The organism is Bacillus cereus group sp. MYBK79-1 (assembly GCF_051915365.1).
Classification (GTDB): domain Bacteria; phylum Bacillota; class Bacilli; order Bacillales; family Bacillaceae_G; genus Bacillus_A.
Map to the genome: position 1 here is coordinate 1 of NZ_JBQAEO010000023.1, position 56672 is coordinate 56672.

Sequence of the window (56672 nt, forward strand, 5' to 3'; positions counted from 1 at the left end):
TTTGGATTAAATCCTTGAACGAGCGTTAACTTTGAATCCTTCGTAAATTTTGTCATAAAAAAACTGCACCCCCAATTGTTAGACTGTGTCTAACAATTGGGGTGCAGTTCATTCCATAACAGAAGATTGGCTTTTTTTATTGATAGAAGGAATGACAGGCTAGACTTGCTTTAAATTAGTTTATTTCAATAGTTGTGATTTAATTTAAACGTATAAAAAAGAATTTTTCATACGTTTATTTCTATTTTGAGACTAGAAAATAAGTGTTTTTTAAGTAGGAGAAGCTTATTTTATTATTTTGATTGGTGAAAGAGATAGTACTAATATGTAGGTATACATCATGATGTGTTTTTGAAATAGAAGCGTTTTTGTATAGTAAACGAAAAGATTTATAGAATCATGAAAGAGAACGAGTATCCATTAAAAATAATGGGGAGGAAGTAATTTGTTGAAAAAAATTATTTCGATGTTCGTCGCTATTGGGATAGTGTTCATAGTAGGTAGTAGTTTTAATGTGTCACATGCGTATGTAAAGACAGGGTACAAATTATCGACAAAAAACCAAAGCTTTAAATGGGGTGACCGTTTATCGGGAAGCAGTGTAATAAAGAGTGGTTGGCAGGATGCTATTTCAACTTGGCAAAATAGTGCAGCTAATGCCAAGTTCTTTTATCACGGATCTTCCGTGCATACATTAAATTCGTGGCATGAATCCTCATCCACATATTATGGAAGAATGATTGTTCAACTAAATAATAAAATTGTTACGAAGTTTTCTGGAGACATTAATGCAGGTAATACAAATATCACAAAATCAAATGTCGCTAAAAGTACGGCTGTTCATGAACTAGGACATGCATTAGGACTCGATCATAATACAGGGGCATCTATTATGAATAGTGATAGAAATCGTACCAAAATGTACGTTCCTCAAAAAGATGATGTGAATGGTGTAAATGCAATTTATAAGTGAAAGTAAGGAGGGATTTATAATGAATAAAAAATTGAAATTCATTTTGTTGGCAGTCCCTTTCTCAATTTTCTTATGTATAGGGGGATATAGTATTTATTTTGGAGAAGTCGAAGATAAAACAATTGTAATAACTAAAGATTTTCCATCCACAAGTAGATTAGAAGACATGGTTAAGGAAGCCGATGTAGTTGCAATAGGCAATTATGATGGCTTTGATTCAACTTGGAATATGGCGCGTAATCCACAAGACATTAGTCAAGAAAATCAGGAGAATTATGTAGAGGGGCATTTATACAATTTTAACGTAAAAGAAGTTTTAAAAGGAGACCCCTTACAAGATAGAATGAAAATTAATCATCGATACGCAGAACAAATTGAAATCGATGATTCGAATAGTAAGGTTGTAAATGAAGACCCTCTTTATATAAAGCCGGAGATTGGGAAGAAATACATGTTATTTTTGAAAAAAGATGAAAATATGAATCATTACTTTGGCGCAATTGAACCATTTTCCATAATGTTTGATGAAAATGATATAGCGTATTTACAGTCAAACTTATTACATGTAGACGAAGAGAGATTAAGTGTTAAAAAGAAACAAGATAACCAAACATATATTTTAAAAAATCAAGTGGATCATACCATATCGGATACGATTTCTAATAAAAATATTGACGAATTGAAGATAGAAATTGAAAAGTATAATTAAAAAAAGCTGTTCCAACAATTTGTTGGAACAGCTTTTCTTCAATGCAAATTTCATTTACAAATGACTGCATCTCGATTAAGGGATTATTACTGTGCCTGAACAGAAACAATTTCTTCTTGTTCTTCAGGTTTAACGAGTGCATAACGCTCCCACGCTCTACTTTTCCAGCGGAAGAACATAATGATGGCACGTGTCCATTCATCAATAGCAATCGCCAACCAAATACCAACGAGCCCCATATCTAAATGGAAGGCGAAAAAGTAACCGAGTGGTAAACTCATTAACACCATAGAGAATGCGCCAATTAAAACTGGGTACTTTGCATCGCCAGCTGCGCGAAGTGAATTGATGATAACGATGTTCATCGTACGCCCTGTTTCAAGTAGTACACTTAGTAAAAGGACGCTTGCACCTAACGCAATAATGTGCGGATTATCTGTAAATAGTCCCATTAATTGTGTGCGGAATGTAATAACGATAGCGACCATACATAAAGTGACACCAATTGCCCACTTTACACTTTTCCATACGCGTTCATACGCTTCATCTTTTTCACCACCGCCAACGAGGCGTCCGATAATAATGGCTGTTCCCATACCAATCGCAATAGCGAATAAATAAGTAAACATAGAAATGTTCGTAGCGTATTGTCTAGCCGCTAATGATTCCGTTCCTAAATATGTTGCATAGTATAAGAAGACAATTTGGCAAGCTTGATACATAACCTGCTCAAATGCAGATGGAATCCCGATCTTTAAAATTTTCCCGATGTATTCTTTTGATAAGGTGAAGTAATATTGTAATTTCACACGGTATTCCATAACGCGGTACAGTAACCAGAAGAAAACGATAAGTGCGATAAGTCGGCTTACAGCAGAAGAAATAGCAGCCCCTTGTACACCGAGCTCTGGGAAACCAAATTTCCCGAAAATAAGTACGTAGTTTCCAGCGATATGAATGATGTTCATTCCAAGTGAAATAAACATCGCTTGCTTTGTGAAGCCATGTACGCGGATAATTGCGGCTAATGAATTAATAATAGCTTGAAGGAAAATAGCTCCGCCGACGATGGATAAATAGCTTTGTGCATACATGAGTACATCGCCTTGTAAGTTCATTGCCATCATCATATGTTTTGAAAATAAAAGAAAACCAGCGCTTATAACGAGTCCGACCACTAAATTTAATGTAACGGCTAAAGCTGATATTTTAGATGCTTCCATAAAACGTTTGGAACCGAGGTATTGAGATACGACGATAGCTGCGCCGTTCCCGATGACTTCTAGTACCAAAATAGCGATATGGAGATATTGATTTGCTGCACCAACCCCAGATACAGCATCGTCTGATAATGCACTTAACATGAAAGTATCAGCGATCCCCATTAACATAAATAGAAAAACTTCTAGAAAAATAGGCCATGTTAATAAGAATAAACTTAATTTCTCTGTCGGCCCGTTTTTTGCCTGAATTGCTGTCATGTCCGTCCCCTCTTTACCGATATCTATTTTTAGCAAAGTGTATCGTAACATACTTTCTTATCCTTTGCACTCATTTTAGCCTACATATCTTTATTATGAAGGGGGCGCTATTTTATGATAAAAAGAGAAGGATAATTATACATAAAGTATTATGAGATATAAAATTTGTTTTTCTCTGATAATTTAGAAAAATTTAAAAATACTCTTTTTCAACACTTTAGTAAGGATAATCAGCAATATGAAACGTTTACAAAGGTTTATTTATTAACAGAAAATTTTAATGAAATAGAAATATAAATATACAAAAAATATATTTGTGTGTATAATATGAATTGTTAGAACATATATATATTTCTATTTGTTTGAAAATGAAAGGGCTAACATTTTTGTGGAGGGTGGAAGTATGAAAAAAAAGATGCCAGTTTTTGTAGTATCAACAGTAGCGATGAGCATGATGTTAGGGGCATGTAGCTACCAAAAAGATGAACCGCAAGCGAACGCAAAAGGGGATAGCGGGAAAAGCGGTGCGAAGCAAGTTATTAACTTAATTGAAACGCAAGAAATTCCAACGATGGACCCAGCGTTATCAGCGGATGCAGTTTCTTCAAGAGTAATGACTAATACAATGGAAGGCTTATACACTTTAGGAAAAGATGATAAGCTAGTTCCTGGTGTAGCGAAGGAATTTCAAAAGTCAGAAGATGGTAAAAAATATACATTTAAATTACGTGAAGACGCAAAATGGTCAAATGGTGAGCCTGTGACAGCGAAAGATTTCGTATACGCATGGCAAAGAGCGATTAACCCAGATACAGCTGCGAAATCAGCGTACATTATGTATGATATAAAAAATGCAGAGAAAATTAATAAAAAAGAGATGAGTCCGGATCAATTAGGTGTAAAAGCAATTGATGACTATACATTAGAAGTGGAATTAGACAATTCAATTCCGTACCTTGTAGATTTAATGGTATATCCAATCTTCTATCCTGTGAGTGAAAAGTTTGTAAAAGAGCAAGGTACGAAGTTTGGTTTGGAAGCGAATACAACACTTTATAACGGACCATTTACATTAAGTGATTGGCAACATGAACGTAGCTTTAAAATGACAAAGAGCGCGTCATATTGGGACAATAAAGAAGTGAAGATTGAGGAAGTAAACTTTAATATTGTTAAAGATACGTCTACGCCAATTAATTTATATGAAACAAACGCAGTCGATCGAGCGACGTTATTAGCAGAGTTTATCGATAAATATAAAGGAAAACCAGATTTCCAAACAGTAGAAGATACATCTGTATTCTTCCTTCGTTTAAATCAAAAAGATCCAGCTTTAGCAAATAAAAATATTCGTAAAGCCATTTCACTTGCTTTTGAACGTAAGCCGTTCGTTGATACATTATTAAATAACGGTTCTAAGCCAGCAACAGGATTAATTCCTGATAACTTCATTAAAGGGCCAGATAAGAAAGACTTCCGTGCTGTAAATGGTGATATTGTAAAACCAAACGTGAAAGAAGCGAAGAAATATTGGGAAGCTGGTAAAAAAGAACTTGGTAAAAATGAAATCGAATTAGAGCTATTAAATGAAGACGTTGAATTATCGAAGAAAACAGGTGAATATTTAAAAGGTGAATTAGAAAAGAATTTACCAGGTTTAACAGTGAAAATTAAACAGCAACCATTTGCGCAAAAACTAAAACTAGAAGATGCGGGCGATTATGTGATGTCATTCTCTGGATGGAGTGCAGACTTCCCAGATCCAGTTACATACCTTGATATGTTCGTAACGGACGGATCACAAAATAAAATGAAATACTCTAATCCAAAATATGATGAAATTATCATGAAAGCGAAGAAAGATGGAAGCGATGTAAATGCTCGTTGGAAAAACTTACTAGAAGCAGAGAAAATGTTACTTGATGACGCTGCGATTGTTCCAGTATATCAACGTGGTAGAGCATATATACAAAGAGAATCAATTAAAAATATGTACAACCATAAATATGGGGGCGATTTAAGCTTTAAATGGGCGTCAGTAGAGAAATAAGAAAAAAGCAGGTGATTACCTGCTTTTTTTAATACGTACGTTTCTTATAAATACCTTTCCCGCCGACTTCGTTCCAGCCGGATTGTACATCCAAACTTTTATTAACAAACTTCATCTTTTCTTTTCCACCAAAGAGTTTTTCACCAATGCTATTTGTAATGACACCAATCAATGCTGTTATTCCGATGATGAGGGCAGCAACCGTGACAAAATCAATAAAGAAAGCAATCATTTGCAAATTCCCCCTTTGCCTGTCTGTATTTTTATTGTATGAGATAAAAGGTAAAAAAGAAAGAAATGTCAGAAAAATAATTGATTTATTTTAGAAATCGCATAGACATGAATGAGAATGTTTGTTAAAATAAGAACGAATGTTCCTTTTTATTCTCACTTGTATAGTCTTACATTTCTTAATTAATTTATCAAGAAAAGGTAAGAAAACGTTCTCTTTTTTATAGGAAAGATTCTGGAGAAATAACTATATATCATATGAATAATCTATGAAAAGCAAGCGTTAAGAGGGTTGGAGGTTATTGTTAAAGAACAGCTAAAGTGAGTGTGATCATGTTACATAGCAGTGGCATACACGGAAGAGTTTTCTCAATTAGAAGGAAATTTACTGTATATTTCTTGCAAAATCTATTGTATAATGATTATAGAAGTTACTTATTAAAAGTAATTGTTGTTTGCTAAATGTTGTTGCTTACATGAAATGCGATTTTTGCACTTTGTTTTAAGACAAGGTATCGCAAAAAATTGCTGAATTTAGAAATTTAAACTGTAATTAGTACAGAATTTGTACTCTTTAAGGAGAGTGAGCTTTGTATGGTAACATTATATAGTTCTCCAAGCTGTACGTCTTGTAGAAAGGCGAAATTATGGCTAGAGGAAAATCATATTCCTTATACAGAACGTAATATTTTCTCAGATCCATTAACGATTGAGGAAATTAAAGAGATTTTACGTATGACAGAAAGCGGAACGGATGAGATTATTTCTACTCGTTCGAAAGTTTTCCAAGAATTAAATGTAAACTTAGAGTCTTTACCACTTCAAGATTTATATAAGATGATTCGTGACTATCCAGGGATTTTACGTCGTCCAATTATGATTGACGAGAAACGCCTTCAAGTAGGTTACAATGAAGATGAAATCCGCCGTTTCTTACCACGTACAGTAAGAACGTTCCAATTACGTGAAGCACAGCGTCTTGTAAATTAATTATAATAATATGAAAACCTTCTACCTATTATATAGTAGAAGGTTTTTTTTAATGTTTCAAATTTTGTAATCGAACTTGCTTAACGATAATACCGATGCATAGAACAGTGAAAATGAATAAAAAAGGAATGCTTGCAGTGAAACTTGGATTGTTATGAAAGAAGGTTGCAAGCCTGTCTTCATGTGTAACCATTTTTCCTGCTGTATAGGCGAGAATCGCTGCTCCGCAATAAATGAGGAATGGAAAGCGTTCCATCAGTATTAAAATAAGTTTGCTGCCCCAAATAATAATCGGGATAGAAATGAGTAAGCCGATTATTACGAGTAAAAATCTTCCGTGAGCTGCACCTGCAATGGCAATAACGTTGTCAAACCCCATAACGAGATCCGCGAATACAATTGTACGCACAGCTTGAAATAAAGTTGTTTTCCCCTGAATAGCAGAAAGATCGTTGCTATTATCAGTTAGTAAATTTACTGCAATTAATGTGAGTAAAACGCCGCCGATAAGCTGTAGAAATGGAACGTCGAGTAAATAGACAGCTAGTATAGTAAGTAAAATTCTTAACACGATTGCTAAAAGAGTACCAATCAAAATGGCTTTATTTCGTTTCGGTTCAGGTAAATTTCGACTAGCTAGTGCGATGACAATTGCGTTGTCACCACCTAATACAACATCGATACCGACAATCATTAGTACAGATGTTAAAAACTCTAAGTCCATTCGTCTGCCTCCATTTATGATGTTTTAATAAGCCAACTATATGTATGTGGTGAAGAGAGAGACTACATAATCTTCTCTAATAAAAGTTTCACTTTATTACAGTGTACGGGGGAAGGTGGAAATGTATGTCCAAATTTTTCATGAGTGAGAAATCGCTATAATGATATATTTGTGTAGGTGGTCGAATGAAGATAGGCATATAACTATTTTTGTAAAATAAATCGATTTTATTTCCATTCTGGAGAATCTTATCATAAAATGAGAGTACAAGAATCTATTGATTTGTCATATGAGTGGGGAATCCCTTCATAACAATTCTAAGCAGGAAGGGAGAGTTGTATTTTGGATATTGAAAGAATTAATGACCATACGATGAAATTTTTTATTACGTACATTGATATAGAGGACAGAGGGTTTAATCGTGAGGAAATTTGGTATGACCGCGAACGAAGTGAAGAGCTCTTTTGGGAGATGATGGACGAAGCTCGTGATCATGATGATTTCTTTATTGATGGACCGTTATGGATTCAAGTGCAAGCAGTCGATAAAGGGATTGAAGTACTTGTAACGAAAGCAGAGCTTTCAAAGGATGGACAAAAGCTAGAACTACCAATAGGTGTAGATAAAATTATAGACATTCCTCTAGATGAAGGCATTGAATCATTGTTCCAGCAAGAATTAGTGGAAGAGGTAGAGGAACAAGCAGGAACAAACTTTAACGAAGATGGTACGTTTGGCTTTTTAATTAAGTTTAATGATTTTGAAGATGTCATTTCATTAAGCCACCGTCTTATCTTTGAAGATATAAAAGATGAGCTGTATTCATTTGAGAACCGCTATTATGTATATGTGGAATTCGATGAAGTGCTACATGATGAAGAAGAAATTGATCGTATTTTAAGTATAGTTTTAGAATACGGAGAAGAATCAACTTTAACAATTCATCGTGTAAGTGAGTATGGAAAACAAATTGTGAAAGAGCATGCGCTTGAAACAATTCGCAATAATTTTCCTGCTAAAACGTAGGCCGATTTCTGTAGTATGAAATCGGCTTTTTATATGAAGAATAGGAAAGCTTTCTTAGTAAGGAGGTAAGAGATGAAAAATACGTTAAAGTTGATTTTCTTTGTTTTATTATTGTTCGCATTATTTGTTTCGTTACGTATGTTTATTGACGTAGCATTTTATTCGGATGTAATCGGGATAAAAGATGTTTCGATTTTAGGTATCATTAGTATTTTATTTACGGTATCTGCATTTTTAATTGGCTGCGTGATTTTCCTAGAGAACCGTCATCCGTCTAAAACACTTACATGGCTCATTGTGTTAGGTATTTTTCCGGTATTTGGATTCTTCGCTTATTTATTATTCGGACAGAACTTTCGGAGGAAGAGAATGTTCCAAAAGAAGGCGTTACTCGATGAACAAGCGTTTTTACAATATAAGGGGCATGAAGATTACGAGGAACGGATTTTGCGCAATCATAAGCATCAAGAGCTGTTATTTCGTTTAGCGGATCGTTTAGGCGCTTTAAATATTTCATTTCAAACTGAAACGAGAACATTAACAAATGGAGATGAAACGTTTCAGGCCATTTTAGATGGATTAAAACGAGCGAAACATCACATTCATATGGAATATTACATTGTACGTGATGATAAGCTTGGAACCGAAATTAAAGATATTTTAATACAAAAATCAAAAGAAGGCGTAGTCGTTCGTTTTTTATATGATGCGGTTGGAAGTTTTAGATTATCAAATTCGTATATTGAAGAATTAAACGATGCAGGTGTCGAAATGATTCCGTTCTTTCCTGTTCGCTTTCCGATTTTAAACGATAAGATTAATTATCGAAACCATCGAAAAATCGTTATTATTGATGGAAATGAAGGATTTGTAGGTGGATTAAATATTGGTGATGAATATTTAGGGAAGGATAAGTATTTCGGCTTTTGGCGAGACACGCATTTATATTTGCGTGGTGAAGCTGTTCAAAGCTTACAACTTATTTTCCTTCAAGATTGGTTTTATATGACTGGTGAGGCTGTGCTGGCCCCTGAATATTTACAAGCGAAAGCAGTTGAGGGTGATCATTGGGGAGGCGTACAGCTCGTTGCAGGTGGACCAGATAATAAATGGGAAACAATTAAACATTTATATTTTGCCATGATTGCTTCTGCGCGGAAATCCATTTGGATTGCGACGCCGTATTTCATTCCTGATGATGATATTTTATCCGCATTAAAGGTAGCTGCGCTTGCTGGTATTGATGTCCGTTTGTTAATGCCGAGTAAGCCTGATAAGCGCACTGTCTTTTACGCATCGAGATCGTACTTCCCAGAGCTTTTAGATGCAGGGGTAAAGATATATGAATACGAAAAAGGTTTTCTCCATAGTAAAGTTGTCATTGTCGATTCTGATTTAGCTTCAATAGGGACTGCTAATATGGATATGAGAAGTTTTCATTTGAACTTTGAAGTAAATGCCTTTTTATATGATACAGACAGCATTCGAAAACTTGTTCAAGATTATAAAGAGGATATAGAAGAATCAAGTGAAATTCATGTTGATCGTTTTCATAAAAGGCGTCTTCATAGACGAATTGTTGAATCGACGTATCGATTATTATCACCTTTATTATAAAAAGAGATGTCCGAAATTGGGACATCTCTTTTTTAAAAGGAATTTGTAATAAATTGTAGAATATAAGGAGCTGAAAGGGTGTGATTCCGATGTTTATCGCCAAAAGAGAAAACGGAGAAAAAATTCATCTACTCTATCATCATGATGAAGAGCTTTTACACCGTATGCGTAAAAGGGAAAGTTTCTTTTGCATAGCTTGCGGGAAGGAAGTGCAAATGAAATTGGGGAAACAAAAAAGCTGGCATTTTGCTCATAAGAGAATGGATACGTGCCTTGCCTTTTATGAAGCAGAATCGATGTATCATATGCACGGTAAAGAATTGTTATATAGATGGCTAAAACGTCAAAACTTTCATGTAGATATAGAGCATTATCTGCCAGAGATTCAGCAACGACCAGATATTTTCATAGAGAGAGAAGGGAGAACGATTGCGATTGAATACCAGTGCGCGAATCTCTCTATAGAACAGCTGTACAAACGAACCTATTCGTATTGGCGAGCTGGTATACAGGTCATTTGGATTATTGGCGGAAATCAATTGAAAAAGCACTCTGCATATTGGATGAAATTCTCCTCCCTTATGGCTTTCTCCTTACAATCTTATCCTCAGCCACTTCTTATTTTCTTCTGTTCGAAACAAAAATCATTTATGAAATGCGCGTTTCTCACTTCATTTTCTACAAGCGTCTCTTTCTCACATATTATATATTTACCAACTGAAACGACTACTTTTGAAATGCTCTTTTCTCCTGTCACTTTCCAAAAAGAAACATTAGACCGAGAATGGAAGCAGCGAAAGGATTATTTTCGAAAAAATGCTTTGCCTATTTGGAATTATAATCATAAGTCACTATTACGCCTCTTATATCAATGTAAATGTACCCCAGCAAATTTCCCTTCTGAAATTGGTGTGCCGCTCCCGTCCTCATTTGCTTTTCAAACAAATCCATTTATATGGCAAGCTTTTCTATATATGAAGTGTATAGGCGAGCTTGCGGTAGGCGATTGTATTTCCCTTCAATATGTATGTAGTTATGTGAAAACGTATACGAAAAGGCGTATGCTCCCGTACTTTTCACAGCATATATGGAAAGTGGCAGTTACTGAATATATGACATTTTTATGTTATGCAGGTGTATTACGTAAAGTAGGGACTTATAAGTACCGGAAAATAAGGGGGATAGCTATGTTGAAAACTGAAGAGGAAGTTATAAAATATGATGAAATTTGCTTAGCGTATGCCTTATCTTTATTTGAGGCAAAGTACAACATGAGAGAAGGAAAAGGGGATATAATAAAGACTGATCGTGAAGGAATTACATAAGAAAAATCGAATTGTATGTAAGTAGAGATATTTAAAGGAGGGCTTAAAGGATGTCTGAACAAAACACAGCAAAAACATTACCGAATCGCAACGAGATTGAAGAATCAAGTACGTGGCGATTAGAAGATATTTTCCAAACAGATGCAGAATGGGAAAAAGAATTCCAAGCTATTAAAGAGCTATTACCGAAGTTAACTGAATTTAAAGGGAAACTTGGTGACTCAGCGAACAATTTACTTGAAGCATTGCAATATGAAGATGAAATTTCAATGCGATTAGGTAAGCTATATACATATGCACATATGCGTTACGATCAAGATACAACAAACTCTGTGTATCAAGCGTTAAATGATCGCGCGACAAATTTATATTCACAAGTATCTAGTAGCACGGCATATATTGTGCCTGAAATTTTATCGATTTCAGAAGATACAATGCAAACATTCTTGAAAGAAAATAGAGACTTAAGTGTATATGAACATGCGTTAGAAGAAATTACGCGTCAACGCCCGCACGTATTATCCGAAGCGGAAGAGGCACTATTAGCAGAAGCATCTGAAGTAATGAGTGCGTCAAGTAATACATTTGGTATGTTGAATAATGCGGATTTAAAATTCCCATCTATTAAAGGTGAGGATGGAGAAGAAACAGAAATTACACATGGTCGTTACATTCAGTTTTTAGAAAGTGATGATCGTCGTGTACGCGAAGATGCGTTCAAAGCTGTATATGAAACGTACGGAAAATATAAGAACACATTTGCAAGTACGTTAAGCGGAGCTGTGAAGCGTAATAATTTCAATGCGCGCGTTCGCAAATACGATTCTGCACGTCAAGCTGCATTAAGTAATAATAATATTCCTGAAGCGGTGTATGATCAACTTATTGAATCTGTAAATGATAATTTACACTTGCTACATCGTTACATTGATATTCGTAAGCGTGCACTAGGGCTTGACGAGCTTCATATGTATGATTTATATACACCACTTGTACCAGAAGTGAAAATGAATGTGAAGTATGAAGAAGCACAAGACATGTTATTAAAGTCTTTAAACGTACTTGGTGATGAGTATGTTGATATTTTAAAAGAAGCATATGAAAACCGCTGGGTAGATGTGTATGAGAATAAAGGAAAACGAAGCGGAGCATATTCATCTGGTGCATATGGAACAAATCCGTATATTTTAATGAACTGGCATGATAATGTAAATAATTTATTTACACTTGCTCATGAGTTTGGTCATTCGGTGCATAGCTACTACACAAGAAAAACGCAGCCGCACGTATACGGTGACTATTCAATCTTCGTTGCGGAAGTAGCATCAACTTGTAATGAAGCGCTTCTAAATGATTATTTATTAAAAACGACAGAAGATAAGAAAGAGCGTCTATACTTATTAAATCATTATTTAGAAGGATTCCGTGGTACTGTATTCCGTCAAACGATGTTCGCAGAGTTTGAGCATATTATTCATAAGAAAGTACAAGAGGGACATGCAGTTACGCCAGACATGTTAACGGAGATCTACTATGATTTAAATAAGAAATATTTCGGTGATGCTTTAGTAATCGATGAAGAAATTGGTTTAGAGTGGTCTCGTATTCCGCACTTCTACTACAACTATTACGTATACCAATACGCAACAGGATTTAGTGCAGCAACGGCTTTATCTAAACAAATTTTAGAAGAGGGGCAACCAGCAGTAGAACGTTACATTAATGAGTTCTTAAAAGCAGGAAGCTCAGATTATCCAATTGAAGTGTTGAAAAAAGCAGGAGTAGATATGGCATCTCCAGAACCGGTAAAAGAAGCATTGCAAGTATTTGAAGAGAAATTAAATGAATTAGAAGCATTATTATTTGAAGAGAAGTAATAGTAAAGACGAGGGATTTACCTCGTCTTTTTTGTTTTAAATATTTTTGTCGATATTTGTCGAAAGAATAAGGTGAATTTCTTTCTTTTTTCTAAATTAGAAGGCAGTTTTACAGGTGATTTTTTTAATTAAAACCCTTTAAATCGTTTTTTATGGTTGAAATAAGAGAGAGCGATGACAATGACTCCAAATAAAAGAGGGAAGGCAATAATTTTAGGAAAAGCTTGTAGTAGAGAGAGGATGTACAAGAAAAAAGAAACGATGACAGCTAGTAAGATAAGTAAAATATACGTTTTTTTCATACAGAACACCTCCAAAATAGCTTTTTTATAGCTTATTCAGAAATGAAAACGTTTAGAATGTGACAAAAGTGTGAAATTCGACAAAAGGGGTTGTCATCTGACGTCGAATCTTGTAATATAATAAGCGTGAACGAATTCACATACAAACATATACCCCTTTGTTTGAACGTGAAAATTTCTCCCATCCCCTTTAATATTTTTATAAGCCGTAAAGAAAAAGACCTGGTGTTTTACACCAGGTCTTTTTCTTTTGCTATCCATTTCCAATAACGCTCACATTTTACGTCAATCATTTGTACTTTTCGTTTCAGTTGTAATTTTTTCAGTTCACGCTCGATCTCTTGTTGCGAGCAGTCATATATAAATGCTACTTCTTTTGAAGATATAAATTGCGTTGCTTCTAGTAACACTTCTAAAGGTGGTAATGGTTCTGGCTCGATTTCACATTTTACAAGTTCTTTTAATAATTGTACGTATACGTCATAGGAATAAGTTCCAGCGATTTTAATACCTTCTTCATCTGAATTCGCATGAAAGAATACGAGAGAAGGTATTTCTGTAATATGCATCTCATTTGTAAATTTTAAATCACATTGGAAAGCTTTTTTTGCGCTAGCGGAATGTAGGTCTTTTTTAAATTCTTCTACATCAATATCGCTATCTCTTGCACATGCAAGTAATAATTCGCAGTCAGGGTTGGATACATTTTCAAGGAAAATGTATTCTTGGAGTTTTCGCAAAAACTTCGAACCTGCTTTTCGGCCCTGTAACTCGGCTGCCTTAATTGCCATCGAAACTAAATATGGTGTTGACGATGCCTCTTGCATATGTACCTTTCCATCACATGAAAAACCTTGTAAACTTGTTGTCTTTTCCCACACAAATCGAATATTAGCAGGTTTATTCCATTTGTGTGAGGAAGCGTTCGTTCCGTCCACTTTTCCTGTTACGATATGACGAATAGAGAAGTATTTCCCGTATTCAAGCCATAGTTTAATAATAAAGGGCTCAATTTCCCAGCAATCTTTACAAAGTGGATCAATAAATAAATATGCTTCTACAGACTTATGCTCACATGCGGAAGGAGATGGCATATTTATATGCTTTGCTTCCTGCTTATCCATTACACTTCACCTGTTTCGTTTGGAGTATTAACCATATGCTGAGCAGTTAATGCTAAACGTTCAAAAACGAACTCTCTTATATGACCGTGCACTCCTGTGTCATCCATTGCTTGCTCCATACATGATAGCCAAGCCTCTGCTCGTTTTGGAGTAATCTCAAACGGAAGATGGCGTGCTCTTAACATAGGATGACCATGTTCTTCAGTGTACAAATTAGGACCACCTAAATATTGCGTTAAAAATTGTTTCTGCTTCCTAGCGGTTTCTGTTAAATCATCCGGGAAGATGGGAGATAGGTCAGGGTGTTTACTGACATAGGAATAAAACGTGTCTACTAATATTGCAATGCATTGTTCACCGCCAATTGCTTCAAATGGTGTCATCGGTTGCTTGCTCATCCTTTATAAACTCCTTTTTCCATGAAATGTATATCTATTGTAGCAATGGAATGTTCTAGAGGGCAAATAAACAGCCTTCATAACGTTCTTTGCTTATTTTTCAAATGTAAAAGAATCTTTTCCTTTTAAAAAGTGAGATATATCCACTAGTAGAACGTATTCACTAGTGGAATTTTCACTTTAGCGTGCTTTGTTTTGTTTGGCAAGGAAAAAGCGTTTTACTTTATTATTTGTATGACGGATTGGTATGTCGTGCTGTTTTAATAAATGAATAAATGCAGCTTTTCCTGTTTCTTCATCTTGCACTTCAAATTCAATTTCATAATCATCGTGATTGTAATAGAAACTATGATCAAAGACAAGCGTTCCGCCTTCAAATAGTGTTTCGGCTCTTTCAGTTGTTAAACTACCCATATAAGTTAAAGTGGAAACAGGAATTTGTAATTTGTGTAGTTGATCCATTACAGCCCCTGGAATGATTACGTTTGTTTCCATCATCATTCTTGCTTCTTCTTCTGTTATGACTTGATGCGTTTCTAACAAGCCGACTTCTGCAGGTTGTTTCAATGTTAATGTATAAGTTTCTCCTTTATGACGAATACGAAGTGCAGAGCCAGCTTCTTTTAACGAGAAGCCTTGTGTTTCAAAGTAGTGATTCACCTGTTTCGTAAATACCTCAATAGAGAATGATTTACATAATGTATCGAATTCTTCTTCTGTAACAATATTTTTAAATTCAATTTCAATTTCTTGTGTCATTGTATGCGTGCTCCTTTTAAAAAATAATTCTTTACACATTATCGCTTTTTCATAAATTTGGTTCAATGTTTTATTTGTTTGCGTCCATGTTATGATACAATAATACTGTTAAGTAAGACAGGAAGTTGAGATGGAGGAGTTAGAGCATGCAAAATAAAATTCAAGTTAAGAGCGTAGAAAAGAGAGAGAATGCGCTTATTTTTTGTGCGGAAAATAATGAAATAGAGGTAAAGGAGTTAAGTGCGCGTAATCACGTACTTGTAGACTCAGACAATTTATCATTTTTATATATTTTAGAAAACGAATCATCTTTCATTTATGTAAGTATTCCACACACATGTTGGGAAGCAATGCATGAAGCGATGAATAACGATATAGTAATGTTCGTTCGTGTGAATGACGTTGAAATGGAATTAGAAAATTTAAAAGAAGAAGTAGAATATTTAGTTGAAAATATTGAAGGTAATGCAAATTACGGAGAAGAACTAGTAACTGCTGTAGAAAAAGTATTTCTATAAGCAAATGGATTGATTTTGGTGGTGGTTGAAATGAATCGAAATTGGGAAGAATTTTTAGCACCTTACCATCAAGCGGTGGCAGAGCTGAAAGTGAAACTAAAAGGAATGCGTACTCAATTTGCAATGTTAACAGAGCATTCTCCAATTGAGTTTGTAACAGGAAGGGTAAAGTCGGTTGCCAGTATTATTGATAAAGCGGAGAAGAGAAATGTACCGCTAGATCGGCTGAGAGAAGATATGCAAGACATCGCGGGCCTTCGAATGATGTGTCAATTTGTTGATGAGATTAAGCCTGTTGTAGAATATCTTCGAAAACGAAATGACTTTGAAATCGTGGAAGAACGTGATTATGTCACGCAAAAGAAAGATAGCGGCTATCGCTCTTATCACGTTGTCATTAGTTACCCCGTTCAAACGATTCAGGGAGAAAAAAAAGTATTGGTAGAAATCCAAATACGCACGTTAGCAATGAATTTTTGGGCAACAATTGAGCATTCTTTAAATTATAAATATAGTGGACGTTTTCCTGAAGATATAAAAATACGCTTACAACGTGCAGCGGAAGCAGCATTTTTATTAGATGAAGAAATGTCTTCTATTCGTCTTGAGATTCAAGAAGCGCAGAAAGCTTTTTCAAGAAAACAAGAAACGAAAGATTCCGAATCATAAACTAAAGGGTGTTGGGCGATGAAATTTACAATTATGTCAAAGGGAGATCAATCATCAGATACATTGGCAGGCACGATGAAAGAGTACTTGCTAGATTTTGGATTTATAATGGATGAAAAGGAACCCGATATTGTAATTTCTGTTGGGGGAGATGGAACGCTTTTATATGCGTTTCATCGTTATTATAATCGATTGGCTGAAACAGCATTTGTTGGTGTACATACAGGGCATTTAGGTTTCTATGCAGATTGGTTACCGACAGAAGTAGAGAAATTAGTAATTGCAATTGCTAAAACACCATTCCAAGTGGTGGAATATCCGCTTTTAGAAGTGATTATTCGCTATGTGAATGGGAGTAAAGAGTCACAGTATTTGGCGATGAATGAAGCAACTGTTAAAAGTGCGGAAGGTACATTAGTAACAGAAGTGGAAATACGCGGAGAGTACTTTGAAACGTTCCGCGGAGATGGCCTTTGTATTTCTACTCCTTCGGGAAGTACTGCGTATAATAAGGCGCTTGGCGGAGCAATTATTCACCCTTCTATTGAAGCGATTCAAATTGCAGAAATGGCATCTATTAATAATCGTGTGTTTCGTACGGTAGGTTCGCCGCTCGTACTGCCGAAGCATCATACATGTGTGTTGAAGCCGGCTGCAGGAATGAACTTACAAATTACGGTAGACCATTTAACGATGGTTCATCAAGATGTCAAATCAATTCAGTATCGCGTTGCAAACGAGAAAGTAAGATTTGTTCGTTTCCGTCCATTCCCGTTCTGGAAACGAGTTCGTGACTCGTTTGTTGCAGATAAATAGAAAGGGTTTATATATTTGAACAGATTTACATTGAAGTGGGATATAGAATCGGCTGAAGAGGGAACTTTAGTTAGAGAATTTTTAAAAACAAAAGGGATTTCTAAAGCCGCATTAACGGATATAAAATTTCGTGGCGGAGCTATTGAAGTAAATAATCAACATGCGAGTGTTCGTCATCAGTTGCAAGCTGGTGAGGAATTACGTGTCTTTTTTCCAGTGGAAGAAAGAAGTGAAGGGATGATTGCAGAAGATATCCCTTTATGTATTGTATATGAAGATGATGCGGTTCTTGTCATAAACAAAGAGGCGAACATGTCAACGATTCCGTCTAGAGAACATCCGGCAGGGAGTGTTGCGAATGCGCTCTTATCTCATTATGATAAGCAACATCTTGCAAGTACGGTGCACATCGTAACAAGGTTAGATCGTGATACTTCAGGGCTTATGCTTATTGCAAAAAATCGTTTCGTGCATCATCTATTATCGAAACAGCATCAACAAAAAGCTGTGAAAAGAACATATGAAGCAATCGTTCATGGTGAGATGATAGAACGAGAAGGAACGATTAACGCACCGATTGGACGGAAAGCGGATAGCATTATTGAGCGAACCGTTTGTGAGGAGGGGCAAAGAGCAGTTACTCATTTTAGAGTGATGGATAGCGCCAATCATAAGACGCATGTATCGCTTGAGCTTGAGACAGGAAGAACGCATCAAATTCGTGTACATATGGCTCATATAGGATACCCGTTACTTGGCGATGATTTATATGGAGGACGAAGAGATGTGATAAAACGCCAAGCACTTCATAGTACATCTTTGACGTTTTATCATCCTATTTTAGAGAAGGAAATGTCTTTCACTACAACGATTCCAAGCGATATGCAAGCAGTAGTAAGACATACTTAAAAAGGGAACAAAATTCTTATGTAATGAAGAATTTTGTTCCCTTTTTTCTTAGCGGAATAATATTAAAATTTGGTTTTCACCCGTGCGTTTTATAACGAAAAATCCACTTTCGGATTTTGTAGCAATGCCATCGTTATTTGGACGACAATATCCATGCGTTTCGCAAGTGCCGTCATCACGTACTAACATTTGTCCAATTAATCCGACAGGAAGCCACTCGGTACGATCTTTTCTTGCTATATATTTGCAAGCGGGATCCCATTCTGTATTTAAAAGAGGTTGTATGTCTTGCGATTCCGTACGTACATATTGACGTTTTCCGAAGGTATCTGTTTTATAGCGTTTTTGCCAACTTAAAGCACCGCTATTTCCTATAAGAGCGGGGGTTGCACTAGATATACCTAAGATGAATGAATCGTTTGAAGTAGCGATTCGAATTTTTTCTTCGCTACTAAATGTAACGAAATAACCTACATCAATAAGAGTATTGTCTGCTGTTTCAAACATTTGTGCAAAATCAGTTCCACTTGCATTGTAAGAAGCGCCATCAATATACATTTCCCCGTTATGAGCAAGCCACTTTGCACCGATATTATGGTCAGTTTCACTTGTGCCGTTTGCGATAAACCAAGAATAAGATTCTTCTGCTGTGCCGAAGCGCCCCATAATATGGCTACCTGCAAAATGAGCCGTTGATGTATGATTACCTTCCGCATGAGAAGAGAATCCGTTAGCGATAGTCGCGGTTCCTTCTGCATGTGCTGCTTCGCCTAAAGCAATTGTATGTTTACCTTCCGCATGAGAATAAGCGCCACCTGCTGTCGTTTCACTTCCTTCACTATGGGAACTATGTCCAGTTGCTTTCGTTTTTGATCCTTCTGCATGGGAGAAAGAAGCTTTTGCGTGTGTCAGAAGCCCTTCTGCATGTGAAGCTGTACCCTCTGCATGAGAGTGCAGCCCCTCAGCATATGCATATCGCCCCCCTTTTTTTACTTTTGTATTTTCAGGTGTAGGGGTTTGAATTATGATAGTCTTTTCTGTTTGTATAGTATTGGATGGTGCTAACGCTTCTTTTATTTTCTTCACTTGATTTATAATAGCAGCTGGAATTTCTGATTCTGCTTTTTTATTTATTGCTACAGGTATAATTTCTTCTATATTTTTCTCTGTTTGCTCAGAAGGAACAATCTTTTCATTATGAGTAGAGAGATTTTTATTTTTTTGCTGCATCTTTGTTTTTCTATTGTCAATTATGCGGCTCATTACAGCATTTTCTAAAGAGACATATTTTGGTCTAGCTTTGCTTTTTGGGGATGGCTCTTGTCCTTCCAGTTCTTCTACAGCTGCAGCTCGAATGCTGCACCAGTTGTTAATTCCGTACATGGGTAGATAAAAAGGCGGGCATTTTCTTTTTTGTTTAGAAGATTTTTTCTTCATTCTGTCACCTCCTGCGACAGTATATGCCGTGTAATGAAAAAAAGATGCACTTTAATGCATCTTTTTTTCATTACTTTACCTAGTTTTTTATGAGAGCCGCCTAAATGATACGGTACTCCCTCCTAAATCTTAAATAAGGGTTATGAAATTGGGCGGAATTTTTCAGGGACAAAAGGCAGGGAGGAAGGAACGGAAACAGCCTCCATTTCAGGATAACGTAGTCCGGTTAGTTTGCCACCAAATACAGCGCCAGTGTCAATATTGACTGTATGATTGACGAAGCGAGGTTCTTTTACGGGTGTATGTCCATATACAATCCAAGCTGTTCCTTTATACTCCTTCGCCCAGTCGCGACGGACAGGTGAGCCGTCAGCATGTTTTTCTCCTGTAATATCGCCATATAATACAAAGGTTTGTACTTTTTTATCTTGTCTTCCTATGTAATCTTGCCGAATTCCCGCGTGACACACAATTAACCTTTTTTCATCGAGTACGTGATACAAAGGGGATTGCTCGTAAAGTGTGATGAATTTTTCTTTTATCATGTTTTGTTTATGAGAAGGCAGTACTTCATATTCGGCAACAGTTGTTTCGAGTCCATGGGCAATTGTCACATTACGCCCAAGGAAAAATCGATATAGTTTATTACAGTGATTTCCCGGAGCGTAATAAGCTACTTTTTTATTTATAACAAGTTCCCATACAATTTCAATCATACGTAATGAATGAGGGCCGCGATCTGTAATATCACCAACAAACGCAAGTCTACGTCGATCAGGGTGAATCGGCAAATCACTATTCCAGTTATATCCGAGTTTCATCGTTAAATCTTGAAACTCTTGGAAGCATCCATGAATATCCCCTATAATGTCATATTTCATATTTAAACCTCCATCCTATTTTTCATTAGTATATCTAAAAAAGGATAGAGATAAAAATATACCGTTTTGTACTTTAGTTGAACATAAAGGTTTTCGTTCTAGAGCGAACGTTTAAAACAAATCCAATCGCTATCATGTATGTGAGTAAGGAACTTCCTCCGTAGCTCATAAGAGGTAATGTGATTCCTGTAATAGGTAATAATCCGATGGTCATCCCGATATTTTGAAATACTTGAAAAGTAAACATTCCGATTGTACCAGCGCAGATGTAACTACCGAAAGGGTCATTACTTTCTAAAGCGATATGAATCATGCGGAAAATAAGTAGGAAAAAAAGTGCAATAATGACACTTGCGCCTAAAAAGCCGAATTGTTCAGCGACATTGGTGAAAATAAAATCTGTATGTGGTTCTGGAAAGTATACTTGTCCATTTTCCCAACCTTTCCCTTGCATTTCCCCTGACCCAGTAGCTAAGAAAGCTTGTCTTAATTGATAGCCTTGCGCATCATATTTGTATGGCGCCAACCAGCCGTAGAAGCGATTTAGTTGATATTCTTGTAAAATGTGTGCTTTAAAGAATTTTGTATGAGTAAAAAAAATATACGTTAATGTAACGCCAACTATAAAAATACCAGAAACTAATCCGAAAATAAAACGCCAACGTATACCAGAAACTAGTATCATTGCAGCGAGCATTGCTGAAATTACCATTGTGTTTCCTAAATCAGGTTCCTTTGCAATAAGGAGGAGGGGTGGCAAACTTGTTGCGCATATTTTTCCGAGTAATAAAAAATCATCGTGTATTGTTCGGTAAAAATATTTCTCATTGTGATTTGCTATAATTCGTCCGGTGACGATAATTAAAAACAATTTCATAATTTCAGAAGGCTGAAAATTCCCGATGCCTGGAAGCCTGTACCAAGCGGTAGCGCCTTTTATTGTAACGGCACCTGGTACTTGAAGTTCTAGTCCGATAAGTAGTACCAATGCAAAGCTATATAAATACCAAGCAATTTTTTGATAACGATCGAAATCAATAATCATAATCATACCAATAGCTATAAATCCAATGAAGTACCATTGGATTTGTTTTAATACAAAATTTACACTTTGCAAAAATGGTGGTAAAGAGGCTTGTGCACTTGCAATTGCAAAGCAACTAACAGTCCCAATGGCGAATAAAATGAGTAGTAATACGTAGTCTATTTGATATTGAGAATTTGGATCTTTCAATGTATGTATTCCTTTCTATCGCCTAGTAAGTATATGGATCATGTCATGATAAAAATAATATACAAGCAGACTATGCATACATTTATTCCACTATTTGTGGGAAGTCATACATCACACGGAAGGAATCGTACCTACCGTGTGACAGACTATAGTGCACGGAGCTCATTTGTAATGATATTTAAACAATAGGAAAGACGGGCATGTGTATTTATATCTGGAATGAGGTTTGGAAATAGATCGTAAAATTTGACCGCATTTTTATACCACCCGTAAGCTCTTACTAACCCCTTTTTATAATATTTGGCGTCTTGTAAGAAACCATACTTTTTCGAGGTTAAAACGAGCTGGGAAAAATCTTCACAGCCCTCAAGGAATTTGTGGCGTACTTGCTGTCCAGTATGAAGGCGGAATGAACTTAAAGGCTCAGTGATATACATCGCATCACCCTTTGAAAGTAAACTTATCCAAGAGGCCATATCAACACTACAGCCGTATTTTCTGCCATTTAAAGTGCCGAAAGGTTCTGCTAATAGACTTTTTCTAAAGAGTACGATTGTAGGTTCACCGATAATGTTTTGCCCTGCTATAAGCATACGGTTTCCAAAATCTTTCCCATTTAGTAGAGTATCTTCATCATATAATCTTTTCATGGAGGGATGTTGTTCAAGTATATCTCCATCATCATTTATCCAAGTACGATAGGATGTGATAAGTGCGAGATTTTTATTTAAGTCTTGTTGGAAATGAAACATCATTTTTTCGATTTTATTATTATAAAATATATCATCGTCCATTAAGAAATTTATGTACTCTCCATTTGACTGTTCTAAGAGCATAAGGGCGTTATGAAATTGTCCTAGAGTAGAGGTGTTTCGAATGTACGTTATATGTTTATACTTATGTAAATAATGTCTGTATAGTAATTTTTCTGTTTCATGATTTGTGCTATCGTCTCCTACAATAATTTCAATGTTTGGATAGGTTTGTGCTAATGCACTTTCTAGAGCAATTTTAAAATAGTGTGGTCTATTATAGGTGGGAATAAGGATGGAAACGAGAGGCGGATGTTTTATATTATTCATATACAACTACCTTTCAGAAATTTTTTGTGTAAGAATAATATCTTGATAGCTTGTGTGTTCAGTTCTGCTACACCATGAACCATAATGGGGAGGAGTCTGCATTTCTAGTCCATACTTATTTAATAGGGTACGAATATCTTCTTCAGGATAGGCAACTGCGAAATTCGGGATATCTTTATTTAGAACATAACAATTGTCAATTTGATGATAAAAACCTAACGTACTTACTCCTGCATTTAAGTAATAGGAAGATTCAGGATTAATTAAAAAGAAAGTAATAAAACATCTCCCATCTTTTTTCAGAACTCGTGAGATCTCGCATACGTAATGTTCTAATTCTTTCGGAAGGAGATGGGTAAATACAGACGTTAAAAAAATAAAATCGAATGATGCATCTTCATATGGAAACTTGTATTGGGAAGCATCTTCTTTTCCATCGGGATTGTAGAATTGATTATATATATCGACATGTTCAAAATGGAAATTGTTACGGCGTGTAGAAATGTTATTTTTGCACCATGTAATTCCCGCATTGAATAAGTCAAATCCATAATAAGTACCTTCATCGCTTAAATAGTTCATTAATGGAACCGCCATTCGGCCGATACCGCAGCCTACATCTAACACTGTTTCATTTGATTTTAAGTTGCCAATTTCAATAAAATACTGCATAAACTCTTTTCCAACTTCTTCAAAGTCACCACCTACATATTGAACGAGTTCTGGGGGTGGAATTAATGTGATTTTTTTCTCATTTTCGTTCATACATTCACTCCGTCCTTGTAGTAAAGTAGAGGATTTCTATTGTATATAAATTAGTCATTTGTAGTGAGGGGAACTTTACACGAGTCGTTCTTATGAATAAGTAGTGTAAAGTTCCTCTCAAAAGAATAAAATTGTATTCTATTCTTTTCGCCAATAAATACCGAAATCATCAATTTTAGTAATAGGAGCTTGTAAGTTTCTTTCCTTTCTGAAATCTGTTACAGCCTCTGCGCATGTTACTAATCCGTAATCGTCAATAATAATAAAGCCACCTGTTGAAACTTTATCGTATAAGTTTACAAGACTATCCATCGTTGATTCATACATATCACCATCAAGGCGAGCGATTGCAATTTTTTCTACTGGTGCTGAAGGTAATGTATCTTTAAACCAACCTTTTAAAAATTTCACTTGATCATTTAATAAATCATATTTTCTAAAGTTTTCTTGCACTGTTTCTAAAGAAACTCGTAAGTAATCGAATGTATGCAAATAATCACCGTAATCTTTCGGATATTGTTCTAAGTTAGGTGCTGGCAGACCTTCAAACGAATCGGCAACCCACACAGTACGATCCGTAATGTTGTTTGCTTGTAAAAAACCATTCATAAAAATGCAAGATCCTCCGCGCCATACACCAGTTTCAATAAAATCACCTTTTATATTTTCACGGACAACAGTTTCCATAGCCTCATGTAATTGATTCATACGTTTTCGGCCAACCATACTGTGTGCTGCTCTTGGCCAATCCTTACCACCTTGACGCTCACTTTTTGAAACGTTAGGATCAACAATTTTTAAATTGTGATTTTCTACGTACTGCTTAAGAAATAAAGGAAGCGGAACTGTAACCGGTTCATATGATAGCTCTTTAGAGATATGTAACGAAGCAGGTAAGTATGGTTCGTATTCTAACCATATTTCAAATAAAATTGTTTTCTTTAATAATTCAAGATAAAGCTGAACAGCTGATTTATTTTCCATATAAGTGCCTCCTGCCGGAATGTCATACAACACTATGACTATGTAGAAAAGAAAGATTTAATGATTGAATTTACAAATGAAAAAGCAGTAAGACTGATATCAGTCTTACTGCTAAGTGCAAAATTAAGCGATTTTCTCAATAATAATGGATGCACTTGTACCAAAAGCTAGTGATAATCCAATTCCTGTAACAACTGCTTCAACGAGTGATGGTGTTGTAGTAATTTGTGTAATGGCTTGGATAACGATAGGAGCTCCAAGTGAAATTAAACTTGTGCCCGCACCTGGTACAGTAATGCCATTAACTTGAATTGCAAGACTTCCTAATAAACTTACTGCCGCTGTATAAGCAATAACAGTAATTTTATAGAAACCAGTTTCACTAATTACGAAAGTATCAGCATCCATTTGAGAAATTGCTGTACCAAACTGAGATCCAACGGTATTAAATGGTACTGGATCATCAATTCCAAGAGCTAAAGAAACTGTAGCTGAGTTAAAGGCATACAATCCTGCTGGAAGTCCTAATCCAGATGGTCCAGTTGGTCCAGTTGGTCCAGTCGGTCCAGTCGGTCCGGTAGCACCAGTTGGTCCAGTAGCGCCAGTGTCTCCAGTTGGCCCAGTCGGTCCAGTGTCTCCGGTTGGCCCAGTCGGTCCAGTGTCTCCAGTTGGCCCAGTTGGTCCAGTCGGTCCAGTGTCTCCAGTTGGCCCAGTTGGCCCAGTTGGCCCAGTCGGTCCAGTTGGCCCAGTTGGTCCAGTGTCTCCAGTTGGCCCAGTTGGTCCAGTCGGTCCAGTGTCTCCAGTTGGCCCAGTCGGTCCAGTTGGCCCAGTCGGTCCAGTTGGCCCAGTCGGCCCAGTCGGTCCAGTTGGTCCAGTCGGTCCAGTTGGTCCAGTTGGTCCAGTTGGCCCAGTTGGTCCAGTCGGCCCAGTCGGTCCAGTCGGCCCAGTCGGTCCAGTCGGTCCGGTAGGAAGGGTAAACGGTGGTATTGGTGGTAATGTTGGTCCTACAAGATTAGGGTCAAATGCACTAGCTGATAAAGATTCATCGGGATTTAATCCATCTGAATAATTATTATTTGACATAAATTCACCTCCATAAAGCGTTCATTATATAGTAGATGCAAAAACGGAAGAAAATGACACCGACATTTGAATTATTGAAAAGAAATCTTAAACTACTTGTGCAAGTTAAAAAAATGGAAAGTTTATTGTATGTATAACATATGATTGATTTGGAAGAGGGTGATTATGTTGAACAAGCAAGGAATTACAATTAGTTTATGTATGATTGTTCGAGATGAGGAAAATACAATAGGTCGATGTTTAGACGCAGTAGAAAAAATTGTTGATGAAATTATTATAGTTGATACAGGTTCCATTGATCGAACGAAAGAAATTGTAGCTCAATATACCTCTAACATATATGACTTTCCATGGATTAATGATTTTGCGGCAGCTAGAAATTTTTCTTTTTCGAAAGCAACGCAACAATATATATTATGGCTAGATGCTGATGATGTGTTATTAGAAGATGCGCAGGAGGCATTGAATCTATTAAAAAGAGAGTTAGATCCTAATGTGGATGCTGTTTCGATGCCTTATCATCTTGTAATGGATTCTAACGGGAAACCGTTATATTGTACAAAAAGATATCGGCTTGTAAAGCGTGAAAAACAATTTCAATGGTTTGGAAAAGTACATGAGTATTTAGCTATTTTTGGTGAGATTTTTAATAGTAATGTTGCGATTACACATAAGAAAGAAAAGCAAGTAACGAACCGTAATTTGAAAATTTTTCAAGATGCTGTAGCAGCTGGGGAAGAATTGAGTCCGAGAGATTTGTTTTATTACGCGAATGAATCTATGGATAATCAAAAATATGATGATGCAGTTCTATTATATGAAGCATTTCTTAATCAAGACGAAGGTTGGTATGAAGAGAAAATTTATGCATGTGGTAAATTAGGAGATTGCTATGCAAAGCTCGGAATGTGGGAGAAGGCAGTTGAATCTTGTGTAAAGTCATTTCGGCATGATGTTCCTAGAGGAGAGAATTGTACAAGAATAGGATATATATATATGGAACAACAAAAGTACAATGAAGCAATTTTTTGGTTTAAACTTGCAACAGAAGTGCCACTGGCAACAGAGAGTCCTTTTCACAGTCCAGCTAGCTATACATGGATTCCTTATTTACAAATGTGTATTTGTTATAGCAAGTTAGGAGAGCAAGATAAAGCTTATTATTACAATGAATTGGCAGCTTCTTATGTTCCGAATAATGCTGCAATTGAATATAACCGCAAATATTTTCGAAGTGTTTTTGATAAACAATATAAATCGTTATAGGTTGCGTTTTTTAGAAATGATTTATCATGATTCTAACTCTAATAGATTGGCTATATAGTAAAGTATCGGCAATGTAACTCGTGTTGGTTACATCTATAGAATTCATATGAGCTTTATATTTCAAATTCAATTTGCATAAGGAGTGTGTGAAATGAATTCCCCAAAAAATTCTTTATATGAAGAAAAGTCTGGGCATTATTATAATGCTGTGAATCCGAATTTATTAAAGCATATAAAAAAGGAATGGAAAGAAGTTCTTGATATCGGTTGCTCGAGTGGTACATTGGGAGCTGCCATAAAAGAAAATGGCACACGTGTATCAGGAATTGAGGCATTCCCAGAGGCGGCAGAACAAGCAAAAGAAAAACTAGATCATGTTGTTTTAGGTGATATAGAAACAATGGATATGCCGTATGAGGAGGAGCAATTTGATTGCGTTATATTTGGTGACGTATTAGAGCATTTATTTGATCCGTGGGCTGTAATAGAAAAAGTAAAACCATATATAAAGAAAAATGGTGTAATTTTGGCTAGTATCCCGAACGTTTCGCACATTTCAGTATTAGCCCCCTTACTCGCTGGAAATTGGACGTATACAGAATATGGTTTATTAGATAAAACACATATTCGCTTCTTTACATTTAATGAAATGCTACGAATGTTTTTAAAAGCAGGTTATTCGATTAGTAAAGTAGATCGTGTATATGTTGATCATAAAATGTATGAACCGCTTATTGAGGAATTATATGGGATTTGTAAAAAATATCGTCTTGGAAGTGGCTTCATGGCTGAGACGGTTGTATTTCAATATATTATTGAAGCAGAAAAATCACAATTATGAGTGAGGCAGATAAAACAATATTATTTGTTACGTGTATAAATGATCGGAAATTGTATGCACAATGTGCGCGACATATATTACAATTGCCAGTTCCTCCAGGATACACGGTACAGTTTATGCCGATTCGGAATGCAAAAAGTATGACGAGCGGATATAATCAAGCAATTTCGCATCCAGCAAAATATAAAGTGTATATACATCAAGATGTTTTCATTGTAAATGTAGGATTTTTATATGGATTACTGCAATTGTTTCAAGAACATGAACATCTTGGAATGATTGGTATGGTTGGAGCCCAATATGTTCCTCCAAATGGAATATGGAATGTAGGCAGAGGAGTTGTTGGAAAAGTCATTGGTTATATGAATGATTTATTTTATATGGCCAGTCAAGAAAAGCCGTATCATGACTCAAAAACATTTATGCCCGTTGAATGTATTGACGGATTATTAATGGCAACGCAATACGATATTCCGTGGCGAGAAGATTTGTTTGATGGGTTTGATTATTATGATGTGTCTCAATCATTTGAATTTAGAAAAGCAGGTTATACAGTTGGGGTTCCTGTACAGCGTGATGCTTGGTGCATTCACTATCATATTGATGTGAATATGACCAACTATGATAAGTATAGAAAGATATTTGTGGAGCACTATATGTCAGATGTAAATCAAGACGAATAGAGGGGCTACAAAATGAAAGATCATACAATATTAGTCGTTGTTTGTATAAATAATGAAGAGCTGTTTGAACAATGTGAGAGACAAATAAGAAATCTTTTTGTTCCCCCTGGTTATGTCGTACAAATTTTTCCGATACGAGATGCGAAAAGTATGGCAAGTGCATATAATCGAGCGCTTTCATATCCCGCGAAGTATAAGGTTTATATACATCAAGATACTTATCTTATTAATCGAGAGATGTTTTATACACTTATTTCTCTTTTTAAAGATAACGAAAAACTCGGTTTAATTGGTGTAGCTGGAGCCCAGTTTTTACCGAGCAACGGGATATGGTGGGAAGGGAAAAATTTAGTAGGGAAAGTGATTGAGTATAGAAGAAAGAATTATCAATTATTAAATTTAGACCAGCTGTTTTATGGTAATCAATCATTTATGTCAGTTCAGGCAATTGATGGATTATTAATGGCCACACAATATGATATTCCGTGGCGAGAAGACTTGTTTCAAGGATTCCACTTTTATGATGTTTCGCAGTCTTTAGAGTTTCAAAAGGCAGGTTATTTAATTGGTATCCCTAATCAAGCGAATTTATGGTGTATTCACTACAACGGGGATGAGTTTGATGCGGATACATATGAGAAGGATCGGAAAGTGTTTGTAGAGCATTACAAAGATATACTATCTCCATCATAAGGGAGAGATGCAGGATGAAAGGAATTATTTTAGCTGGTGGAACGGGATCGAGATTATATCCAATAACGAAAGTAACGAATAAACATTTGCTTCCTGTTGGACGTTATCCAATGATTTATCATGCAGTATATAAGCTAAAACAATGCGAGATTACAGATATTATGATTATTACAGGTAAAGAGCATATGGGAGATGTTGTTAGTTTTTTAGGAAGCGGTCAAGAGTTTGGCGTGTCTTTTACGTATCGTGTGCAAGATAAGGCTGGCGGAATTGCGCAAGCATTAGGGCTTTGTGAGAATTTCGTCGGGAAAGATCGCATGGTAGTTATATTAGGAGATAATATCTTTTCTGATGACATTCGTCCGTACGTTGAAGAGTTTGCAAATCAAAAAGAAGGTGCGAAAGTACTGCTGCAATCTGTAGATGATCCGGAGAGATTTGGTGTAGCACATATTCAAAACCGAAAAATAATTGAAATTGAAGAAAAGCCGAAAGAGCCGAAAAGTTCCTATGCAGTCACAGGAATTTATTTGTATGATTCAAAAGTCTTTTCTTATATAAGAGAATTAAAACCTTCCGCAAGGGGAGAACTTGAAATTACAGATATTAATAATTGGTATTTAAAACGAGGGGTACTTACTTATAATGAAATGAGCGGTTGGTGGACGGATGCGGGAACTCATGTTTCTCTTCAAAAGGCTAATACGTTAGCGCGGGATATAAACTTTGGTAAACAGTTTAACGGAGAATAGGTGAGAATATGAAAGTTGTAGAAACAAACTTTACCGACGCAAAATTGTTAGAACCAAGGTTATTTGGAGATGAGCGCGGCTTTTTTACTGAAAGTTACAATAAGAAGGTGCTGGAAACATTAGGGGTTACGTATTCATTTGTACAGGATAATGTTTCGTATTCAGCGGAAGCGGGAACGATTCGGGGATTGCACTTTCAAAAAAATCCGAAAGCACAAACGAAACTTATTCAAGTTATGCAAGGAGCAATCTATGACGTTATCGTTGATTTGCGAAAAGATTCAACAACATTTAAACAGTGGAGAGGCTATATTTTAAGTGCGGATAATCATCGGCAATTATTAGTGCCAAAAGGATTTGCACATGGCTTTTGTACACTTGTCCCGCATACGATCGTTATGTATAAAGTAGATGAGTATTATAGCGCCGAGCATGACTCAGGGGTACTTTGGAGCGATAAAGACTTAGCAATTCCATGGCCGGTAACAAGTCCTATTTTGTCTGACAAAGATCGAATATTACCGTTACTTCAGGAATATGAAGATAGCTTTTGAGTAGGAGAGTTGTTTATGAATATATTAGTAACAGGTGGGGCCGGATTTATTGGAAGTAATTTTGTTCATTACATGTTACAAAGCTATGAAACATATAAAATTATTAATTTCGATGCATTAACATATAGCGGGAATTTAAATAACGTGAAGTCTCTTCAAGATCATCCGAATTACTCTTTTGTAAAAGGGGAAATTCAAAATGGAGAGCTGGTGGAGCATGTTATTAAGGAACGTGACGTGCAAGTAATTGTAAATTTCGCAGCTGAATCACACGTGGACCGTAGCATTGAAAATCCGATTCCTTTTTATGATACAAATGTAATTGGGACAGTCACCTTATTAGAATTAGTAAAAAAATATCCACATATTAAACTCGTGCAAGTATCAACAGATGAGGTATACGGCTCTTTAGGGAAAACAGGGCAATTTACTGAGGCAACCCCGTTAGCTCCAAATAGTCCATATTCTTCAAGCAAGGCGAGCGCCGACATGATAGCTTTATCTTATTATAAAACATATCAATTACCAGTTATAGTAACGCGTTGCTCCAATAACTATGGACCGTATCAATATCCTGAAAAGTTAATTCCGTTAATGGTAACGAATGCGCTGGAAGGAAAAAAACTACCGTTATATGGCGATGGATTACATGTAAGAGATTGGTTACATGTAACGGATCATTGTAGTGCGATTGACGTTGTTCTGCATAAGGGACGTATAGGAGAAGTGTATAATATAGGCGGAAATAATGAAAAAACAAATGTAGATGTTGTAGAACAAATTATTACGTTTTTAGGAAAAACAAAGAAAGATATTGAATATGTTACGGACCGTTTAGGACACGATCGTCGTTATGCGATTGATGCACAAAAGATGAAGAATGAATTTGATTGGGAACCTAGGTATACGTTCGAACAAGGATTACAAGAGACGGTGCAATGGTATGACAAGAATAAGGAATGGTGGAAACCACTAAAAGAAAAGTAAGGGGCATATAAATGAAAGAACGGCTTATCATAACAGGAGCAAATGGTCAGTTGGGAAAGCAACTACAAGAAGAGTTAAATCCTGAAGAATATGACATATATCCATTTGATAAAAAGTTACTAGATATAACAAATATATCCCAAATGCAACAAGTGGTACAAGAAATAAGACCACATATAATTATTCATTGTGCAGCGTATACGAAAGTAGATCATGCGGAGAAAGAACAAGATCTTGCGTATAGAATAAATGCACTAGGAGCTCGAAATGTAGCGGTTGCTTCACAATTAGTAGGCGCGAAGTTAGTTTATATTAGTACTGATTATGTATTTCAGGGCGACAGACCGGAAGGGTATGATGAATTTCATAATCCAGCGCCGATAAATATATACGGAGCTTCTAAGTATGCAGGAGAGCAGTTCGTCAAAGAGTTACATAATAAATATTTTATCGTTCGCACATCGTGGTTATATGGTAAGCATGGAAATAATTTTGTGAAAACGATGATGCGATTAGGGAAAGACAGGACAGAAGTGTCTGTTGTAGCGGATCAAATCGGCTCTCCTACTTATGTGGCGGATTTAAATGTGATGATTAATAAGCTCATTCATACTTCTTTATATGGTACGTATCATGTATCAAATAGAGGCTCATGTTCTTGGTTTGAATTTGCAAAAAAAATATTTGCGTATGCAAATATGAAAGTGAATGTATTACCTGTTTCAACCGAAGAATTTGGAGCGGCGGCAGCGAGACCAAAATATTCTGTTTTTCAACATAACATGCTACGATTAAATGGTTTTTCACAAATGCCTTCTTGGGAAGAAGGATTAGAGCGGTTTTTTATAGAAACAAAAAGTCATTAACAAAATTTAAGTTAATGACTTTTTTGTTTGCCTTTAAGAGGTTTTATGGTACTATAATTATAGTATCAGGTACTAATAACAAGTATAAGTAATTCTGGGAGGATATATCATGGAACTATTACAAGGGAAAACATTTGTTGTTATGGGCGTTGCGAACCAAAGAAGTATTGCGTGGGGAATTGCTCGCTCTTTGCATAATGCAGGTGCAAAATTAATCTTCACATATGCAGGAGAACGTTTAGAGAGAAACGTTCGTGAATTAGCAGACACATTAGAAGGACAAGAATCACTTGTATTACCTTGTGATGTAACGAATGATGAAGAACTTACAGCTTGCTTTGAAACAATCAAGCAAGAAGTTGGTACAATTCACGGTGTAGCACACTGTATTGCTTTTGCAAATCGTGACGACTTAAAAGGTGAATTTGTAGACACTTCTCGCGATGGATTTTTACTCGCACAAAATATTAGTGCATTCTCTTTAACAGCTGTAGCAAGAGAAGCGAAGAAAGTAATGACAGAAGGCGGAAATATTTTAACGTTAACATATCTTGGTGGCGAGCGCGTTGTGAAAAACTATAACGTTATGGGTGTTGCGAAAGCTTCATTAGAAGCGAGCGTGAAATATTTAGCTAACGATTTAGGTCAACATGGCATTCGCGTTAACGCGATTTCTGCAGGGCCAATTCGTACGTTATCTGCAAAAGGTGTAGGCGACTTTAACTCAATCTTAAGAGAAATTGAGGAACGCGCACCACTTCGTCGTACAACAACTCCAGAAGAAGTTGGAGATACAGCCGTATTCTTATTCAGTGATTTGGCACGCGGCGTAACAGGAGAAAACATTCACGTTGATTCAGGGTATCATATCCTAGGATAAATATAATATGAATTTTTAAAGGACAATCTCTACATATTGAGATTGTCCTTTTTATTTGTTCTTAGAAAGAACGATTTTTAACGAAAGTTCTTACCACGTTATGAATATAACTATAATAGTACACGATTTATTCAGCTACGTATGGAAGTGGGAGGGACGAGTGTGAAGAATAAAAATAAAAGTTCAACAGTTGGAAAACCGTTGTTATATATTGCGCAAGTAAGTTTGGAACTTGCTGCACCGAAAATAAAGAGGATTATCTTAACAAACTTTGAAAATGAGGATCGAAGAGAAGTAAGTAATAGAAATGAAAATGAAAATAAAAATGCTGTAAGTAGTGCTGTGGAAGAGGTAATAGAACAAAAAGAGCAACAAGAGCAGCAAGTAGAAGAAATAGAAGAAGAGGAACAAGTACAAGAACAGCAGGAGCCAGTGAGAACTGTTCCGTATAATAAATCATTTAAGGATATGAATAATGATGAGAAAATTCATTTCTTATTAAACCGTCCTCATTACATTCCGAAAGTAAGGTGCAGAATAAAAACGGATACAGTTTCTTATATTGGATCAATCATATCGTATCGTAATGGCATTGTATCCATTATGCCGCAAAATAGTATGCGAGATATTAAGTTGTCTATAGATGATATCCAATCGATTAGTATGGCCGGCTTTTAAATATGTAAAGGTGGTAGAAATCTTCTACCACCCCAATAGTTTTTTTGTTTACTTCACTTATTAGATAGAAACGTCGCGTAAGCACTGAATCGCACAGAAGCAGCTTAAATCAACAGTAAGACAAGTGTTAGTCGATACTAATCTTGCATTTGGTACAGCTAAAAACGTACAAATTGGATCATTATCAGGTGGTACAGGAGAAGTATCACCTAATACTACAGTTAATACACGTAATACAGCACAGCTATCATCATCTACACTTTCCACACGGAAAATTGGAGATCGGCAGCTAGAAAGGCTTGCAGTTGGTGCAAATGCTTCAAAAGGTTCTCCAGTTTTTGTGTATAAAATAAAAGGGCGTGTATTTGCTACTGAAGCACTATTGTGTGCTCCTAAAAATGGGATTTCACAACCAGATCCACACGTTGTTGTAGAACAATCTTGTAATTCATTGATGAATTTTACAACGTCAACTACACAATGAGAAGAGCCATGGTGTTTATTTTCGTTACAACTCATTAATGTCACTCCTTATCTTCTTGTTTGTATTTACATTAATAAGATATTGGAGTCGAGGAGATTTGGTCACAATCTCAAGAGCTTTTTTTTTAAATAGGCAAAAGAAGATAAGGGAAGGTGGAATCATGCTGTTTACAAGTTGGCTTTTATTCTTTATTTTCGCGTTAGCTGCTTTTAGGCTCACCCGTTTAATTGTTTATGATAAAATTACAACTTTTTTGCGAAGACCGTTTATTGATGAATTAGAGATTACAGAGCCGGATGGAAGTGTATCAACTTTTACAAAAGTAAAAGGTAAAGGATTAAGAAAGTGGATTGGAGAATTATTAAGCTGTTATTGGTGTACAGGTGTATGGGTTAGTGCTTTTTTATTAGTTTTATATAATTGGATTCCTATCGTTGCAGAGCCGTTACTTGCATTATTAGCTATTGCAGGAGCAGCAGCAATCATTGAAACGATTACAGGATATTTTATGGGAGAATAATATATTTTCATAATACGAGAGAAAGCGGAGTTTAAAAGAATGAGGGAACGGAAATAAAGAGTTGTTCATATAGTAAATAGACAGAATTGACAGTAGAGGAGATGTTTGCTGTGAGTAATAGTCCAAGGCAAAATTCATATGACCTGCAGCAATGGTATCATATACAGCAACAACACCAAGCACAACAACAGGCATACCAAGAACAATTACAACAACAAGGATTTGTGAAGAAAAAGGGATGTAATTGCGGGAAAAAGAAGAACACAATAAAACATTATGAAGAATGAAACACTCATATTACTGTGAGTGTTTTTTATTATAAATATAAAAAGCGGTATTTCTAAGGAAGAAATACCGCTTTTTACTAGCTAATTTGTGCAACTGTTAATGCTGCAGCACGGATGTCTACAGTTCCAATTAACTCAACTGGTACAATTTGAATTAAATCGCCAGGGTTTAAGTTAATCAGAATAACACCACTGGATACGTCTACTTCACCAGTACCAATAACGTTAGAACGAACCGCTGTACCTGATCCAGGAATAATGTTAGCTGGCGTACCTAATGATAAGAAGAAACGACCAGCTTCTGGTGCAACAGGTGCGTTATCAAGACTAATTGTTAATGTATAACTGATTTGATAAATACCAGCTCGTAGAATTCGAATGCCATCTCCGACACTTACTGTATCATTTATTACAGGAACAGTAATATTTGGGTTTGGACTTACGCTAGGTAATAGTAATGGTGTGAATAATGAAGCGAACTGAGGGGTAGAAGCGTTGAAAGCAAAACCGAAGGCAGGTAGTGTACTAGCTGGTTTCGCCTCACAATCGATTTTAGTAAATTCGCAATCAGAAGAGAACATGTTTTTCACTCCTTTATCTGTTTCTACTTTCAGTTAATGAAAAGGACAGGTTCTATGTTCTAGACAAGTTCCCAATTTTAAGAAAAATACATAATAATACCTTTTAAGCATGGATTGGGTGGCAGAATTTTCTGCCACCCAATCCATGCTTAACTCATTATTTAGTTTTAAATCGTAACATCGCGTAAGCATTGAATAGCGCAGAAGCAACTTAAATCAACAGTAAGACAAGTGTTGGTCGACATTAATCTTGCATTTGGTACAGCTAAAAACGTACAAATTGGATCATTATCAGGTGGTACAGGAGAAGTATCACCTAATACTACAGTTAATACACGCAATACAGCGCAATCATCATCATCTATACTCTCGACACGGAAAATTGGGGATCGGCAGCTAGAAAGGCTTGCAGTTGGTGCAAATGCTTCAAAAGGTTCTCCAGTTTTTGTGTATAAAATAAACGGGCGTGTATTGGCTACTGATGCACTATTATGTGCTCCTAAAAATGGAACTTCGCAACCAGATCCACATGTTGTCGTTGCGCATTCTTGTAATTCATGTATAAAACGAACGACATTCGATACACAGTTGAAATCACAATCATGGTGATGATGGTCTTCGTTACAATTGCAGCTCATTATGTTCACTCCTTATCGTGAGTTCTGACATACACTATTACAATATGAGTGAGATATGGTTGATATTACGTTAATTCTTATGATGAAAACAGGGAATTTATATAGGAGGGATGTACATAATGCAATATAAAAAAAGACATCCTTATTTAGTGGATGTCTTTTCAGGTAAATCTTTTCGCGCAGTATATAAAAAACGAGATATATCTAATTTTTTTCCTCTAAAAAATTGCGGAGAGGAAATGTAAAGTTCTTCTTTCGCACGTGTAATTGCGACATAAAGTAGTCGGCGTTCTTCCTCTAAAGCTTCAGAAGTCTCTGTAACACGATCATTTGCATCTTTTAAAGAAGAAGTATGGGGGAGAATACCATCGCTCGCTCCAAGTAAAAAGACGCATGGAAATTCAAGGCCTTTTGCGTTATGAATAGACATAAGCGAAACGGCATCTTTTTGTGGCATTGTTTTTAATGCTTCCATTTCTTTTTGACCTTGAATTGCTTCATCAATAAATTGTAAATAAGCTGGAATGTCGGTGAAACGAGTTGCAGACTCCATTAATTCTTCTAACATTTCTTCTTGTATATCTTTATGCATCGTAAAGGAAGAGCGATCATTACTTTGTAAGTACTCTAAATACTTTCCTTTACCATGAATAATTTCTTTTAATGCTTTTTTCGGTTCTAATTCTTTTATAAATTTAATAAAATCGATACGCTCATTTACCTTTTTCACTTGAAAAGGTTTTAAGCTCGGATTTAATAATAAGAAATGGAGAAGAGAAGGGAAACGGCCCTCACCATATTTCCATTGTTCACGTTCAATAAATGAAATACAATCATCACGCCCAATATACATCGTTGGCAATATATTTGAAAGTGATTCTAGTCGAAACGGTTCAATTACCAGTCTTAAATGATCTAATACAGGCTTAATTAAAGAATGTTCATAAAACGATTGGCTCGCCCCGTGCTTAATAAACGGGATTTTGTGAATGGTAAGCTGATCAAGTAACGAACGGCTTACAGAATGTGTGCGATACAGTAAACAAAAATCTTTAAAGTTACGTCCGCCGCTATCTACTTTTTCTTGAATGAGCTGCAAAATTTGATTTGCTTCATCAAGAGTCGTAGCAGGTCTTGCGTAAAAAGGTTGTACACCTTCTTCGCGCACAGAATATAGCTCTTTATCAAAACGCTCCTGATTTAGTTTGATAACTTCATTTCCAAGTCCGACGATAAATGGGTTGGATCGATAATTTGTATTAAGTGCGATAATCGTAGTGTTATCAAATTCTTTTGGAAAAGATAAAATAATTTGGTGACTTGCTCCTCGCCAGCCGTATATCGCCTGATCGTCATCACCTGCGATAAATAAATTATTTCTTGGCGTGGCTAACAATTTTACAATTTCATATTGTGCATACGATGTATCTTGGAACTCATCTACTTCAATATAGTGGAAACGTTGTTGTAATTGGGTAAGCAAAGGAGCGTTATTTTCTAACATATAATATGTTTCTAATAAGATGTCATCGAAATCAATATAATTATATCGTTGTTTCACTTCTTCAAAACGTTCGTATACTTCTTTAAATTCTTGTTCAACGGGTGTCTTTGCTTTTACATCTTTCGGACGATTCAATTTGTTTTTCTCAAGTGAAATCATAGCGAGCATCGTTTCAGCATCATAATCGTCTTTTAAGCGTAATTCTTTTAAAATTTTCTTTATCATAATTTGTTTATGTTTTTCGTTTGCTAAAATTTGCTGATTATATCCTTGACTACGAAGCAATTTTAAAAAGACAGAGTGGAATGTACCAGCAACAACGTAGCTACTTGCTGCACGATTCATACCTGGTAAATTTGCTACACGGTTTCGGATTTCTTCAGCTGCTTTTTGTGTAAATGTAAGCAATAAAATATTGCGCGGATGAACTTGTTTTACATTTACTAAATAACCTACGCGGGTTGTTAAAACAGAGGTTTTCCCGCTTCCGGCACCAGCTAATGTAAGGACAGGGCCTTCTGTCGTACGCACGGCCTCTAATTGTTTTTCATTTAAAAAAACATTTTGTTGTTCGAGAGCGCGAAAATACGCCGCATCTGCATCTTCTTCCATAATTAAATGGGTAGATGTTTTCGGAATATGATATGTTGCACGCGGAATATCAGCATGCGTTAATGATTTTTGTGAAAATTTTTCTTGTGTCATATATTCACCTTCAAAACTATAGCATCAACATTTAACTTTAGCGGAAGAAAAAGAAAATAGCAATGTAAAAAACAGGAGGGGATACCTCCTGTTTTCAAATTACAATTCTTTTATCATAACGATGTGAGGAATATTTGCTTCCATGAATACATCAGAATTCGTTACATATCCAAGTTTCTTATAGAAATCTTCAGCATGTGTTTGGGCATGCAGCTTTAATTTTGGTAGCGAGTTTTCCTTCGCATACGCTTCAAGTGCATCCATAACAATTTTTCCAATTCCTTTTTTACGATGAGAAGCTAGTACGCAAATGCGTTCCATTTTTCCTATTCCATCCAGTATGCGAAAACGACCAGCACCAACTGGAACATCATTATCATATATAACAACGTGTGTTGAAGTTTCTTCAAATTCATCATACTCTTCTTCAGCAGAAACTTGTTGTTCATTCACAAAGACTTGCTTACGTACAGAGAATGCGTCTCTTAGTTGTTCGTCCGTTTGTACGATCTGTGCGTGCAAATTAATTGTTCCCCTTTCCAAGGTGGAATGTTTCGTATACAGTCCATGTTCCATTTTCTAATTGATATAGAAGATGGAAGCGATCAATTGGTTGTTCATAATAGAAATCTTTCATACGTAATCGACCTAATACATCAGCATGCTCTGCATCTGATAAGCCTTGTCCGATTGTTAAATGAGGTACGAAAGCGTATTCGCGTTCTTGCGTAAAGAATTCACTATGCATTTCCTCATTTAAGAAAGTAAGTTCAGGTGTTTTTTCTACTTTAAAATAAAGAACATTATTAACAGGTGCGAATGAACCAACTTTTCCAACATGAAGGGTGAAAGGGTTCGTTTTACTTGCGATTGTATGTAACTCGTTTACAATCGATTCTAGTTGATCATCTTGCGTCTCAAAGGGTGTTTTCAATGTAATATGTGGCGGAACTAATGCGTAGTGCGGATCATAACGTTTACGCAATCCGTTCGCTTTATCTTGAATCATTTTAGATGGAAAAATTACAATGCCTAATTTCATGTTCCAATTCCTCCCTTTGTAAGTCTAGTTAGATTTTGAGAAAAACAAATCTCTCTATCTATTATATCAAATTATTCTGAATACTGCTCTCTATTATTTCATTGATAGAATATGAGAGAAAGCTTTCGGTAAATCAGTTTGCCAATATTTCCACGTATGGTTACCTGCAAACTCCTCGTAATGCGTGATGAAATTTCTATCTGTCAGAAGCGTATTGAGCTCACGGTTCGGTTGTACGAAATCAGATACTTGTCCATCCGTGCGTTTTACAGCTGTTTCTTCTGTCCCAATGACATGATAAAGGTCTAGCGCCTCCGGATTTTTGAAGTCTTTTGCTAAGTTCATCACTGTTTCATCCACAAATGGTGATTGCATAACGACTTTACCGAATGTATGCGGATACATAAGTGCAGTCATGAAGGAAACTGTTCCGCCAAGAGAATCCCCAATTAACACACGACCTTTTCCCATTTGGTACGTTGGATAATTTTCATCGATATATGGTGCAAGTTCATGAGCAAGGAAACGAATATACGCAGCGTTTTTCACTTCATTTGGGAAATATTTTTCTTTACGATCGTGTACATTTTTATATGGAATACCGACAATAATTGTACGGTCAATTTCTTCAGTTTCACGAAGGCGCTCAATTACACGGTGCGCTTTACCGAGCTGAAAATAATCTCTACCATCTTGTGCAATTACAACTGTATGTTTGTGCAGTGGTGTGTAATTTACTGGTAAGTAAACGAGAAGTGTGACATCTTCTTGAAGTGATGCACTATAAAATGAAATTTCTTCAATTCTCCCTATTGTTTGATTCATGTAGATCCCCCTAAATAAAAATTTACTGTAATGATTGTAAGAGCGACGCTTGTAGTGAAAAAGAAAGAAATATTCACTAATAGGTGCTTTCATTTCTATTTTACCATAATGGTACGAAGAATCTAAAAAATTAGTATTTAAGTTATGAAAGAAAACGGATATAATGAAGTGGGATTTTTGACAGGTGAGAGGGGAGACGGAATTTGAAACAAGAAAGATCAATCGCACTACCATTAGCAATTTCCATTATAGCCATTTCATTTGCAGCAGTTTTTGTAAAGATGTCCTCAGCACCATCTTCCATATTAAGTATGTATCGATTATGGATTATCGTACTTATTATGCTGCCTATCGTTTGGAAAAAACGGGAAGAGTTTAGTAAGATTCAAATAAAAGATTGGGGATTTTTAATTGGATCTGGTTTCTTTTTAGCGCTTCATTTTCTTTTATGGTTTGAATCTTTAAAGCATACGACAGTTGCGAGTTCGACAATTATTTTAGCACTTCAACCAATCGTATCTTTAGTTGGAGGTTTTTTCTTATTTAAAGAAAGAACAACATACTCAGCCATTGCGACAATGGGAATTGCGATACTAGGCGTAATGTGTATTGGGTGGGGAGATTTAGGGCTAAGTGAACAAGCAATTTATGGAGATATATTATCCTTTTTAAGTGTAATAGCGGTTGTCGGTTATTTATTTATCGGGCAAACGACAGTCAAGAAAGTATCACACTGGATTTACAGCTTTACAGTCTTTGCATTCGCAGGTATTTTTATGGGAATTTATAATATAGTATTGCAAGTGCCTTTTACAGGTTATTCGAAGTGGGACTGGACCGTATTTCTCTTACTTGCGGTCGTACCGACAGTGTCACACGTCATTAATAATTGGTTATTAAACTACGTAAATGCAACAACAATTTCAATGAGTATTTTAGGGGAACCAGTTGGAGCATCTATACTAGCGTTCTTCTTACTCGGGGAAAGATTAAATGCTATGCAAATTATCGGTAGCATGCTCGTATTGTTTGGTGTATCTGTTTTCTTACTACAACAACAAAAACGAACAGCAAAAAATGTAGTAAACGAGCCGGCGTATACACAGGAATTATAATGTTAGGGGAGAAAAGAGAAGTTGTGATACTTCTCTTTTTGTTTTATCCCACTTTAATGGGCAGTAAGACCCCCGTCTCAAAATTCAGCGAAAGCAAAGAATTTAGGTGGGGGTCGGGCTGCCCATTAAAGTCCCATTGGTGAGGGCTAATAATCAGTGGGGGATGAGGAAAACCCCCACTGATTAAAGTTTCACTTTATAGAAATATAGGTGAGGAAGGGGGAAGGACATGGAATTTCCATCAAAAAAAGACGTATGGTTATATCCGATTTTTTTCGTTGTCATTGGAGCGTGTTTTGCTCCTCTATTTGCAGGAAAAGAGTATTTTCTTTTATTTTTTACACTTCCTTTAGCAATATTATTTATGTGGAGTTGGTTTTCGACAAAATACATCGTCGGAGAAGAAACAATTACAATTAGATCAGGTCTCGTTAAAAAACGCATATTTATACGAGATATAAAACAAATTTCAAATACGAAAAATCCAATAGCTGCTCATGCATTGTCATTTGATCGAATTGAAATTGTTTACGGCGCACATAAAACAGAAGTTATTTCTCCTAAAGATAAAGGCCAATTCATCAATCTTGTTACAAGTAAAAATTCACACATTGAAATCAAGTAAAAGAGTGGCTACGAAGCCACTCTTTTACTTTGGATTTGTCATATAAGGTTGTACATGAACCATACATAGATCACGGAACTTTCCTTCAGCAGTTGTGACAATTACGACTGCTCTTCCCGCACTTTTTCCAGTAATCGTTACCGTATCACCTTTTGGATACATTGTGATAACATCAGCATTCATATTTGTCCAAATAAGTTCTTTATTCGTCGCTTGCATTGGTAAAACGGAAGCTGATAACTCAGTGCTTTGTCCAGTTCTGACCTTTAACTTATTTTTTTCCATATGAACACCGATGACTGAAATAACAGAAGGAGCAATTGAAATGGTAGGTGGATTAGGTTGTATGTTCAAACAAGACGCAGAAGTATTTGTGATAGGTGAAAATTTTCGTGTTTGTTGTCGCTGGAAAGCTGCTAACATGTTGGAGTCCCCTTTCTGTATAAGTACTGATACTCATACTCATACTCATACTATAAAGGAGTAGTGTTATGTTAAATTTAACGAAACATAAAGAATTTGTTAAATTTGAGAAGAAGATTGTCGAACTTTGATAAAAAGAAAGCTCTGCTGTTATGATAACAGCAGAGCTTTCCCTTTATAGATTATGACTATGTTGTTTTTCGAAATTCTCAAATTGCTCTTCAACTTCTTTTGAAGGTTTCGTTAGTAAACTAACAATTATGATCACTATTAAACTAATAGCGAAACCAGGAATCATTTCATATAAGAAATCTTTTAAGAATTTGAATTGAGTCCAAATAATTACTGTAGCGGCACCAGAAATCATACCAGCAAGTGCGCCCCATTTTGTCATACGTTTCCAATATAAGCTTAATAAAATAGCAGGTCCGAATGAAGAACCAAATCCAGCCCAAGCGTATCCAACAAGAGCTAAAATCGTATCATTTTGTTTAAACGCTAATGCGCACCCAACTAATGCAATAACCAGTACAGCCATACGACCGACAAATACAAGCTCTTTATCAGAAGCAGAACGTTTAAAGAATGTACGATATAAATCTTCTGTTATAGCACTAGAAGTAACGAGTAATTGAGATGAAATTGTACTCATAATAGCTGCTAAAATAGCTGCTAATAAAAATCCAGTAATAAGTGGATGGAATAAAATTTTTCCTAGTTCAAGGAAAATTGTTTCTGGGTTAGATAATGTTAACTCTTGTTGTGAATAGTAAGCGATACCGATAAGACCAGTAAACATAGCTCCGACAACAGAGAAAATCATCCAGCTCATACCAATTCTTCGTGCGCTTTTAATTTCTTTTACAGAAGAAATCGCCATAAAGCGTACGATAATATGAGGTTGTCCAACATAACCAAGGCCCCATGCGAATAGAGAAATCATTCCTAAAGTAGAGGCACCTTTAAAAATATCTAAACGTGTTGGATCTACAGATTGAATTGTATCAAATGCAGGTCCAAGTCCGTTCGAATTCATAATTGTTACGATAGGAACAAGAATAAGAGCAATTACCATAATGATTCCTTGCACGAAGTCTGTCCAACTTACTGCTAAGAAACCACCAAATAAGGTGTAAGCTACAACAACGCCAGCAACAATGAATAATCCAAAGTGGTAGTTCATACCAAATGAATTTTCAAATAATACAGCGCCTGAAACTAATCCTGAAGCTACATAAAAAGTAAAGAAAATCATAATAACAAGTCCGGATACTAAGCGTAGCATGTGAGATTTGTCTTGAAAACGGTGTTCCAAAAATTCTGGGATAGTAATAGAGTTGTTTGCAATTTCAGAGTAGGTACGTAAGCGAGGAGCGACATAAAGCCAGTTTGCGTATGCGCCTAGTGTTAGGCCAATCGCAATCCAACTACTACTTAATCCAACGCTAAACATTGCACCGGGTAATCCCATTAAAAGCCAACCACTCATATCGGATGCTCCAGCACTTAATGCTGTTACTGCGGGGCCTAGTGTACGCCCGCCAAGCATATAATCTGTTAAGTTGGACGTTCGTTTGTAGGCGAAATAGCCAATGACTAACATCCCGAGCATGTAAATAGAGATAGAAGTTAAAGTTAACATCTGCGTACTCATGAAGTTCCCCTTCCTTTTGTCATGTCTTTTGATGCGTTATGCATATTTATAATCTATCATGATTATTCTGAAAAATCCATACAGAAATACGAATTTTCAGAAATGTAAGCGTTTTTTGACGTCATTTTACTTTTTTAATATATAATATTCATACAAAAAACCTTATTTTTAATAGAGTATTTATTATATTTACATAAAAAGAGGTTGTTTTGTCAATATAATATTGAAAGGAGAGAAAAATAAATTTTTTTAAAAAGTATTGACTTATGAAAAAAGTTAAGTCTATAATGAGTGCAACTTAAAAAAATGCAAGCGTTGATGAAGAAGAGTACACATGATGAACATGTCAGAGAGCTGATGGTTGGTGCGAATCAGTATGGGATTGATGTGGAATGGGCTTCGGAGCTTCCAAACCGAAACGAAAGAAGTAGGCTTTGGCGACATGATCTCATCGATATAAGAGACACGTATTGTTTTTGATACGGTAAAGTGCGTTACATGCGTAACGAATTAAGGTGGCACCACGGGAGTACCCGTCCTTTCTATAGGATGAGTACTCCCTTTTTGTGTACAAAAAATTAAATAAATGAAATCGTTGAAGTAAGAAGAGTACGTATATTGGAGACGTTACAGAGAGCCGGGGATAGGTGGGAGCCCGGTGCGGTGCCATATACGGAATGGGCTTACGAGAGGTATGCTGAACAATTGTTTTCAGTAGGCAACCCGGGTTCCGCCGTTACAAGGATAAGGTATATATTTTGTGCCTGAATAAAGCGGGATGCTTTTGCGTCCAACCTGAGGTGGTACCACGGTAAATTTATCGTCCTCTACATATTTTCGATATGTAGAGGACTTTTTTATTTTTCAGATTGAGGTGAAAGGCATGATGACAAAAGAGGAATTTATGAAGCAAAAAGAACAGGGAAGAACATTTTTAGTAATCGCTGAAGAAGAAGGAGATAGCATTACGCCAATTTCTTTATATAGACGTATGAAGGGAAAGAAAAAGTTTTTATTAGAAAGTTCGCAGCTTCATCAAGATAAAGGACGCTATTCATATTTAGGATGTAATCCGTATGGTGAAGTGAAAAGCGTTGGTACGGAAGTGGAACGAACGATTTACGGCCAAACAGAAAAGCTGCAAGGTAACGTACTACAAGTGTTAGAAGAAGTAATCAAGTCAGCACACGTAGACAGTCCATTTCCATTTTGCGGAGGAGCAGTTGGTTATATTGGCTATGACGTCATCCGGCAGTATGAAAACATTGGAGGAGATTTACACGATCCATTGAATATTCCAGAAGTACACCTTTTACTGTACCGGGAGTTTATCGTGTATGACCACTTACGCCAAAAATTATCCTTTGTATATGTATGTAGGAAAGATGATACAGCTTCTTATGAAGAAGTATATGAAAGATTGCAAGTATACAAAGAGGAAGTGCTAAAGGGAGAAGCAGCGGAAGTAACTCAAATAAGGTCAACATTATCATTCACTTCTTCTATAACAGAAAAAGAGTTTTGTGAGATGGTAGAAACAGCGAAAGAACATATAAGAGCCGGGGACATATTCCAAGTCGTACTGTCACAGCGTTTGCAAAGTGAATGTATTGGTGACCCTTTTGCTTTATACCGTAAACTGCGTATTGCCAATCCATCACCGTATATGTTCTATATCGATTTTCAAGATTATGTTGTACTCGGTTCTTCACCGGAAAGTTTGTTATCGGTAAGAGAGGATAAAGTGATGACGAATCCAATTGCTGGTACGAGGCCAAGAGGGAAAACGAAGCAGGAAGATGTGGAAATTGAAAAAGAACTGTTAGAAGATGAGAAAGAACGAGCGGAGCATATGATGCTTGTGGATCTTGGGCGGAATGATATTGGCAGAGTAAGTGAAATTGGATCCGTGACGATAGATAAATATATGAAAGTAGAAAAATACTCTCACGTTATGCATATTGTATCTGAAGTTTACGGAATATTGCAAAAACGAATGAGTGGATTTGATGCATTAGCGTATTGCCTACCAGCAGGAACGGTGTCAGGTGCTCCGAAAATTAGAGCGATGGAAATTATAAATGAGCTAGAGAATGAAAAAAGAAATGTATACGCGGGTGCAGTTGGATACGTTAGTTTTTCTGGAAATCTTGATATGGCGCTTGCGATTCGAACGATGGTTGTAAAAGATGAAAAAGCTTACGTTCAGGCAGGAGCAGGCATCGTTTACGATTCAGATCCAGTAGCTGAATATGAAGAAACATTAAATAAAGCGAGAGCGCTTTTGGAGGTAATGAAATGATTGTATTGATTGATAATTATGACTCATTCACATATAACTTGTATCAACTATTAGGCGAATACGAAGAAAATATTGTTGTCGTAAGAAATGATCAAATAACGATAGAACAATTAGAAGAAATGAAGCCGAAAGGAATTGTACTTTCACCAGGACCAGGAAAACCAGAGGATGCAGGCATTTGTATCGAAGTCATTCGTCACTTTTATAAGAACGTTCCCATATTAGGGATTTGCCTTGGTCATCAAGCGATTATATCAGCATTTGGAGGAGAGATTGTAAGAGCAGAACGCATTAAACACGGAAAAACATCACGTGTGAAACATAATGGAACTTCAATCTTTTCATATGTAACACAGCCATTAACGGCGATGCGCTACCATTCTCTTGTTGCAGCGCAAACGAGCTTGCCAGAGTGTTTTGACATACTAGCGACAGCGATGGACGACGGAGAAATTATGGCAGTTCGTCACAATTATTATCCGCTATTCGGATTACAGTTTCATCCGGAATCAATCGCGACAGAAGAAGGCGGAAAGTTAATACGTGCCTTTTTAGGCGAAGTGAAAGAGGAGGAAAGAGTATGAATAACTATCTTCGCAAATTAGTGGAGGGACAACATTTAACAGAAGAGGAAATGTATAAAGCAGGGCTTCTTTTATTAAATGAAAACATATTGGAAAGTGAAATTGCAGCTTTCTTAGTCTTACTGAAAGCGAAAGGTGAAATGGCAGAAGAAATATACGGCCTTGTTCGAGCTCTTCGTGAAAAGGCATTACCGTTTTCGAACCATATACAAGGAGCGATGGACAATTGCGGGACGGGTGGTGACGGTGCCCAAACGTTTAATATTAGTACAACATCAGCATTTGTACTGGCAGGAGCTGGCGTAAAGGTTGCAAAACACGGTAACCGTGCTGTATCTAGTAAAACAGGAAGCGCGGATTTATTAGAAGAACTCGGTGTAAATATTAGCAGTACACCAAACGAAATTGATTATTTATTAGAGCATGTCGGCATTGCATTTTTATTCGCACCAGCGATGCATCCAGCATTAAGACGCATTATGAAAATAAGAAAAGAATTAAATGTGCCGACGATCTTTAACTTAATTGGACCGTTAACGAATCCAATTAATCTAGAAACACAATTTGTCGGCATTTATAAACGAGATATGTTACTACCAGTTGCGCAAGTATTACAGAAACTAGGAAGAAAGCAAGCGCTTGTCGTAAACGGAAGTGGATTTTTAGATGAAGCATCATTGCAAGGAGAAAATCACGTTGTCATTTTGAAAGGTAATGAAATAGTAGAAACGAGTATTAAACCTGAGAAATACGGATTCCAAATAGTGAAAAACGAAGAGATTAGAGGCGGGAATTCAAAAGAAAATGCAAAGATTACGCTCGGAATATTAAGCGGAGAAAAGAGCGTTTACCGTGATACAGTGTTATTCAATGCAGGTCTAGCCCTTTTCGCAAATGGAAAAGCAGAAACGATTGAAGAAGGAATTACACTCGCAACGCATAGCATTGACTCTGGAAAAGCATTAGCCAAACTAAACTTATTAATTGCAGCAAGTCATGAAAAATTAGAAAGGGTGAATTAAAGTGGGGACGATTTTAGACAAAATTGTAGACCAAAAGAAAAAGGAAGTTGCGGCATTATATGAAACGTATACTCCATTAAAAGAAAGTAGAAAGAGACATTCACTTGTAGAAGCATTACAGCAGTTTACTGTCATTGCAGAAGTAAAGCGAGCATCACCATCAAAAGGAGATATTAATTTACACGTTGATGTACGAAAACAAGTGAAAACATATGAAGAATGCGGCGCAGGAGCAGTATCTGTTTTAACAGACGGTCAATTTTTTAAAGGATCGTTTCATGATTTACAAACGGCAAGAGAAGAAAGTAACATTCCGCTTTTATGCAAAGATTTTATAATCGATAAGATTCAAATTGATAGGGCGTATGAAGCTGGGGCAGATATTATTTTATTAATTGTAGCCGCGTTAACGAAAGAGAAGTTACAAGAGCTGTATAACTACGTACTAGAAAAAGGATTAGAAGCAATTGTTGAAGTTCATGATGAACAGGAATTAGAAATTGCAATTCAATTAAATCCGCACGTTATCGGTATTAACAACCGTAATTTAAAAACATTTGAAGTAGATTTAAGACAAACAGAAAAGCTTGGAAAACGACTAAATGAGGAGAAATTACTTTGGATTAGTGAAAGCGGCATTCATTCAAAAGAAGATATTATTCGCGTCAAACGAGCCGGAGCAAAAGGTGTATTAGTTGGAGAAGCGCTTATGACATCATCTTCTATTCGTACCTTTTTTGAAGATTGTAAGGTGAACGTATGAAAGTGAAAATTTGCGGCATCACTGATGTTGAAACGGCAAAACGTGCTTGCGAATACGGAGCTGATGCACTCGGATTTGTTTTTGCGGAAAGTAAGCGGAAAATCACTCCATGGCTAGCGAAAGAAATTATTCAGGAGCTTCCAGCAAACGTGTTAAAGGTCGGTGTTTTTGTAAATGAATCAGTAGAAGTGATCCAGAAAATTGCAGATGAATGCGGGTTAACGCATGTGCAACTACATGGGGATGAAGATAATCATCACATTAGAAGATTGAATATTACGTCTATAAAATCACTCGGAGTAACTTCGGAGAGTGACATGAAAGATGCTCAAACATATGAAACGGATTATATATTGTTTGATAGCCCGAAAGAAAAGTTTCACGGAGGAAATGGAAAGGCATTTTCATGGGAACTACTTGTGCATATGCCAAAAGAGTTGCGAGAGAAAACGATATTAGCTGGTGGATTAAACGAACTTAATATAGAAGAAGCGATTCGAACTGTTCAGCCATATATGGTCGATGTAAGTAGCGGGGTGGAGACAGAAGGAAAGAAAGATGTAGAGAAAATAAAACAATTCATTAAAAAAGCGAAGGAGTGTTCCAAATGAATTACGCATATCCAGATGAAAAAGGTCACTACGGTATATACGGAGGACGATACGTTCCAGAAACGTTAATGCAATCTGTATTAGAACTAGAAGAAGCATATAAAGAAGCGATGCAAGATGAAGCGTTTCAAAAGGAATTAAATCATTATTTAAAAACGTACGTTGGAAGAGAAACACCGCTTTATTTCGCTGACAATATGACGAAGTATTGCGGCGGTGCAAAGATTTATTTAAAACGTGAAGATTTGAACCATACAGGAGCTCATAAAATTAACAATACAATCGGTCAGGCACTTCTTGCAGTACGAATGGGTAAGAAAAAAGTTGTCGCTGAAACAGGAGCAGGACAACACGGAGTGGCAACCGCTACTGTATGTGCCCTACTCGGATTAGAATGCGTCATCTTTATGGGAGAAGAAGATGTGAGACGTCAAAAATTAAATGTGTTCCGAATGGAATTACTCGGAGCGAAAGTAGAAAGTGTAGCGGCAGGTAGCGGCACATTAAAAGATGCAGTGAACGAAGCGCTTCGCTACTGGGTTTCACACGTGCACGATACGCACTACATTATGGGATCAGTTCTTGGACCACATCCATTCCCGCAAATTGTTCGTGATTTTCAAAGTGTAATTGGGAAAGAAACGAAAAAACAATATGAAGCGTTAGAAGGGAAATTACCAGAAGCAGTCGTTGCTTGTATTGGTGGTGGTAGTAATGCGATGGGTATGTTTTATCCGTTCGTACACGATGAAGAAGTCGCTCTTTACGGCGTAGAAGCAGCTGGAAAAGGCATTCATACAGAAAAGCACGCAGCTACTTTAACGAAAGGAAGCGTTGGCGTTTTACACGGATCAATGATGTATCTTCTGCAAAATGAAGAAGGACAAATTCAAGAAGCTCATTCTATTTCAGCAGGGCTAGATTATCCAGGTGTTGGACCAGAACATAGCTTGCTAAAAGATATTGGCCGCGTTGCTTATCATTCCATTACAGACGAAGAGGCGTTAGAAGCATTTCAATTGTTAACGAAAAAAGAGGGGATTATTCCGGCGTTAGAAAGCTCACATGCTGTCGCATATGCTTTAAAACTAGCACCTCAAATGAAGAAAGACGAAGGGCTTGTCATTTGCTTATCTGGCCGCGGGGATAAAGATGTAGAGAGTATAAAACGTTATATGGAAGAGGTGTAAAAAATGGGAGTAGAAAAAATTAAAGCAGCGTTTGAAAATGGTAAGAAAGCATTTATTCCGTACGTAATGGGCGGAGATGGTGGCCTTGAAAAATTAAAAAAAAGAATTCGTTTTTTAGACGAAGCAGGAGCAAGCATCGTTGAAATCGGCATTCCGTTTTCAGATCCAGTCGCAGATGGTCCAACGATTCAAAGAGCAGGGAAACGAGCACTAGATAGCGGTGTAACAGTAAAAGGCATTTTTCAAGCATTAATAGAGGTAAGGAAAGAAGTGCAAATTCCGTTTGTACTCATGACATATTTAAATCCAGTACTCGCATTCGGAAAAGAACGATTCATCAAAAACTGTATAGAAGCAGGTGTAGACGGCATCATCGTTCCAGACTTACCATATGAAGAACAAAATATTATTGCTCCGTTACTTCGAGAGGCAAACATTGCGCTAATTCCGCTCGTTACCGTAACGAGCCCAATTGAGCGAATCGAAAAAATTACGAGTGAATCAGAAGGATTCGTCTACGCCGTTACAGTAGCAGGCGTAACAGGAGTACGTCAAAACTTTAAAGATGAGATTCATAGTTACTTAGAAAAAGTAAAATCACATACACATTTACCGGTAGTGGCAGGGTTCGGTATTTCAACAAAGGAACATGTAGAAGAAATGATTACAATATGTGACGGAGTTGTCGTTGGAAGTAAAGTTATTGAGCTGTTAGAAAATGAAAAAAGAGAAGAAATATGTGAATTAATACAGGCAGTAAAACAAAAAGAAGAGGCATAAGTCTCTTCTTTTTGTTTTACGTAATAAATGTTAAAATATACAGAAAATACATATATTTTAAAGGGTGAGAAAGCATGCTAAGACGTAAACTACTATATCTTCTTTTAACTGTACCACTATACGCTTGGCTCATTAGCATGACGAAAATAGAGTTGATGGCTCTATTTTTAGGATATGTATTCATCTTTTCCAACTTAAATCGCATTCAAGAGCAATCTATTTTAGAAATATGTATATTTTCGCTTAGTATAGAACTATTTAGTATCGTTTCGATTGTATTATTAAATGAATTATTTCGCTGGATCTATTCATTTGAATTAATGAAATTTGGAAATGTTGTATTGCAAGTCATATGTGCTTATATTGTGTTTGTTGTGTTAGACAAAATAATCAGGCAGCAGAACGTTTTTCAGGATAATAGAAAATGGGAGTGAAAAGGAGTCAGTTGGCTCCTTTTTTGAATCTGTTGTAAAAACAATTGAAAATTATGACATCTGTTATATAATAGTTAAAAATTGTATTTTTAATGAAAAGAGATGATAATATGGCCATATTGTTGGCACTTATCCCAATTATGATGATTTTCATTTGTTTATTTTTATTTAAACAAACGTCATTACGATCCTCTTTAATTGCTTACGTTGTGTCTGTTGGAATCGTTTTACTCTCGCCAACGTTTCAACTAGGGATAAGTGAAACTGTGCACGCAACGATTAAAGGTTCGTTAATTTGTTTTATTGTCGGGTACGTTTTGTTTTTCGGTATTTTTTTATTTCACCTCATGAACAAAATGGGGTACATCGATCAAGTAGCACGTTTTCTAGAAGAAGTGACGCACGATCGTTTATTACAAATGCTGCTGATGTGTTTTGGTATTTGTCCGCTAATTGAATCAGTAAGTGGATTCGGAATTGGCTTCATGGTTGCAGCACCTATCTTTCTTTCATTAGGCTATAAACCGTTTCAAGCTGTACTACTTTCATTTATTGGCCTACTCGCTAGTTCATGGGGGGCCATGGCAACTGGTACGATTATCGGTTCGCAGCTTATAAACATGCCGCTTACAACACTCGGTACAAATACAGCACTACTAAGCATCCCGATGTTTGCCTACTTCGTCATTCTTTCTTTACACGTTGTTGGTGGGTGGCAGGCGGTGATTGAAAAGTGGAAGGAGGGATCCGGTTTCTTTTTATTATTCTCTCTCGGAATCTATCTTTCTAACGCATACGTAAGTGTTGAACTAGCAGGTATATTAAGTTCTATCGTTACAATTACATTTGGCTTTCTTATCATTAAATTAAAAGGGAAAAATGAACAAATTCTAATGACAGAACATGCTGCGGCAACGGAAAGAGAAGTATCTATTATAAAAATTATTAGCCCTTATATATTCTTAACTGTTTGTATATTGCTTTCTCGCCTCGTACCAGCATTACATGATTTGTTCAGATCATATGCAGTCCTTGATTTAAAATCATACTCTTACAAGCTAGAAATGCTATATTCACCAGGATTTTGGCTCGGTATGACTTGTTTATTTACAATTATTTTCTTCCGCATTCCATCTCATATTATGAAACAATCACTCTCGCAAACGATAAAACAATGGATTCCGTTTGCAATTACGACAACAATGTTTATCGCCATTTCAGAACTAATGGGTGCATCTGGCATGCATTCATTACTGGCAAAAACAGCTGGTGAAACATTTGGAACGTTTTTCGTTTTTATTGCTCCGTTTATCGGAGCAATAGGTGGATTCTTAACAGGTAGTAACGCAGGATCAAATGCAATGTTTATAAAACTACAAATGCAAACTGCGCAAAACGTAGCACTCCCGTGGCAATACGTCACAACGCTTCAAAACACCGCATCATCAGTAGCGACAATCGCTTGCCCGTCACGGATTACACTAGGTGCTTACTTATGTAATATCCCTTACCGTGAAAATGAACTATTAAAGAAGACGACGTTAATGATCTTTGGTGCGGTGTTGCTTGTGGTGGTAGAGGTTATTTTTTGGTACGTATTGAGAAAGTAAAAAATCCTCCTAGCAAAGGAGGATTTTCTTTTTATATGGATAATGCCTTAAGTATGTAAAGCTTCTACTAAATGAATAGGAGATGAAATGTATGCCCCTAAAAAACTACGGTGTGTTAAAAGGTACAGTTATACAATCAAAGATTGGAAAAGGGAAAACACCTCATTATCAAGTTCATTTACAAGGCGAAGCAGAAGTAGATTATCGTATTGCAATTAACGTAAAATCGCAAAGTTATCCGTCAGAAGTTTTATATTTTGCGAGTGATAATATCAGGTCAGAGGCGATTCATATTTTACCGACATTACCATTCGGTTTTACAGAAATAAAAAACAATGAACCGAAAGTAGCGTTAGACTATGTAAGAGGTAATGTATTTGATTCGAAGCAAATGATTCCTTTACCTGCTGAAAAAGCAGGAGTTGATAATGATTTAAATGAAAAAATAGAACGTTATATAAAACGGGCGATAGAAGAAAAAGCAATTATTTACGCGTTCGGTGAAAGATGGGGACCAGAAGAAAATACACCTGATTCTTACTTTCATTTTGAACCAGGAAACGGTATACACGATATTCATATGAATCAAGGAAATGTAGAGAAATGGAAAGGTGATAATGGTATATGGCAAGACGGAGGCATACTCATTCACTTCGAAAAGGAAGAAGAATGGATTGGTATCTTTCTTGCCTTTCAATCACAGTCGTGGTGTACCGATGAGGATGGACATGCTCGCGTTCCCGTTGAGCATTGTGATTATAAGAACAATAAGTGATGAGAAGAGCTAGTTCGTAATGAACTAGCTCTTCTCATTGTAAACAACATAAATGGTATATAGTGGTGTGATTATGTATGCAATATTAAAAATCGTGATAGAGTTATTGATTTTTATTCGTATTAGAAAGTAGGTATCCATTAGCAGTACAAGGAGGTCTAGCTTTGAAGATAACGGAAGAAAATGTTGTGCAACAAATAAAAAAACGTAATGAGAAAAGCATTACGTTTATTATTCAAACATACGGCAGTTTACTCAGCGTCATCATTAAAAGATATGTACAGAGTAATCAGCAAGATTATGAAGAATGTTTAGATGATGTATTACTAGCTATCTGGTTTCATATCGACTCATTCGATCCAAGTAAAAATACGTTTAAACAATGGATAGCAGCCATTGCTAAATATCGAGCAATTGATTATCAGCGGAAAAATGCGAGAAATCGGCAACAAACTGTCTGTACGGAGATTAATGATCGTCTGTATCAAGAACAAAGAAGACAAAACGATTTCTTAGACGTACAAGAATTGCTCAGTGAACTGTCAGCAACGGAGCGGAACATTTTTGAAAAGTATTATTTAGAAGGTGTACCGTCTCGTGAAATTGCATCCCACCTTAATGTGAAAGAGTCATGGATTCATAACAAACTGTCACGTGGAAGAAAAAAGCTCAAACAGATTTTTATTTTTAAAAATGGAGTGTGAGGGCATGTCTATTTATAACGAGTTAAATGATATTCAGCTGGACATCACAGAGTTTGAAGAGATTCCCTTAACCAAATTAGAGGAAAAACATTGGGAAAAACGTGTGAAAAATAAGCTCCGGAAAAACAAACAGTCAAAAAAATGGTTCGGAGTTGCAGCAGCTTGCATGTTAATGGTCAGTATTACAGCCCCACTTGGACAATCTTCTTTAGCAAATACTCCATTTATTGCGGGATTGATTGAAAAATATCTTGATGAACAGCAAACGCGTGACTATTCTCCCTATAAAACAGCTATTGGAAAAACTGCTGAAAATAAATACGGTAAACTGACTTTAAACGAGGTAATAGTTGATGATAATAAACTACTCATCAGTTCAACATTTGAGCCAGCGAAGGGTGTGGAATTTGATTATCAAACATATTTAATCCCACAGGTACGAATAAATGGCCGTGATTTTTCTAGTATAAAGGATGCACAATCAATTGAAGTAAATGATTCTATGTATACAATCTACGGTGGTGTCGAGTTAAGTGAAATGCCACAAACTGACGAACTTCAAATCGAAATTACTTATAATACATTCAACAGGGATACTGTAATTGAGCAACCATGGATATTTGATATTGAAGTATCGCAAGCTCAGTTGATGAAAGAGAAGCAGACGTTTGATTTAAATGAAACAATTGTTTTATCCGATGGCAATAAAGTAAATGTTAAAAAAGTAGTTTCAACGCCGATTTCTACAACAATTTATTATGATGTAACGCAAAGTACAAATGAAGATATTTATTTTAAAATTGAATCAGAATCTGGAAAAACATATATATGTAAAGAGGCATTTGCATCGAATAAAGAAGGAGACATTTCTTTTAGTAGATTCGATGGAATTAATGTATCGGTAGGAAAATATTCATTTGTACCGTATTCGGGGAAAGAAAACGAAGTAATTGGGCCATCTATTCCAATTCAATAACTTATTAAATCGGATAAATAGTCATCTGAAAATAGAGGAGGGCGTTCAAAACGAACGCCCTCCTCTTATTTTATAAAACCCAAAACTAACAAGTGTAGAAATACAAGAGAACAGCAGTGCGACACTAGAAAATGCAACAAGGTACATATTATACTTCATCACTTTTCCAATGAGCTGGTTACTGTCGTACTGAAATAGTCCTGCGATTATGTTGAATAAAAATAATACGATAAACATGACGATCACACCGTCTATTGATCCTTTAATATCTGGTTTACTTAAAGCGATATGGGCAGAAATACAAATGGCGATAAATAAAAATAGCCAAAAGGAAGGATTCAATAAATTGCTTAT

The 56672-nt window shown here is 36.3% G+C and carries 62 protein-coding genes and 2 other annotated features (1 of these 64 running past the window's edge); of the genes, 38 read left to right on the forward strand and 24 right to left on the reverse strand.

Going from position 1 to position 56672, the window contains the following annotated elements:
• Positions 1 to 466: 466 nt before the first annotated feature.
• Entirely contained in the window at positions 467 to 973 is a 507-nt protein-coding gene (locus ACTFOB_RS23920) for a matrixin family metalloprotease (RefSeq protein WP_440029563.1), read from the forward strand.
• A gap of 19 nt (positions 974 to 992) precedes the next feature.
• Complete coding sequence (locus tag ACTFOB_RS23925) at positions 993 to 1682, forward strand: cardiolipin synthase (protein WP_440029562.1); 690 nt, start codon at positions 993 to 995, stop codon at positions 1680 to 1682.
• Positions 1683 to 1768: 86 nt separating this feature from the next.
• Here the strand turns inward: ACTFOB_RS23925 and ACTFOB_RS23930 are convergent, their stop codons facing one another.
• A complete protein-coding gene (locus tag ACTFOB_RS23930) occupies positions 1769 to 3214 on the reverse strand; it encodes an MATE family efflux transporter (protein ID WP_440029560.1) in 1446 nt (481 codons plus the stop codon).
• 352 nt (positions 3215 to 3566) lie between these two features.
• Here ACTFOB_RS23930 and ACTFOB_RS23935 point away from each other — a divergent pair, with 352 nt between their 5' ends.
• Entirely contained in the window at positions 3567 to 5213 is a 1647-nt protein-coding gene (locus ACTFOB_RS23935; protein WP_440029558.1) for a peptide ABC transporter substrate-binding protein, read from the forward strand.
• Positions 5214 to 5241: 28 nt separating this feature from the next.
• Here ACTFOB_RS23935 and ACTFOB_RS23940 read toward each other — a convergent pair whose 3' ends face one another.
• Positions 5242 to 5445 (reverse strand): hypothetical protein, encoded by a 204-nt coding sequence (locus tag ACTFOB_RS23940; protein ID WP_000559976.1) that lies wholly within the window; start codon positions 5443 to 5445, stop codon positions 5242 to 5244.
• A 593-nt stretch (positions 5446 to 6038) separates the two neighbouring features.
• Here ACTFOB_RS23940 and spx point away from each other — a divergent pair.
• A complete protein-coding gene (spx, locus tag ACTFOB_RS23945) occupies positions 6039 to 6434 on the forward strand; it encodes a transcriptional regulator Spx (protein ID WP_000258267.1) in 396 nt (131 codons plus the stop codon).
• Between the two features lie 49 nt (positions 6435 to 6483).
• Here spx and ACTFOB_RS23950 read toward each other — a convergent pair whose 3' ends face one another.
• A complete protein-coding gene (locus ACTFOB_RS23950; protein WP_440029557.1) occupies positions 6484 to 7158 on the reverse strand; it encodes a TerC family protein in 675 nt (224 codons plus the stop codon).
• Between the two features lie 342 nt (positions 7159 to 7500).
• Between ACTFOB_RS23950 and mecA the strand changes: the two genes are divergently transcribed.
• The 4 genes from mecA (at position 7501) to pepF (ending at position 13003) form a co-directional block, all read left to right on the forward strand.
• The gene (gene mecA / locus ACTFOB_RS23955; RefSeq protein ID WP_000350711.1) at positions 7501 to 8184 is read left to right on the forward strand and encodes an adaptor protein MecA; all 684 of its coding nucleotides are present in this window, start codon (positions 7501 to 7503) and stop codon (positions 8182 to 8184) included.
• A 72-nt stretch (positions 8185 to 8256) separates the two neighbouring features.
• Positions 8257 to 9801, forward strand: a complete 1545-nt coding sequence (locus ACTFOB_RS23960) for a cardiolipin synthase (RefSeq protein WP_000799207.1) — start codon at positions 8257 to 8259, stop codon at positions 9799 to 9801.
• Positions 9802 to 9881: 80 nt separating this feature from the next.
• Positions 9882 to 11126: a competence protein CoiA gene (locus ACTFOB_RS23965; RefSeq protein WP_440029555.1), complete on the forward strand. Its 1245-nt coding sequence runs from the start codon at positions 9882 to 9884 to the stop codon at positions 11124 to 11126.
• Positions 11127 to 11176: 50 nt separating this feature from the next.
• Positions 11177 to 13003 (forward strand): oligoendopeptidase F, encoded by a 1827-nt coding sequence (gene pepF / locus ACTFOB_RS23970; RefSeq protein ID WP_440029553.1) that lies wholly within the window; start codon positions 11177 to 11179, stop codon positions 13001 to 13003.
• Positions 13004 to 13131: 128 nt separating this feature from the next.
• On the opposite strand, the gene ACTFOB_RS23975 is transcribed toward pepF, so the two are convergent.
• The 4 genes from ACTFOB_RS23975 to ACTFOB_RS23990 form a co-directional block, all read right to left on the reverse strand.
• Positions 13132 to 13305: a hypothetical protein gene (locus ACTFOB_RS23975; RefSeq protein ID WP_046957017.1), complete on the reverse strand. Its 174-nt coding sequence runs from the start codon at positions 13303 to 13305 to the stop codon at positions 13132 to 13134.
• 230 nt (positions 13306 to 13535) lie between these two features.
• Positions 13536 to 14429, reverse strand: coding sequence for a ClpXP adapter SpxH family protein (locus ACTFOB_RS23980; protein ID WP_000360654.1), 894 nt, complete (start codon positions 14427 to 14429; stop codon positions 13536 to 13538).
• Positions 14429 to 14827 (reverse strand): globin domain-containing protein, encoded by a 399-nt coding sequence (locus ACTFOB_RS23985; RefSeq protein ID WP_000043382.1) that lies wholly within the window; start codon positions 14825 to 14827, stop codon positions 14429 to 14431. Before ACTFOB_RS23985 ends, ACTFOB_RS23980 begins: the two co-directional genes overlap by 1 nt.
• Positions 14828 to 15007: 180 nt before the next feature.
• The gene (locus ACTFOB_RS23990) at positions 15008 to 15586 is read right to left on the reverse strand and encodes a CYTH domain-containing protein (protein WP_440029551.1); all 579 of its coding nucleotides are present in this window, start codon (positions 15584 to 15586) and stop codon (positions 15008 to 15010) included.
• 146 nt (positions 15587 to 15732) lie between these two features.
• Here ACTFOB_RS23990 and ACTFOB_RS23995 point away from each other — a divergent pair, with 146 nt between their 5' ends.
• From ACTFOB_RS23995 to ACTFOB_RS24010, 4 genes are read left to right on the forward strand one after another with little or no spacing between them, the layout of a single operon-like run.
• Positions 15733 to 16104, forward strand: coding sequence for a hypothetical protein (locus ACTFOB_RS23995; RefSeq protein WP_001179996.1), 372 nt, complete (start codon positions 15733 to 15735; stop codon positions 16102 to 16104).
• A 30-nt stretch (positions 16105 to 16134) separates the two neighbouring features.
• Positions 16135 to 16773, forward strand: a complete 639-nt coding sequence (locus tag ACTFOB_RS24000; protein WP_001081480.1) for a GTP pyrophosphokinase — start codon at positions 16135 to 16137, stop codon at positions 16771 to 16773.
• 18 nt (positions 16774 to 16791) lie between these two features.
• Positions 16792 to 17589 carry an NAD kinase gene (locus ACTFOB_RS24005; RefSeq protein ID WP_151631306.1) on the forward strand — a complete coding sequence of 266 codons (798 nt, stop codon included), beginning with the start codon at positions 16792 to 16794 and terminating at the stop codon, positions 17587 to 17589.
• A 15-nt stretch (positions 17590 to 17604) separates the two neighbouring features.
• The gene (locus ACTFOB_RS24010; protein ID WP_440029548.1) at positions 17605 to 18498 is read left to right on the forward strand and encodes an RluA family pseudouridine synthase; all 894 of its coding nucleotides are present in this window, start codon (positions 17605 to 17607) and stop codon (positions 18496 to 18498) included.
• Between the two features lie 48 nt (positions 18499 to 18546).
• On the opposite strand, the gene ACTFOB_RS24015 is transcribed toward ACTFOB_RS24010, so the two are convergent.
• The 7 genes from ACTFOB_RS24015 to ACTFOB_RS24045 all read right to left on the reverse strand — a co-directional run bounded on the left by ACTFOB_RS24015 (position 18547) and on the right by ACTFOB_RS24045 (position 25964).
• Positions 18547 to 19935, reverse strand: coding sequence for a peptidase G2 autoproteolytic cleavage domain-containing protein (locus tag ACTFOB_RS24015; RefSeq protein WP_440029546.1), 1389 nt, complete (start codon positions 19933 to 19935; stop codon positions 18547 to 18549).
• A 140-nt stretch (positions 19936 to 20075) separates the two neighbouring features.
• Entirely contained in the window at positions 20076 to 20816 is a 741-nt protein-coding gene (prpE, locus tag ACTFOB_RS24020; protein WP_440029544.1) for a bis(5'-nucleosyl)-tetraphosphatase PrpE, read from the reverse strand.
• 73 nt (positions 20817 to 20889) lie between these two features.
• Positions 20890 to 22050, reverse strand: coding sequence for an FtsW/RodA/SpoVE family cell cycle protein (locus tag ACTFOB_RS24025; protein ID WP_440029542.1), 1161 nt, complete (start codon positions 22048 to 22050; stop codon positions 20890 to 20892).
• A gap of 146 nt (positions 22051 to 22196) precedes the next feature.
• Positions 22197 to 23132: a glycosyltransferase family 2 protein gene (locus tag ACTFOB_RS24030; protein WP_440029541.1), complete on the reverse strand. Its 936-nt coding sequence runs from the start codon at positions 23130 to 23132 to the stop codon at positions 22197 to 22199.
• Positions 23133 to 23138: 6 nt separating this feature from the next.
• Positions 23139 to 23897: a class I SAM-dependent methyltransferase gene (locus ACTFOB_RS24035; protein WP_440029539.1), complete on the reverse strand. Its 759-nt coding sequence runs from the start codon at positions 23895 to 23897 to the stop codon at positions 23139 to 23141.
• A 138-nt stretch (positions 23898 to 24035) separates the two neighbouring features.
• Complete coding sequence (locus tag ACTFOB_RS24040) at positions 24036 to 24881, reverse strand: TylF/MycF family methyltransferase (RefSeq protein ID WP_151631299.1); 846 nt, start codon at positions 24879 to 24881, stop codon at positions 24036 to 24038.
• A 123-nt stretch (positions 24882 to 25004) separates the two neighbouring features.
• Complete coding sequence (locus ACTFOB_RS24045; protein ID WP_440029537.1) at positions 25005 to 25964, reverse strand: BclA C-terminal domain-containing protein; 960 nt, start codon at positions 25962 to 25964, stop codon at positions 25005 to 25007.
• Positions 25965 to 26129: 165 nt separating this feature from the next.
• On the opposite strand from ACTFOB_RS24045, the gene ACTFOB_RS24050 reads away from it, so the two are divergent.
• The 10 genes from ACTFOB_RS24050 to ACTFOB_RS24095 all read left to right on the forward strand — a co-directional run bounded on the left by ACTFOB_RS24050 (position 26130) and on the right by ACTFOB_RS24095 (position 34164).
• Entirely contained in the window at positions 26130 to 27230 is a 1101-nt protein-coding gene (locus ACTFOB_RS24050) for a glycosyltransferase (protein ID WP_440029535.1), read from the forward strand.
• Between the two features lie 151 nt (positions 27231 to 27381).
• Positions 27382 to 28071: a class I SAM-dependent methyltransferase gene (locus tag ACTFOB_RS24055; protein WP_151631296.1), complete on the forward strand. Its 690-nt coding sequence runs from the start codon at positions 27382 to 27384 to the stop codon at positions 28069 to 28071.
• Positions 28068 to 28754 (forward strand): glycosyltransferase family protein, encoded by a 687-nt coding sequence (locus ACTFOB_RS24060; RefSeq protein WP_151631295.1) that lies wholly within the window; start codon positions 28068 to 28070, stop codon positions 28752 to 28754. The genes ACTFOB_RS24055 and ACTFOB_RS24060 overlap by 4 nt, the downstream gene beginning before the upstream one ends.
• A 12-nt stretch (positions 28755 to 28766) precedes the next feature.
• Positions 28767 to 29447, forward strand: coding sequence for a glycosyltransferase family protein (locus ACTFOB_RS24065; protein WP_440029534.1), 681 nt, complete (start codon positions 28767 to 28769; stop codon positions 29445 to 29447).
• A gap of 14 nt (positions 29448 to 29461) precedes the next feature.
• Positions 29462 to 30199, forward strand: a complete 738-nt coding sequence (locus ACTFOB_RS24070; protein ID WP_151631293.1) for a sugar phosphate nucleotidyltransferase — start codon at positions 29462 to 29464, stop codon at positions 30197 to 30199.
• Between the two features lie 8 nt (positions 30200 to 30207).
• Complete coding sequence (gene rfbC / locus ACTFOB_RS24075) at positions 30208 to 30753, forward strand: dTDP-4-dehydrorhamnose 3,5-epimerase (protein ID WP_151631292.1); 546 nt, start codon at positions 30208 to 30210, stop codon at positions 30751 to 30753.
• A gap of 15 nt (positions 30754 to 30768) precedes the next feature.
• Entirely contained in the window at positions 30769 to 31740 is a 972-nt protein-coding gene (gene rfbB, locus ACTFOB_RS24080) for a dTDP-glucose 4,6-dehydratase (protein ID WP_440029533.1), read from the forward strand.
• Between the two features lie 11 nt (positions 31741 to 31751).
• The gene (rfbD, locus tag ACTFOB_RS24085) at positions 31752 to 32606 is read left to right on the forward strand and encodes a dTDP-4-dehydrorhamnose reductase (protein WP_440029531.1); all 855 of its coding nucleotides are present in this window, start codon (positions 31752 to 31754) and stop codon (positions 32604 to 32606) included.
• A 109-nt stretch (positions 32607 to 32715) separates the two neighbouring features.
• Positions 32716 to 33486, forward strand: a complete 771-nt coding sequence (gene fabI / locus ACTFOB_RS24090; RefSeq protein WP_000421885.1) for an enoyl-ACP reductase FabI — start codon at positions 32716 to 32718, stop codon at positions 33484 to 33486.
• Between the two features lie 141 nt (positions 33487 to 33627).
• Positions 33628 to 34164, forward strand: coding sequence for a spore coat CotO family protein (locus ACTFOB_RS24095; protein ID WP_440029529.1), 537 nt, complete (start codon positions 33628 to 33630; stop codon positions 34162 to 34164).
• 60 nt (positions 34165 to 34224) lie between these two features.
• Here ACTFOB_RS24095 and exsY read toward each other — a convergent pair whose 3' ends face one another.
• Complete coding sequence (gene exsY, locus ACTFOB_RS24100; RefSeq protein ID WP_001277728.1) at positions 34225 to 34683, reverse strand: exosporium assembly protein ExsY; 459 nt, start codon at positions 34681 to 34683, stop codon at positions 34225 to 34227.
• 125 nt (positions 34684 to 34808) lie between these two features.
• Between exsY and ACTFOB_RS24105 the strand changes: the two genes are divergently transcribed.
• Together ACTFOB_RS24105 and ACTFOB_RS24110 are read left to right on the forward strand one after the other, a co-directional pair.
• Positions 34809 to 35168 carry a DUF1360 domain-containing protein gene (locus ACTFOB_RS24105; RefSeq protein ID WP_440029527.1) on the forward strand — a complete coding sequence of 120 codons (360 nt, stop codon included), beginning with the start codon at positions 34809 to 34811 and terminating at the stop codon, positions 35166 to 35168.
• A gap of 101 nt (positions 35169 to 35269) precedes the next feature.
• Positions 35270 to 35455 (forward strand): hypothetical protein, encoded by a 186-nt coding sequence (locus tag ACTFOB_RS24110; protein ID WP_033657682.1) that lies wholly within the window; start codon positions 35270 to 35272, stop codon positions 35453 to 35455.
• 77 nt (positions 35456 to 35532) lie between these two features.
• On the opposite strand, the gene exsF is transcribed toward ACTFOB_RS24110, so the two are convergent.
• The 6 genes from exsF to ACTFOB_RS24140 all read right to left on the reverse strand — a co-directional run bounded on the left by exsF (position 35533) and on the right by ACTFOB_RS24140 (position 40750).
• Positions 35533 to 36036 carry an exosporium protein ExsF gene (gene exsF / locus ACTFOB_RS24115; protein ID WP_440029525.1) on the reverse strand — a complete coding sequence of 168 codons (504 nt, stop codon included), beginning with the start codon at positions 36034 to 36036 and terminating at the stop codon, positions 35533 to 35535.
• A 167-nt stretch (positions 36037 to 36203) separates the two neighbouring features.
• Positions 36204 to 36674, reverse strand: a complete 471-nt coding sequence (cotY, locus tag ACTFOB_RS24120) for a spore coat protein CotY (protein ID WP_440029523.1) — start codon at positions 36672 to 36674, stop codon at positions 36204 to 36206.
• Between the two features lie 142 nt (positions 36675 to 36816).
• The gene (locus ACTFOB_RS24125; protein WP_440029521.1) at positions 36817 to 38883 is read right to left on the reverse strand and encodes an ATP-dependent helicase; all 2067 of its coding nucleotides are present in this window, start codon (positions 38881 to 38883) and stop codon (positions 36817 to 36819) included.
• 99 nt (positions 38884 to 38982) lie between these two features.
• Entirely contained in the window at positions 38983 to 39405 is a 423-nt protein-coding gene (locus ACTFOB_RS24130; protein ID WP_097816621.1) for a GNAT family N-acetyltransferase, read from the reverse strand.
• Between the two features lies 1 nt (position 39406).
• Positions 39407 to 39925: a YjcG family protein gene (locus ACTFOB_RS24135; protein WP_016088861.1), complete on the reverse strand. Its 519-nt coding sequence runs from the start codon at positions 39923 to 39925 to the stop codon at positions 39407 to 39409.
• Positions 39926 to 40018: 93 nt separating this feature from the next.
• Positions 40019 to 40750: an alpha/beta hydrolase gene (locus ACTFOB_RS24140; protein WP_151631283.1), complete on the reverse strand. Its 732-nt coding sequence runs from the start codon at positions 40748 to 40750 to the stop codon at positions 40019 to 40021.
• Between the two features lie 203 nt (positions 40751 to 40953).
• Between ACTFOB_RS24140 and ACTFOB_RS24145 the strand changes: the two genes are divergently transcribed.
• A complete protein-coding gene (locus tag ACTFOB_RS24145; protein WP_440029519.1) occupies positions 40954 to 41865 on the forward strand; it encodes a DMT family transporter in 912 nt (303 codons plus the stop codon).
• 229 nt (positions 41866 to 42094) lie between these two features.
• A complete protein-coding gene (locus tag ACTFOB_RS24150; protein WP_440029517.1) occupies positions 42095 to 42490 on the forward strand; it encodes a PH domain-containing protein in 396 nt (131 codons plus the stop codon).
• Between the two features lie 24 nt (positions 42491 to 42514).
• On the opposite strand, the gene ACTFOB_RS24155 is transcribed toward ACTFOB_RS24150, so the two are convergent.
• Positions 42515 to 42913 (reverse strand): Ig-like domain-containing protein, encoded by a 399-nt coding sequence (locus ACTFOB_RS24155; protein WP_440029515.1) that lies wholly within the window; start codon positions 42911 to 42913, stop codon positions 42515 to 42517.
• Between the two features lie 175 nt (positions 42914 to 43088).
• Positions 43089 to 44567, reverse strand: coding sequence for a sodium/proline symporter PutP (gene putP, locus ACTFOB_RS24160; RefSeq protein ID WP_440029514.1), 1479 nt, complete (start codon positions 44565 to 44567; stop codon positions 43089 to 43091).
• Between the two features lie 306 nt (positions 44568 to 44873).
• Positions 44874 to 45111, forward strand: a binding site (T-box leader).
• A gap of 42 nt (positions 45112 to 45153) precedes the next feature.
• Positions 45154 to 45398: a binding site (T-box leader), on the forward strand.
• A 52-nt stretch (positions 45399 to 45450) separates the two neighbouring features.
• Here putP and trpE point away from each other — a divergent pair.
• From trpE to ACTFOB_RS24220, 12 genes are all read left to right on the forward strand, one after another.
• Positions 45451 to 46869: an anthranilate synthase component I gene (gene trpE, locus ACTFOB_RS24165; RefSeq protein WP_440029512.1), complete on the forward strand. Its 1419-nt coding sequence runs from the start codon at positions 45451 to 45453 to the stop codon at positions 46867 to 46869.
• Positions 46866 to 47453: an anthranilate synthase component II gene (locus tag ACTFOB_RS24170; RefSeq protein WP_440029510.1), complete on the forward strand. Its 588-nt coding sequence runs from the start codon at positions 46866 to 46868 to the stop codon at positions 47451 to 47453. Before trpE ends, ACTFOB_RS24170 begins: the two co-directional genes overlap by 4 nt.
• Positions 47450 to 48475: an anthranilate phosphoribosyltransferase gene (trpD, locus tag ACTFOB_RS24175; protein ID WP_440029508.1), complete on the forward strand. Its 1026-nt coding sequence runs from the start codon at positions 47450 to 47452 to the stop codon at positions 48473 to 48475. The genes ACTFOB_RS24170 and trpD overlap by 4 nt, the downstream gene beginning before the upstream one ends.
• A gap of 1 nt (position 48476) precedes the next feature.
• On the forward strand, positions 48477 to 49238 hold the full coding sequence (gene trpC / locus ACTFOB_RS24180) for an indole-3-glycerol phosphate synthase TrpC (RefSeq protein WP_440029506.1): 762 nt from the start codon (positions 48477 to 48479) through the stop codon (positions 49236 to 49238).
• Positions 49235 to 49849 (forward strand): phosphoribosylanthranilate isomerase, encoded by a 615-nt coding sequence (locus ACTFOB_RS24185; protein WP_440029504.1) that lies wholly within the window; start codon positions 49235 to 49237, stop codon positions 49847 to 49849. The genes trpC and ACTFOB_RS24185 overlap by 4 nt, the downstream gene beginning before the upstream one ends.
• A complete protein-coding gene (trpB, locus tag ACTFOB_RS24190) occupies positions 49846 to 51039 on the forward strand; it encodes a tryptophan synthase subunit beta (protein ID WP_440029502.1) in 1194 nt (397 codons plus the stop codon). Before ACTFOB_RS24185 ends, trpB begins: the two co-directional genes overlap by 4 nt.
• A gap of 3 nt (positions 51040 to 51042) precedes the next feature.
• Entirely contained in the window at positions 51043 to 51819 is a 777-nt protein-coding gene (trpA, locus tag ACTFOB_RS24195; RefSeq protein ID WP_440029500.1) for a tryptophan synthase subunit alpha, read from the forward strand.
• 74 nt (positions 51820 to 51893) lie between these two features.
• Complete coding sequence (locus ACTFOB_RS24200; RefSeq protein WP_440029498.1) at positions 51894 to 52253, forward strand: DUF4029 domain-containing protein; 360 nt, start codon at positions 51894 to 51896, stop codon at positions 52251 to 52253.
• Between the two features lie 110 nt (positions 52254 to 52363).
• Positions 52364 to 53863 carry an L-lactate permease gene (locus ACTFOB_RS24205; protein WP_440029496.1) on the forward strand — a complete coding sequence of 500 codons (1500 nt, stop codon included), beginning with the start codon at positions 52364 to 52366 and terminating at the stop codon, positions 53861 to 53863.
• Positions 53864 to 53954: 91 nt separating this feature from the next.
• A complete protein-coding gene (locus tag ACTFOB_RS24210) occupies positions 53955 to 54638 on the forward strand; it encodes a DUF2278 family protein (RefSeq protein ID WP_440029495.1) in 684 nt (227 codons plus the stop codon).
• A gap of 164 nt (positions 54639 to 54802) precedes the next feature.
• A complete protein-coding gene (locus ACTFOB_RS24215; RefSeq protein ID WP_440029493.1) occupies positions 54803 to 55342 on the forward strand; it encodes a sigma-70 family RNA polymerase sigma factor in 540 nt (179 codons plus the stop codon).
• Between the two features lie 4 nt (positions 55343 to 55346).
• Positions 55347 to 56318, forward strand: a complete 972-nt coding sequence (locus tag ACTFOB_RS24220; protein WP_440029491.1) for a DUF4179 domain-containing protein — start codon at positions 55347 to 55349, stop codon at positions 56316 to 56318.
• Positions 56319 to 56363: 45 nt separating this feature from the next.
• On the opposite strand, the gene ACTFOB_RS24225 is transcribed toward ACTFOB_RS24220, so the two are convergent.
• Positions 56364 to 56672, reverse strand: partial view of a hypothetical protein gene (locus ACTFOB_RS24225; RefSeq protein WP_440029490.1) — the 3' end only. It continues 525 nt past the right edge of the window; only the last 309 of its 834 coding nucleotides appear in the window; the start codon falls outside the window, past its right edge; its stop codon occupies positions 56364 to 56366.

What these genes read in the sequence shown, in the direction of transcription:
- ACTFOB_RS24200 (WP_440029498.1), top strand. Translation starts at nt 51,894, where the DNA reads ATGCTAAGACGTAAACTACTATATCTTCTTTTAACTGTACCACTATAC.
- pepF (WP_440029553.1), top strand. Translation starts at nt 11,177, where the DNA reads ATGTCTGAACAAAACACAGCAAAAACATTACCGAATCGCAACGAGATT.
- ACTFOB_RS24205 (WP_440029496.1), top strand. Translation starts at nt 52,364, where the DNA reads ATGGCCATATTGTTGGCACTTATCCCAATTATGATGATTTTCATTTGT.
- ACTFOB_RS24170 (WP_440029510.1), top strand. Translation starts at nt 46,866, where the DNA reads ATGATTGTATTGATTGATAATTATGACTCATTCACATATAACTTGTAT.
- ACTFOB_RS23995 (WP_001179996.1), top strand. Translation starts at nt 15,733, where the DNA reads ATGCAAAATAAAATTCAAGTTAAGAGCGTAGAAAAGAGAGAGAATGCG.
- ACTFOB_RS24045 (WP_440029537.1), bottom strand. Translation starts at nt 25,964, where the DNA reads ATGTCAAATAATAATTATTCAGATGGATTAAATCCCGATGAATCTTTA.
- ACTFOB_RS24040 (WP_151631299.1), bottom strand. Translation starts at nt 24,881, where the DNA reads ATGGAAAATAAATCAGCTGTTCAGCTTTATCTTGAATTATTAAAGAAA.
- trpE (WP_440029512.1), top strand. Translation starts at nt 45,451, where the DNA reads ATGATGACAAAAGAGGAATTTATGAAGCAAAAAGAACAGGGAAGAACA.
- exsY (WP_001277728.1), bottom strand. Translation starts at nt 34,683, where the DNA reads ATGAGTTGTAACGAAAATAAACACCATGGCTCTTCTCATTGTGTAGTT.
- rfbB (WP_440029533.1), top strand. Translation starts at nt 30,769, where the DNA reads ATGAATATATTAGTAACAGGTGGGGCCGGATTTATTGGAAGTAATTTT.
- ACTFOB_RS23975 (WP_046957017.1), bottom strand. Translation starts at nt 13,305, where the DNA reads ATGAAAAAAACGTATATTTTACTTATCTTACTAGCTGTCATCGTTTCT.
- ACTFOB_RS24110 (WP_033657682.1), top strand. Translation starts at nt 35,270, where the DNA reads ATGTTTGCTGTGAGTAATAGTCCAAGGCAAAATTCATATGACCTGCAG.
- ACTFOB_RS24005 (WP_151631306.1), top strand. Translation starts at nt 16,792, where the DNA reads ATGAAATTTACAATTATGTCAAAGGGAGATCAATCATCAGATACATTG.
- trpD (WP_440029508.1), top strand. Translation starts at nt 47,450, where the DNA reads ATGAATAACTATCTTCGCAAATTAGTGGAGGGACAACATTTAACAGAA.
- ACTFOB_RS23960 (WP_000799207.1), top strand. Translation starts at nt 8,257, where the DNA reads ATGAAAAATACGTTAAAGTTGATTTTCTTTGTTTTATTATTGTTCGCA.
- ACTFOB_RS24030 (WP_440029541.1), bottom strand. Translation starts at nt 23,132, where the DNA reads ATGAATAATATAAAACATCCGCCTCTCGTTTCCATCCTTATTCCCACC.
- ACTFOB_RS24125 (WP_440029521.1), bottom strand. Translation starts at nt 38,883, where the DNA reads ATGACACAAGAAAAATTTTCACAAAAATCATTAACGCATGCTGATATT.
- ACTFOB_RS24140 (WP_151631283.1), bottom strand. Translation starts at nt 40,750, where the DNA reads ATGAATCAAACAATAGGGAGAATTGAAGAAATTTCATTTTATAGTGCA.
- spx (WP_000258267.1), top strand. Translation starts at nt 6,039, where the DNA reads ATGGTAACATTATATAGTTCTCCAAGCTGTACGTCTTGTAGAAAGGCG.
- ACTFOB_RS24105 (WP_440029527.1), top strand. Translation starts at nt 34,809, where the DNA reads ATGCTGTTTACAAGTTGGCTTTTATTCTTTATTTTCGCGTTAGCTGCT.
- cotY (WP_440029523.1), bottom strand. Translation starts at nt 36,674, where the DNA reads ATGAGCTGCAATTGTAACGAAGACCATCATCACCATGATTGTGATTTC.
- ACTFOB_RS23935 (WP_440029558.1), top strand. Translation starts at nt 3,567, where the DNA reads ATGAAAAAAAAGATGCCAGTTTTTGTAGTATCAACAGTAGCGATGAGC.
- trpB (WP_440029502.1), top strand. Translation starts at nt 49,846, where the DNA reads ATGAATTACGCATATCCAGATGAAAAAGGTCACTACGGTATATACGGA.
- prpE (WP_440029544.1), bottom strand. Translation starts at nt 20,816, where the DNA reads ATGAAATATGACATTATAGGGGATATTCATGGATGCTTCCAAGAGTTT.
- ACTFOB_RS24135 (WP_016088861.1), bottom strand. Translation starts at nt 39,925, where the DNA reads ATGAAATTAGGCATTGTAATTTTTCCATCTAAAATGATTCAAGATAAA.
- ACTFOB_RS24050 (WP_440029535.1), top strand. Translation starts at nt 26,130, where the DNA reads ATGTTGAACAAGCAAGGAATTACAATTAGTTTATGTATGATTGTTCGA.
- ACTFOB_RS24060 (WP_151631295.1), top strand. Translation starts at nt 28,068, where the DNA reads ATGAGTGAGGCAGATAAAACAATATTATTTGTTACGTGTATAAATGAT.
- trpA (WP_440029500.1), top strand. Translation starts at nt 51,043, where the DNA reads ATGGGAGTAGAAAAAATTAAAGCAGCGTTTGAAAATGGTAAGAAAGCA.
- ACTFOB_RS23940 (WP_000559976.1), bottom strand. Translation starts at nt 5,445, where the DNA reads ATGATTGCTTTCTTTATTGATTTTGTCACGGTTGCTGCCCTCATCATC.
- fabI (WP_000421885.1), top strand. Translation starts at nt 32,716, where the DNA reads ATGGAACTATTACAAGGGAAAACATTTGTTGTTATGGGCGTTGCGAAC.
- ACTFOB_RS24155 (WP_440029515.1), bottom strand. Translation starts at nt 42,913, where the DNA reads ATGTTAGCAGCTTTCCAGCGACAACAAACACGAAAATTTTCACCTATC.
- ACTFOB_RS24055 (WP_151631296.1), top strand. Translation starts at nt 27,382, where the DNA reads ATGAATTCCCCAAAAAATTCTTTATATGAAGAAAAGTCTGGGCATTAT.
- ACTFOB_RS24000 (WP_001081480.1), top strand. Translation starts at nt 16,135, where the DNA reads ATGAATCGAAATTGGGAAGAATTTTTAGCACCTTACCATCAAGCGGTG.
- ACTFOB_RS23930 (WP_440029560.1), bottom strand. Translation starts at nt 3,214, where the DNA reads ATGTTACGATACACTTTGCTAAAAATAGATATCGGTAAAGAGGGGACG.
- ACTFOB_RS24015 (WP_440029546.1), bottom strand. Translation starts at nt 19,935, where the DNA reads ATGAAGAAAAAATCTTCTAAACAAAAAAGAAAATGCCCGCCTTTTTAT.
- ACTFOB_RS24070 (WP_151631293.1), top strand. Translation starts at nt 29,462, where the DNA reads ATGAAAGGAATTATTTTAGCTGGTGGAACGGGATCGAGATTATATCCA.
- rfbC (WP_151631292.1), top strand. Translation starts at nt 30,208, where the DNA reads ATGAAAGTTGTAGAAACAAACTTTACCGACGCAAAATTGTTAGAACCA.
- rfbD (WP_440029531.1), top strand. Translation starts at nt 31,752, where the DNA reads ATGAAAGAACGGCTTATCATAACAGGAGCAAATGGTCAGTTGGGAAAG.
- ACTFOB_RS24065 (WP_440029534.1), top strand. Translation starts at nt 28,767, where the DNA reads ATGAAAGATCATACAATATTAGTCGTTGTTTGTATAAATAATGAAGAG.
- ACTFOB_RS23980 (WP_000360654.1), bottom strand. Translation starts at nt 14,429, where the DNA reads ATGGATAAGCAGGAAGCAAAGCATATAAATATGCCATCTCCTTCCGCA.
- ACTFOB_RS23990 (WP_440029551.1), bottom strand. Translation starts at nt 15,586, where the DNA reads ATGACACAAGAAATTGAAATTGAATTTAAAAATATTGTTACAGAAGAA.
- ACTFOB_RS23950 (WP_440029557.1), bottom strand. Translation starts at nt 7,158, where the DNA reads ATGGACTTAGAGTTTTTAACATCTGTACTAATGATTGTCGGTATCGAT.
- ACTFOB_RS23985 (WP_000043382.1), bottom strand. Translation starts at nt 14,827, where the DNA reads ATGAGCAAGCAACCGATGACACCATTTGAAGCAATTGGCGGTGAACAA.
- ACTFOB_RS24095 (WP_440029529.1), top strand. Translation starts at nt 33,628, where the DNA reads ATGGAAGTGGGAGGGACGAGTGTGAAGAATAAAAATAAAAGTTCAACA.
- exsF (WP_440029525.1), bottom strand. Translation starts at nt 36,036, where the DNA reads ATGTTCTCTTCTGATTGCGAATTTACTAAAATCGATTGTGAGGCGAAA.
- putP (WP_440029514.1), bottom strand. Translation starts at nt 44,567, where the DNA reads ATGAGTACGCAGATGTTAACTTTAACTTCTATCTCTATTTACATGCTC.
- ACTFOB_RS23920 (WP_440029563.1), top strand. Translation starts at nt 467, where the DNA reads ATGTTCGTCGCTATTGGGATAGTGTTCATAGTAGGTAGTAGTTTTAAT.
- ACTFOB_RS24150 (WP_440029517.1), top strand. Translation starts at nt 42,095, where the DNA reads ATGGAATTTCCATCAAAAAAAGACGTATGGTTATATCCGATTTTTTTC.
- ACTFOB_RS23925 (WP_440029562.1), top strand. Translation starts at nt 993, where the DNA reads ATGAATAAAAAATTGAAATTCATTTTGTTGGCAGTCCCTTTCTCAATT.
- ACTFOB_RS24210 (WP_440029495.1), top strand. Translation starts at nt 53,955, where the DNA reads ATGCCCCTAAAAAACTACGGTGTGTTAAAAGGTACAGTTATACAATCA.
- ACTFOB_RS24035 (WP_440029539.1), bottom strand. Translation starts at nt 23,897, where the DNA reads ATGAACGAAAATGAGAAAAAAATCACATTAATTCCACCCCCAGAACTC.
- ACTFOB_RS24185 (WP_440029504.1), top strand. Translation starts at nt 49,235, where the DNA reads ATGAAAGTGAAAATTTGCGGCATCACTGATGTTGAAACGGCAAAACGT.
- ACTFOB_RS24220 (WP_440029491.1), top strand. Translation starts at nt 55,347, where the DNA reads ATGTCTATTTATAACGAGTTAAATGATATTCAGCTGGACATCACAGAG.